Here is a 57,553-nt window from a genome sequence, read left to right as displayed (position 1 = left end):
ACCACCGCGTCCGGGCAGCGCTCGTCCGGGCGCGCCACGGTCATTGCTGCGAGGATCACCGGACGCCTTCCCTGCGCGAGCCGCCACGGGGGCGGCGACGCCTCGGTGTGGACGGCGATCCGGTAGGACGTGCGCAGCGCCGACGGCAGGCGCAGGCAGAGGGTCCACAGGTCGGAGCCGGCCAACCGCGTCAGCTCGGCCCGGGACACATCGGCGTGGTCGAACACCGGATTGGTCCACAGCAGCACCGCGTGCGCATCGGGCGCGACGACCAGCCACGTCCACCGCGCCCACCCCGGGTCGGCCGGCTCCCGGACGATCACCGGGTTGGCCGACCCGAGCGCCTCCTCGGCCAACGCTGCGCGCTCGGCCTCCGTGGCGGACGCCCACGCCCGCTCCAGCCAACCCACCACCCGCTCCGCGGTGCGCTCGTCGCGCGCGCCGGCAGGACGCCCCTCCGCGTGCACGGTGCCGAAGCGGTCACGCCACGCCGTCACCGGCCGATCGGCACCCGGCCGATCCGCACCCGGCCGATCCGCACCTGGGCGGTCAGCACCCCGTCCGTCAACACCCGGCCCGTCAGCACCCGGTCCGTCAACACCCGGCCCGTCAACACCGGGCCGACCACGGGCGGGCCGCGCCGGGCGCGCGGGACTCACTGGTCGACGGCCTGGGAACCGAAATCGGCGAGGGTCTCCACCAGCCACGGCGCGCTCTGCTGCCGCAGGCCCCAGGCGAACGAATTCGTGCCGTCCTCGCCCGCCTCGTTGACCACGGCCCGGCCCTCGGCGAACGCGGGCACGCTCCGCAGCAGCGGCGACTCGATGAAGTAGGCGTGGTCCTCGGTGCCGACAAGGCTTACGAGCAGAAAATCGGCCTCGATGGAACCGACGAGTTCTTGGCTGACCACGTCGTCCTCGCCGAACTGCGCGGCGGCGTCCGGCAGGGTGAACCCGAGCGCCTCGAGCAGCGCCGCCGAGTCGCTGCCGGGGGTGGAGTCGTAGGCGGCGCCGTACTGCTCCTCGTAGACGACCACGTGGGCGGCGCTGTGGCCGGCGAACTCGGGGTGGGCCGCGGCGGCCGCGCTGATCCGCTGCTCGGCGTCGTCGACGACACCGTCGGCCGCCTCGGACAGGTCGAGCACCTCGCCGACCTCGCGCGTCATCTCCTGCCACGTCAGCGCCTCGCTCTCCGCATACAGCACCGGTGCGATGGCCGAGAGCTGCTCGAACCGCTGCGGCGTCATGTCGTAGGCGTCCATCGCGACGATGAGATCCGGATCGACCGCGGCGACCTGCTCGGCCGAGACCTCGTCGGCCGCCGAGGAGGACCACCGCTCCTCGATGCCCGCCGTGAGCGTCTCGTCGAGCCACGGGTTCCGCTCGATCGTGGACGGCGCCAGCACCGGGACGACCCCCAGCGCCAGCAGGGCGTCGGTGTCGACGGTCGCGGCGGAGATCACGGCCACCCGCTCGGGCCGCTGCGCCACCGCGGTCTCCCCGAAGGGCGAGGCGAGCGTGAGGGGGTAGGACGTCGTCCCCTCCCCCGCCGGGAGCGCCACGCCCCCGGACGACGCGCGTGGGGCGTCCGATTGAGATTGCTGGGGTGTCGGCGCGGCGGGGTCGGCGTCACCCGACGCGCACCCGGAGGCGACCAGAGCGGTCACCAGGGTGGTCGCCAGCGCGGCGAGGATGCGGGTCGGGCGAACGCGCCCGCGGGTGTTCAGGAGGGACATGACAAGCCTTTCAGGAAGGGTGGTGGAACTGCGGTGAGGACGCCGTCACGGACGGGCGACGTAGAGGGCGTCCCCCCAGCCGACGGTCGTGCGTTGCGGCTCGGGCAGCCCGGCCGCGCCGAACAAGGCGAGGATCTCGTCGTGGGTTCGCGCGCCTGCGCCGTGGAGCGCGAAGCCGACGAGGTCCTGCTCCAGGTCGTGGTCGTCGGCCCGGTCCTCGTCGAGGGGGTCGCAGAGCAGCAGCAGGACGCCGCCGGGCGACAGCCGTTCCGCCGCCCTGGCCAAGGTGTGCGCCGCGTCGGCGTCCGGCAGCTCGCCCAGCACGTCCACGAGCAGCACGGCGTCGACGGACGGGCCCGCCTCGCTGACGGCCCCGGGGGCGAAGCGGACGCGCGGGTGACCGCCGTGGATGCGTTCCAGGGTGGGCACGTCGGACGCCGCGGCGACGACGGTGACCTCGACGCCCTCGCGCGCCCGCACGATCGCTTCGGCGAAACTGCCGGCACCCCGCCCGCTGATCTCGACACAGGCCGCGTCGCGCAAGGCCTCGGCGGTGCCGATCGGCGACGCCACGTACCGCGCGGTGTCGGCGTCGATCTCGAGCTCGGTGGCCCGGGCGGCCGCATCCGCGCCGAACAGGCGGCGCGCGGCGGCGTCGTCCCACCGGTCGGGCCGGCCCAGCACGGCGGGCAGGAGAGAGACGGCGGCCGCGAGGTCCCGCGCCGCGGGGCCGGTCAGCGCCAGGTCCTCCTCGGTTTCCTCGTCGTCCAGCTCGCGGCCCAGGTCGGTCAGGCTCCAGCGTCCGGCGTCCGCCCGGACGACGTCGAGGGCAGCCAGGTAGCGCAGCAGCTTGCCGAGGCCGACCTCGCTGGCGCCGCACGCGTCCGCCAGCTCCGCGACGGTCCGGCTGCCCGCGCCGAGGGTGGTGCCCACACGCAGCGACGCCGCGACCCGGAGGGCCACCGCCGGCATGAGATCGATCAGCTCGTGGAAGCGGTTCGCCGGTGACGCCTCCTCGGGCTCGGGCCTCCCCGGGTCGGCGTCCGGCCCGGCCGTCTCCTGCCGGCGCCAGTAGCCGGTCACCTCCACTTGCGATCGGTCGAGCCCGCGCTCGGTGCGCAACCACCGGCGGATCGGGGTGAGCGTCAGCGCCTCGCCGGCGACCCAGGCGAACACGCGCCCCTCCCACCACGGCGCCCGCGCCACAGCGTCGAGCAGCAGCGTGGTGGAGCCGGCCTCAGCACCCCCGCGGCTCAGCCACGTCACCTCCACCCCGTCGGGGACGGGCAGCTCCTGGCGGTGCTCATCCTCGGCGATTTCGATGAACACCTGAGCCCGGGCACCGGTCGGCCACTCCTCCAGCCACCGCCCGATGGCGGGCAGCGCCGTCTCGTCGCCGGCGATCAGCACCCAGTCCACCCCCTCGGGGTGGGGCGAGGACGACTTGGGCCCGGCGATGTGCACGGTCTCCCCGGGCCGGACGCGGCGGGCCCAGGTGGTGGCCGGGCCGACCCCGTGCTGCACGAAGTCGACATCGATCTCGCCGGCCTCCGCATCCCAGCGACGCACCGTGTAGGTCCGCATGACCAGATGCGGGTCGCCACGCGGCCAGTCGAGGTGCCCGTCCGCCTGCGTCGGGACGACCGGCTCGGCGGCGTCCGGGTGCTTGAGGATGATCTTGAACTCATCATCGAAGCCGTCGGACCGGAAGGCGGCGACGGGCATCCCGTTGGGCGCGGTGTGGGCCGCGAGGGCCGGGCCGCCAAGCGTCACGCGGCGCATGCCGCTGGTCACGTCGGCGATGCGGAGCACCTCCAGGGCTCGCGTCGTGATGGCGAACGCCTCGTAGGGGCGGGATGAGGACATGGGTTCAGTCCTTTCTGATGGAGGGGCTGGCGAGGGAGCCGACGCGCCCGCCACCGCGGGGATCGAGCGGAACGACGGACGGCGTGGTGGTGACGGGATCGGGGACGACGAGGGCGCGCAGGCCGAAAACGGACTCGACGAGCTCGGCGGTGACGATGTCGGCGGGGGGGCCGCTGCACACGACCTGTCCGTCGTGCATCACGATGAGGTGGGACGCGTACCGCGCAGCCTGGTTGAGGTCGTGCAGCACGGTCACGACGGTCTTGCCGTCGTCGTTGAAGCTGCGGAGCAGCTCGAGCAGGTCGTACTGGTGGGCGATGTCGAGGAAGGACGTCGGCTCGTCCAGCAGCATGATCGGCGTCTCCTGGGCCAACAGCATGGCGATCCAGACGCGCTGGCGTTGCCCCCCGGAGAGCTCGTCGACGAGCCGGCCGGAGAGGTCGCCCACGCGGGTCACGTCCAGCGCGGCTCTCACGGCGGCCTCGTCCGAGGCCCGCCACTGATGGAACAGCGACTGGTACGGCGAGCGGCCCCGGGCTACGAGGTCGGCGACCCGGATGCCGTCCGGCGCCAGCGAGGTCTGCGGCAGCAGTCCGATCCGGCGGGCCACCTCCTTCGACGGCTGGGTGTGGATCGCCGTGCCGTCGAGCAGCACCTTGCCGAGCGAGGGTCGCAGGACGCGCGCGAGGGCGCGCAGCAGCGTCGACTTGCCACACCCGTTCGGGCCAATGATCGCCGTGAACGAGCCGTCGGGGATGGCCACGGACAGGTCCTCGCAGACCAGCCGCCCGTCATAACCGATCGAGGTGCCCCGCGTCTCGAGACGGGGCGGACGCGTCGCGTCGTTCACCGGACCACTCCTGCCTGCCTGCGCGATTCCCGGATGAGCAGGCCGATGAGGTAGAGGCCGCCGACGCACACGGTGACCAGGCCGACCGGGACCGGGCGGTTGGCGTGGGCCAGTACCAGCGACACCAGCTGGGCCGCGGCCAGCAGGGCGGCGCCCATGGCCGCCGAGGCCACGAGGTTCACCCCGGCGGTGCCCGTCAACCGCCGGGCCAGTTGGGGGGCGACCAGCGAGATGAACCCGATGGGCCCGGCCGCAGCGGTGACCAACGCCGTCGTGGCCACGCCCACGACCATGAGGCCCAGGCGCACCCCGCCGACCCGGACGCCCTGGGTGGCCGCCGTGTCGTCGCCCAGTTCGAGCGTGCGGAGCTGGGGTGCCAGGGCGGTGCAGGCCGCGACGATGAGCGCCATGACCACGAGCGAGGGGACGAGGCTCGACCAGCTCACCCGGCTGATGGAGCCGGCGCTCCAGAAGCCGACGACCATGGCCTCGCGCACGTCGGCGCGCGTGATCAGATAGCTGTTCACCGAGCCGAGCATGGCCGACACCGCGATGCCGACGACGATGAGACGGAAACCCTGCACGCCGCCGCGGCGCGCCAACAGGTACACCACGATCGCGGTGACGAGGCCGCCCCCGATCGCGACGGCCGCGATCGTCCAGTAGTCGCGGACGCCCAGCACCAGCATGGTCACCACGACCGCGGTGTAGGAGCCGGCGTCGAAGCCGATGATGTCGGGGGACCCGAGCGGGTTGCGCGTCAGCGACTGAAAGATGGCACCCCCCACGCCGAGCATGGCGCCGAAGGCGACGGCCGCGACAACGATCGGCATGCGCCACTCCAGCACGACCATAGCGGTGAAGTCGTCGGCGCGCCCGGTCAGCGCCCGGGCCACCTCGCCGACGGTCAGCGGGTAGTCCCCGAGGAACACGGCGGCGAACGCGGCCGCGACGGCGACAAGCAGCAACAGCGTCGCGCAGACCACCACGCGGGCCTCCACGCGGCACGAGAACAGGCCGGTGCGCAGGGTCCAGGTGCGGCGGCCGAAGTCGAGGGGGGTCACGGGCGTGCTCACAGGGGCGCTCACAGTCCACTGACCTTCCGACGCCGCACCAGCGCGATCAGGACGGGTGCGCCGACGACGGCGGTGACGATGCCGACCTCCATCTCACCCGGGCGGGCCAGGATGCGCCCGAGGACGTCGGCGCCGAGCAACAGCACGGGGGCCGCCAGGGCGGTCATCGCGATGATCCAGCGCTGGTCGGGCCCCACGAACCACCGCACGACGTGCGGCACCATGAGCCCGACGAAGCCGATGCCGCCGGTGAGGGCGGTCGCGCCTCCGGCGAGCAGGGTGACGGCCAGCAGCCCGAGGACGCGCGTCCGGACGACGCTGGTGCCCAGCGCGGCGGCGAGATCGTCACCCAGCGCGACGGCGTTCAGGGATCCGGAGAGCAGCACCGCGACCAGCAGACCCGCGAGCAGGAACGGCGCCACCGTGAGCGTGTCGTCCAGCCCCGTCCGGGCGATCGACCCGAGCCCCCAGTTCCGCACCTGGCGAAAGGTGTCCTCGTCGATCAGCGTGAGGAACGTCGACACCCCGTTGAGGACGGCCCCCAGGGCCACCCCGGCGAGGACCAGCGTCACCGGCGACGCACTGCGGCTGGCTGCACCGATGAGGTACACCACGACGGTGGCGGCCACGGCCCCCAGGAACGCCCACCAGATGTAACCGCGGATGCCGGTGAGGCCGAACACCCCGACACCAACCGTGACGGCGAAGCCGGCGCCCGCGTTGACCCCCAGAATCCCAGGATCGGCCAGCGGGTTGCGCGTGAGGGCCTGGATGAGGGCCCCCGAGACGCCCAGCGCGGATCCGACGAGGACGCCGAGCAGCGTGCGGGGCAGGCGCTGCGTCCACACGATGATGGAGGCCTCGCTGGCATCCGGCCGCACCAAGCCCTGCCAGACCTCGTCGAGCGGCAGCGGGTTGGCGCCGAACGCCACGCTCGCGGCGACGGCGAGCACGAGCGCCGCGAGGGCGGTGAGGACACCCACTATCCGGCGCATGCGCAGGCGCCGGCCGCCGTCCGAGCCGTGGCTCCCGCGCTCGTCCGGACGCACCGCCGCGCTCGCCAGCACGGTCACGTCACCCCTGCGCTGCGCTGACGATATGGGGGGCCAGCTGTTCGGCCGCCCACACCCCCGACAGCGGTCCGCTGCGGGCCAGCGCCCACGGCACGTTGCCCTCGTACTCCTGGCCGTCGATGGTGAAGCTCTGCCGGCCGTCCGAGGTGGCGTTGTTCACGATGTGGACGAGCCGGCCGTCCTGAACCGCCGGCAGCGCCTGGAACAGCGGCTGATCCGTGACAGTCGCGGCATGGCCGTCGGAATTGTCCGAGAACAGAATCACATCGGCGTCGATGGCGCTGATGAGCTCTTGGCTGATCTCCTGGCGGTACTGCAGCCCGGAGGCACCGGCCGGTACGGCGAAGCCCATCTGCTCGAAGACGCGGGCCACCGCGCTTCCCTGCGACGAGTGGTACTGCAGGCCGCCTTCCTCGCCGTAGTAGACGACGTAGCTGAGGGTGCGGCCCTGCAGCTCGGGATGATCGGAACGGAAGGTGGCGAAGAACTCCTCCTCGGCATCGAGCGCCGTCTGGGCCGCCTGGGACAGGTCGAGGGTCTGGCCGAGGCGAGCCAGGAGATCCGGCCAGTCCGTGGCGCGCGTCTGCTCGGAGGCAGACTCGCCCGAATCGAGCACTGGCGCGATCGAGCTGAGCCGGTCATAGGTGTCGGTCAGGTCGCCGAGGGCAATGATGAGATCGGGATCGGCCGCCGCGATCTGCTCGAAGGGCAGGGTGCCGTCGTTCATGACGAACCTGTCGGGTATGGGCTCACCGAGCGCTTGTTCGAGCCACACGTCGGTGGTGTACTCACTCGCCAGGGCCGGGGTGACGCCGATCGCGGCGAGCGCCTGCGCGTCATCCTGGGATCCGGTGACCGCTGCGATGCGGGCTGGACGCTCGGTCAGCGTCGTCGTACCCCACTGCGTGGTCAGTTCCAGGGGGTATCGGGTCACTCCCTCGGCCGCTGGCAGCAAGCTGGCGTCCGCCGCGGCGCTGGTGGTGGCCTCAGTGGCCGATTCACCCCCCGTCGACGTGGGCGTCGACGCGGTGCCGCAGCCCGCCAACGTCACCGCGATCCCTGCCGCGAACATCTTGATCCCGACGCGCCGGGACACCTGGACCTTCACCGTCTCCTCCTTCGCGGGGTGGCACCCGCCAACCCGTCACGCCCCCACCTACAGGCCAGCTTAGGTTAGCCTAACCTAACGTGCACACGGCCTGTGTCCGGCCTCTGGCCTGCTCCGGGGCTCGAAACGCGGCAGACTTGCGAAACCCCACCATTTACAAAATGCAGATGACACCATTTTCGCATGGGTTAGGGCAGCCTCACCTAGCTGTCGTCATTGTCATTTCAGGGCTACCGTGGTGAATGTTCCACCGATGACCAGCCGAGAGGAAACGACCATGAGCACCGTCACTGCCATCAAGTCCTGCGCCATGACGGAGTGTGCATTCAACTCCGACGGCTGCACCGCCTACGCCATCACGGTGGGCGGCCAGAAGGACGCCAGCTGCGTCACCTTCGTGACCCTCGACGCCCGAGGCGGTCTCGGGACCGCGGACGCCCACGTGGGCGCCTGCCAGCGCCTCGAGTGCGTTCACAACGCCGATCTCATGTGCACCGCAGACAGCATCGGCGTCAGCGCCGATGCAAACTGCGCGCAGTACGAGGTCCGCTGAGCACAGCGCTGAGCGAGCGGCCCCCGGACGGGGGGCCGCTCGCTCTTTCCTCACCGCTCGGCGTCGCACGAGGGGGCTGCCTGGGCCACCAACTGATGGACCAGGCAGTTCAGTGCGTCGGCGGAATCGGCGAGTTGCTCGAACTCACCGTGCACGACCACCAGATCTTGAGCCGTCACCAACAATAAGGTGACGCCGAGCGCGTCGACGTCTGCACAGAAAATTTGGTCCAACGTGTGGGGGCACGCATGGCCGGCGTGCGGCTTGCGCGTCACCGTTCCCGGCGTCCGCCCCACCATCACCGACCAGCACACATCCTTCAGGGCAGCGTCGCTGCATGCGGTCACCAGCGAGAGACCGGTCAAACCACCGTCCAGCGCGGGCGGCGCAAGGGGCAGCTCCGCGTGCGGCACCACCACCGCGCCGGACAGGTCGTGCACCACCAGGCGATCCAGCAGCAGCCAACCCAGGCGAGCCCCGGGAACCGTCAGGCTCTGGCGCAGCGCCTCCGGTAGCGAGCCGTCCACCAGACGCGCGTCCGTCTCATCGTCCTCGGCCCACACCAGACCGCCCAAGGCATGGGCGGACGCCACCACGGTGGACACGCGAGGATCCAGGGAGTTCTTCACCAGATCCAGCCGCACGTCGACGACCCGCCCCGGCTGCTCCTCGGCCCACCGACCGCGTGGCAGAGCCACCACCGCGAGAGCGCCGTCCGCAGCCACCCCGTGCACGACAGGGTCGAGCGTCTCACCCAGGCGGTAGGCGAAAAGGGTGGCGGCCGCAGAGCCCTGGAGCATGCGGACGGCGAGCAGACGGCTGCGGTCGTCGCAGGCGAGGGCATCCGGCATGCCGGTCGAGACGGTCACGAGAGGTCCTCCAGCCGGGTCCCGCCATATTGGGAACACCATGGTTGCGTAATGTGGTTAGGGGAGCCTAACCCGCTTGGGCCGGTCGGCGTCAACGCACCGCCGGGGCCGTCTCATCCCTCGATCACGCCCTGTCACGCCGAGACCACGCGCGACGTGGACCCTGGTCGAGCGGGCGGCCTCGTGTGCGCCGTCGAGGCGGCATGCTGGCTTTACAGGGTTACACCGATGTGATTACTATCCGTAGTGCTGGTTCGTCCACCCAACCCCTAGGTGTAGGGGTTGGGGGGCGAGACAACAGGGAACCCGGTGTGAATCCGGGACTGCCCCGCAGCGGTGAGAGGGAACGACCGGCGACACCAAGCACTGGCCGAAAGGCTGGGAAGCGTTGCCCAGTAGGACCAACGCCCCACGGCGTCCGCCCTCGAGTCCGAATACCTGCCAGCGCCGGGGGGTCGCGTCGCGGCCACCCGGTTCGTCCGACCACACGGTCTCGCGGGAAGACCGGGCGCACTCGTGCTCCCTCCCTCGCGACCCCCTGCTTCGAGGAGAGAGCATGGCGAACACGATCACCGTCTACAGCAAGCCCGCGTGCGTGCAGTGCACCGCCACCTACCGGGCCATGGACAAGCTGGGCCTGGAGTACGAGGTGATCGACCTCGCCGAGGACGAGGCGGCGCTGCTGGCGGTGATGGCGATGGGCTACCAGCAGGTTCCCGTCGTCGTCGACGGCGAGGAGCACTGGGGCGGGTTCCGCCCCGACCGCATCAAGGCTGCGGCGCAGCGCGTCCACGTCGCCTGAACGCGGCGGCCGTGCGCGTCGTCTACTTCTCATCGGCCTCGGAGAACACCCACCGTTTCATCCAGAAGCTCGGCGTGGATGCAGACCGGATCCCGCTGCACCCCAGCGAGGAGCCGCTGGCCGTCAGCCAGCCGTATGTTCTCGTGGTTCCCACGTACGGGGGCGGCAGCACCGGCGGCGCGGTTCCCAAGCAGGTGATCCGGTTCCTCAACGACCCGGACAACCGCTCCCTGATCCGCGGGGTGATCTCCGCGGGCAACACCAACTTCGGCGAGGCCTACTGCTTGGCCGGCGACATCGTGGCCGCCAAGTGCCACGTTCCCCTCCTCGATCGCTTCGAACTCCTGGGCACCCCCGACGATGTCGAACGTGTCCGTGAAAGGCTCTCCCACCCATGACCACGACCCTCACCGACACCGGCGCCGAGGTCGTCACCGGCGACCACGACTACCACGCGCTCAACGCGCTGCTGAACCTCTACGACGCGGACGGGAACATCCAGTTCGACGCCGACCGGCGCGCCGCGCGAGAGTACTTCCTGCAGCACGTGAACCAGAACACGGTGTTCTTCCACTCGCTGAAGGAGAAGCTCGACTACCTGGTCGAGGAGGGCTACTACGAGCCCGGGGTTCTCCAGCGCTACGACTTCGAGTTCATCAAGAGCCTGTTCAAACGCGCCTACGCGGTGAAGTTCCGGTTCCCCACGTTCATGGGGGCGTTCAAGTACTACACGTCCTACACGCTGAAGACGTTCGACGGACGCCGCTACCTGGAGCGCTTCGAGGATCGCGTCTGCCTCGTGGCGCTCACCCTGGCCGCGGGCGACCGCCCGCTCGCCGAGCACATCGTCGACGAGGTGATGGCGGGGCGCTTCCAGCCCGCCACCCCGACGTTCCTCAACGCCGGGAAGGCGTCGCGGGGGGAGCTGGTGTCCTGCTTCCTGCTGCGGATCGAGGACAACATGGAGTCGATCGCCCGCGCGATCAATGCCTCGCTGCAGCTCTCCAAGCGGGGCGGCGGCGTCGCGCTGTCGCTGACCAACATCCGGGAGGCCGGTGCGCCGATCAAGAAGATCCAGAACCAGTCCTCCGGTGTGATCCCCGTCATGAAGCTGCTGGAGGATTCGTTCTCCTACGCCAACCAGCTCGGTGCCCGCCAGGGGGCCGGCGCGGTGTACCTGAACGCCCACCACCCGGACATCCTCGCCTTCCTCGACACGAAGCGGGAGAACGCCGACGAGAAGATCCGGATCAAGACCCTGAGCCTGGGTGTCGTCATTCCCGACATCACCTTTGAGCTGGCGCGCAACAACGAGGACATGTACCTGTTCAGCCCCTACGACATCGAGCGCGTGTACGGGGTCGCGTTCAGCGAGATCTCGGTGACCGAGAAGTACCGGGAAATGGTCGAGGACAAGCGGATCACCAAGAGGAAGATCAATGCCCGCAAGTTCTTCCAGACCCTCGCCGAGATCCAGTTCGAGTCGGGCTACCCCTACCTGATGTTCGAGGACACCGTGAACGCCGCCAACCCGATCGACGGCAGGGTGACGATGTCGAACCTGTGCTCGGAGATCCTGCAGGTGTCGACGCCCTCAACCTATGGCGAGGATCTGACCTTCGATGAGGTGGGCAAGGACATCTCCTGCAACCTGGGTTCGCTGAACATCGCGAAGGCGATGGACTCGCCCCACTTCGGGCGGACCATCGAGACGGCGGTGCGCGCCCTGACGGCCGTCTCCAACCAGTCCAACATCGCGTGCGCCCCCAGCATCGAGCGCGGCAACGCCATGAGCCACGCCATCGGCCTCGGCCAGATGAACCTGCACGGCTACCTGGCGCGCGAGTCGATCCACTACGGGTCGGACGAGGGCCTGGACTTCACCAACATGTACTTCTACGCCGTGACGTTCCACGCCATCGCCGCGTCCTGCCGGATCGCCCGCGAGCGCGGCGTCCGCTTCGACGGTTTCGAGAGCAGCGCGTACGCCACCGGGGCCTACTTCGCCAAGTACACCGACGGTGACTGGACGCCCCGGACGCCCCGGGTGGCGGCCCTGTTCGCCGACGCCGGCATCCACCTCCCCACGCCGGACGACTGGCGTGCGCTCGCGGCCGAGGTGGCCGAGCACGGGCTCTACAACCAGAACCTGCAGGCCGTGCCGCCGACGGGGTCGATCAGCTACATCAACCACGCCACCAGCTCGATCCACCCGATCGTGGCGAAGATCGAGATCCGTAAGGAGGGCAAGATCGGGCGCGTCTACTACCCAGCTCCGTACATGACAAACGACAACTTGGAGTACTACGCCGACGCCTATGAGATCGGCCCGGAGAAGATCATCGACACCTACGCCGAGGCGACCAAGCACGTCGACCAGGGGTTGTCGCTGACGCTGTTCTTCCCCGACACGGCGACCACGCGTGACATCAACAAGGCGCAGATCTATGCCTGGCGCAAGGGGATCAAGACGCTCTACTACATCCGACTGCGACAGCTGGCGCTCGCCGGCACCGAGGTCGACGGCTGCGTCAGCTGCATGCTCTGACACGACACGAGGAACAAGACGAATGACGAACAATCTCACCCTGCTGCGCGGCGTCCAGGCCATCAACTGGAACCGCATCACCGACCAGGTCGACTCCGACGTGTGGGACCGGCTGACCTCGAACTTCTGGCTGCCGGAGAAGGTGCCGCTCTCCAACGACGTGCCGTCCTGGCGCACGCTCAAGCCCCACGAACAACTGATGACCACGCGCGTGTTCACCGGCCTGACCATGCTCGACACCATCCAGGGCACCGTGGGGGCCGTGTCGCTCATCCCGGACGCCCGGACGCCGCACGAGGAGGCCGTCTACACGAACATCGCGTTCATGGAGTCGGTGCACGCCAAGAGCTACAGCTCGATCTTCTCCACGCTGATCTCCACCACGGAGATCGATGACGCCTTCCGGTGGAGCGAGGAGAACGAGTACCTCCAGCGCAAGGCACAGATCATCCTCGACTTCTACTACGGCGACGACCCCGAGAAGCGCAAGGTGGCCTCCACGATGCTGGAGTCGTTCCTGTTCTACTCCGGCTTCTACGCGCCGATGTACTGGTCGAGCCGGGCGAAGCTGACGAACACCGCCGACCTGATCCGCCTGATCATCCGCGACGAGGCCGTGCACGGCTACTACATCGGCTACAAGTTGCAGCGGGCCCTCGCCGAAGCCGACCAGTCACGTCGCGATGAACTCAAGGACTACACCTTCGAGTTGCTGTATGAGCTCTACGACAACGAGGAGTCCTACACCGAGGACCTCTACGATCCGCTCGGGCTGACCGAGGACGTCAAGATGTTCCTGCGCTACAACGCCAACAAGGCCCTGATGAACCTCGGCTACGAGGCACTCTTCCCCAAGGACGCCGTGGCGGTCTCGCCGGCCATCCTGGCGGCACTGTCACCGAATGCCGACGAGAACCACGACTTCTTCTCCGGGTCGGGCTCCTCGTACGTGATGGGCAAGGCCGTCAACACCGAGGACGAGGACTGGGACTTCTGACATGCCGATTCGCACCACGACGTCCGGCAGCCTGCCGCGCACGGACGCCCTCATCGCCGCCAACGCCGCCCGCCACGTGGCCGACGACGGCTACACGCTGCTGCGCACGCCCGAGTTCGACCGGCTTGTCACCCAGGCCGTCGCGGACGTGGTCGATCGCCAGCGCGCCGCCGGCATCACACTGCTGGGTGACGGGGAGTTCGGCAAGGCCATGTCGAACCCCGTCGACTACGGCGCTTGGTGGTCCTACTCGTTCCAACGGGTGGCTGGGCTTGCCCTGACCGAGTTGAACCTGTTCAACCAGCCGGCGGCGACGTCGTCCCCGGGGAACGTCGTCCTGACGTCGTTCGGCGACCGGCGGGACCGTCAGCGCTTCCCGCGTGTCTATTCGGACCCGGTCGATGAAGGAGGCGTCCACACCGGACGGGTGGCCACCGATTCCCCACCACCACCGGCCCGATCACTTACACCGGACAGGACGCGGTCGCCACCGACATCGCCAACCTGGACGCCGCCCTCGAGCCCGGGGAGCAGGGGTTCCTCACCGCGATCTCACCCGGCAGCGCCGCACGCGTGTGGAACCAGCACTACACCACCGAGGAGGAGCACATTTGGGCGTGGGCCGACGCGCTGCGCGAGGAGTACCGCGCGATCACCGATGCGGGTCTCGTGGTCCAGATCGACGACCCATCGCTGGCCGAGAACTGGGACCAGATCACGCCCGAGCCCAGCGTCGCCGACTACCGGGCCTTCACGCAGATCCGCATCGACGCCCTCAACCACGCCATCGCGGGCCTGCCCAAGGACCTGGTGCGCCTGCACCTGTGCTGGGGCTCGTGGCACGGCCCCCACACCACCGACATCGGCATCGCTGACATCCTGCCCGTGGTGCTGCAGGCAAACGTGGGGCAGTTGTCCTTCGAGGCGGCCAACGTGCGCCATGAGCACGAGTGGACGGTGTGGCGCGATGTCGCGGTGCCGGACGACCTCGTCCTCGTCCCCGGCGTGGTCAGCCACGCCACCAATGTCGTGGAACATTCGGAACTCGTCGCCCAGCGCATCCGCCGGTTCGTGGATGCCGTCGGGCCCGACCGGGTGATCGCCTCCACCGACTGCGGCCTGGGCGGACGCGTGCACGCCGACATCGCCTGGGCCAAGCTCGTGGCACTCGGAGAGGGGGCGAAGGCCGTCACGTCCGCGTGATGGCCAGGCGCCGACGATTGAGCCTCGTGTGTCCACCGGAGGCGTGACAGTCCGCACGGCCTCATGTCACGACAGTGGGCCAAGGCTGAGTCTGCCTTGGCCCACGGTCCTCAAGGCGTTCGGCGCGACGACCTGGCAATCAGCTGCACGAGTCGCCTACGCGTCCAGCAGCTCGCATCACTGATGCGCTCCATCCTCACCAGCGATGCTAGCCTTGGGCCATGCGGACGACGGTACGGCTCGACCCCGAGGTCCACGCGGCGGCCGAGCAACTGCGCCGGGAGCGGAACATCGGCCTCGGCGAAGCGGTCAACGAACTTGCCCGCGCAGGTCTGGCCCGCGAGCACGAGGTCAGGCCCATCCAGTTCCGGCAGCGCACCGCCAGCGTCGGGCTCCGCCTCGAGGTCACCAACATCGCTGAGACGCTGGAACTGCTCGATCAATTCGACGCTGAGGACGAGCAGTGATCGTTGACGCCAACGTGTTGCTCTACGCGGTCGATGAGCAGGCTCCTTTCCATGACATCGCCCGAACCTGGATGGACAAGGCACTGAATGACGTGGAACGAGTCGGCCTCCCTTGGGCATCGCTCATGGCCTTCCAACGCATCATCACGCATGCACGCGCGACACTGCGCCCTTTGAGCCCGGCGGCGGCGTGGGGGTACGTGACCGACTGGCTCGATGCCGACCAGACGTGGGTACCCACCCCCGGCGTGCGGCATCGCGACATCCTCGGCCGGCTGCTCACCGCAGGCGACCTTCGCGGCAACCTCGTCACGGACGCCCACCTGGCGGCGTTGGCGCTGGAACATGGCACGGCCATCTGCTCCTTCGACAGCGATTTCGCTCGCTTCGACGGCCTTCGCTGGATCAACCCTCGCCACCCATGACGCCCGGGTGTCCGATGGTTGGGCCACCGGCCCCTCACGTCCACTCGGGGGAGGGGCCGGCATCCCAACGCCGGTCTCAGCCAGCGTGAGCGTCGCGTGCCCGTTCGGCGGCAGCGAGACGCTGGTGGACGGGGGGCGCCCCGAGGTGCCGCCCAGATCGAGCTAGGACGGCCCTACGGCAGCTGCAAGGAGAGCGTCAGCGTCACTCCTTGTGAGCGCCCCGTTACGTTCCCGCAACTGGACGGGAACGTCATCGCAAACGCCGAACGATGAAGTGGTGTCACCCAACGAAGGAGGCACCGTGGCTACACCCCCCACCGATGCGGAACTGAACGCCATGATCCGCGCGCGCCTGGCATCTGTCGGCATCGATCTCGACCAACTCCCGCCCGGCTCCCAGCCCGATCCTGAGACGGGCAGCCCGGGCCAGGATGCGGTGCTCGCCAGCCTGCGGCGCTTCGTACGCGGCTCGGTCGCGGACATTGCCACGTGGGCGCCGCCCGTCCCGGCAGGCGTCACCGGTCCCGCGGACCTTCTCCAGCAGCAGGCCGCCGTTCCGCTCCTTTACCCGGCCACCGCCACCGCCTGGAGGTCCGCATGACCAAGCTGCACCCATCCGAGACCGCGTGGTCCATGGGGGACCCCGCCTGCTTCGAGCAGCCCTTGCGCGTCGATCGGCGCGGGTTCATCGCCCGCATGTCGGCCATCAGCGCGCTCGCAGCTGGCGGAACCATCGCGTTGCCGCGGGTAGCGGCCGCAGAGGAGACCGTCGCTCGCCGTGGAAGTGCCCGGGTTGCGGTCGGCGTGCGGGATGCAGTGGCGGACGACGTCAGCGAGGCGACGCTCGCCGAAGCGATCACCCTGATCAGGTCGGGACGCCTCACCTCCTCACTGCTCGTAGAGGCCTATCTCGACCGGATCGGCGCGTTCGACGACACGCTGCAGGCGTTCAACCTCGTCCTCGCGGACGCGGCCCGGTCCGCCGCAGCGAGGGCCCACGGTGGCCGCGGCGCGCTCGCCGGAATCCCGCTCGCGATCAAGGACAACTACTACACCGCCGGCGTGCCCACCACGGCGAACAGCTACGTCTTCGAGGGTTTCGTGCCCCCCTTCGACGCCACCGCGGTGGCCCGGTTCAAGGCCGCCGGTGCCATCGTCTTGGGGAAGACGCAGATGGGACCGCTGGCCACGACGCGCGCCACCACCCCCAACGGCACCATCACCACCGTCAATGCGTGGACCCCTGACGATCCGGGAGTGAACCCCGGCGGCTCCTCGTCGGGATCTGCCACGAGCGTGGCCGCCCGGATGGCGGCCAGCTCGGTCGGCACCCAAACCGGGGGATCCATCACCGCCCCCTCCAACGCCCAAAACCTGACCGGGCTCAAGCCAACGATGGGTCTGGTGTCCCTGTTCGGGATCATCCCGCTCACCTATACGCGCGACCACCCCGGCCCGCTCGCGCGCGACGCGATGGATGCCGCCATCATGCTGTCGGTCATGGCCGGGCCGGACGAGCACGACCCGCGCACCCAGGGACTCCCCGCCCCGACCGACTACGTCCTGGCGGCCACGGCCGTGAAGGCAGGCTCGCGCTCACGGTGCCGCTACCGGACGCGGGTCGGGTACCTGCCGGACTACCTCGCGGCGACCGGTGATACGCTCGCCGCGCGCCAGGCATTCCTAGCCGCGCTGACCGGCATCGAGGGCATCGAGGTGGTTGAGGTTCCCCACCCCGACGAGTACGAAGTGCTGATGGGGAGCGCCTTCAACGACGTGCGTCTCCCGGAGCGCAGCGAGCCGTTCCTGCCGAGCCTTCAGTCGGACCTGCGCCTGTTTGGAGTCTCCGTCACGTCATGGCTGTCCGGGATGCTGCTGGGGGCCGGCGAGTACGTCCGAGGGCAACGGGCCAAGCAGCTCATCCTCGAGCGCCTGCTGGAGCAGACCTTCACCGCCTGCGACGTCGTGCTGCAGACCGACCCGTCCCACTTCGACCGCATCGGGCTGCCCGAGCTGGCCCTGCCGATCGGCTTCTCCTCGGGGGGTGTCCCGATCGGGGCCATCCTCGGCGGTCAGCCCTTCTCGGAGGATCGGCTGCTCGCCGTGGCAGCGGCCTATCAGCAGGTGTCCGACTGGCACCTCCGCCGCCCCGCGGACCCAGCCGACGACAACCCACCGGAGCCGATCCCGCTGCCCGAGCGGGGCGGACGCCGCAGATTCCCCCGCTCGGCCTCGGGGACGCGGACGGCAGCGCCAGCACGCACCGAGCGCGGCCAGGTGAGCGCCGACGATGTGATGATCGAGTCCCAGTAGGTCGAATCATCCCAATCCTGCGGGGGCGCCCAGGGGGCGCTCCCGTCAGGAGATCACCAACAGCAGGTCACCGCCCTCGACGGCCTGGCTGTGCTGCAGGGCCACCCGCTCGACCTTCCCCGCCACCGGCGCGGTGATCGCTGCTTCCATTTTCATGGCCTCGATGGAGGCGACCTGGTCGCCGGCGGCCACCTCGTCGCCCACCGCGACGGTCAGCGTCACGACCCCCGAGAACGGTGCCGGCACCTCGCCAGGCCGCGCCGGGTTGGCCCGCTCGGCGGCGACCGAGTCCGAGGTGACGGACGCGTCGCGCACCAGCACCTGCCGGAGCTGGCCGTTGATCGTCGCCAGCACCGGCCGCATGCCGCGCTCGTCGGCGTCCCCGATCGCCGTGAGGCTCATCAGCAGCGTCTTGCCGCGCTCGATCGGCACGTCGTGCTCCAGCCCCGGCTCCAGGCCGTGCAGGAACTGCCGCGTCGTCAGCACCGACAGGTCGGAGTATCGCTCGGTTGCCTCCAGGAAGTCCTTCGTCGGCCCCGGGAACAGCAGCCGGTTCAGCGTCCCGCGCGGGTCGGACGCCAGCGCCGCGGCGTCGTCCTCGCCCAGTTCGGTCTCGACCGGCTTAGTCCGGCGCCCCTCCAGGGCCCGGGTGCGGAACGGCTCGGGCCACCCGCCCGGCGGCTCCCCCAAATCGCCGCTCAGGAAGCCGATCACCGAATCGGGGATGTCGAACTTCTGCGGGTCGGCCTCGAACGCGGCCGGGTCGATGTTCTGGCCCACGAGCGCCAGGGCCAGATCGCCCACCACCTTGGAGCTCGGCGTCACCTTGACGATGTCGCCGAGCATGGCGTTGGCGGCGGCGTACATGTCCTCGACCGCCTCGAACCGCTCGCCCAGCCCCAGTGAGATCGCCTGCTGGCGCAGGTTCGACAGCTGACCACCGGGAATCTCGTGGCGGTAGACGCGTCCCGTCGGCCCGGGCAGGCCGGACTCGAACGGCCCGTACAACACCCGGACCGCCTCGAAGTAAGGCTCAAGATCCTGCGCCGCGGAGAGCGACAGGCCGGTCGCGCGCTCGGTGTCGTCGGTGGCGGCGATGAGCGCCGACATCGACACCTGCGACGTCGTCCCGGCCCAGGCCGCGGACGCCACGTCGACGGCGTCCACGCCCGCGTCGATCGCGGCCAGCAACGTTCCCAGCTGGCCGCCCGCACTGTCGTGGGTGTGCAGGTGCACCGGCAGGTCGAAGTTTTCCCGCAGCGCCGTGACCAACTTCGCCGCCGCGGGCGCCCGCAGCAGGCCGGCCATGTCCTTGATGGCCAGCATGTGCGCACCGGCCTCGACGAACTCCTCGGCCAGGCGCAGGTAGTAGTCGAGGGTGTAGAGCTTCTCCCCCGGGCTGGTCATGTTGCCCGTGTAGCAGAGCGCGGCCTCGGCGACGCCGTGGTCGGTCTCGAGGACGGCCTCGATCGCGGGCCGGATCTGGTCGACGTTGTTCAGCGCGTCGAAGATGCGGAAGATGTCGACGCCGGTCGCGGCCGCCTCGGCGACGAACGCGTTCGTCACCGCCAGCGGGTAGGGCGTGTAGCCGACGGTGTTGCGGCCACGCAGCAACATCTGGATCGGCAGGTTCGGCATCAGCTCGTGCAGCGTCGCCAGCCGGCCCCACGGATCCTCGTTGAGGAAGCGCAGCGCCACATCGTAGGTGGCACCGCCCCACGCCTCCACCGAGAACAATCCGGGCAGCATGCGCGCGACGTAGGGGGCGACATTGCTGAGGTCGCGCGTCCGGACGCGGGTGGCGAGCAGCGACTGGTGGGCGTCCCGAAACGTCGTGTCGGTCACCCCGACCGCCGTCTGCTCACGCAGCGCGCGGGCGAACCCGGCGGGGCCGAGCTCGAGCAACTGCTGGCGCGACCCGGCCGGCGGGGCCGCGTCCAGGTCGAGCGCGGGCAGCTTGGTGCGCGCCACCACCGGCGTCCGCGGGTCGCCGAACGGCTTGTTGACCGTCCGCTCGGCCAAGAACTGCAGCAATTTCGTGCCGCGGTCGGCCGATTCGTGCGGACGCAGCAGGTGCGGCCGCTCGTCGATGAAGGACGTCGTGGCCCGGCCGGCGAGGAAATCGGGGTCGGCCAGGACGCCGCGCAGGAACCCGATGTTCGTGCTCACCCCACGGATCCGGAACTCGGCCAGGGCACGCGCCGCCCGCGCCGCGGCGGCCGGGAAGTCGCGTCCGCGGCAGGTGAGTTTCACCAGCATCGAGTCGAAGTGGGCGCCGATCTCGGCACCGGTGAACACCGTGCCCCCGTCGAGGCGGACGCCCGCGCCGCCCGGCGTCCGGTACACCCCGATCACACCCGTGTCGGGCCGGAACCCGTTCGCCGGGTCCTCCGTGGTGACCCTGCACTGCAGCGCCGCGCCGCGCACCGTGATCGCATCCTGCGAGAGCCCCAGATCGGCCAGTGTCTCCCCGGCCGCGATGCGCATCTGGCTGGAGACGAGGTCGACATCCGTGACCTCCTCGGTCACCGTGTGCTCGACCTGGATGCGGGGGTTCATCTCAATGAACACATACCGTTGGGGGGCTCCGCCCCCCAACCGCCCCCCGTCCTCGGGTGCAGTCCCCAACCGCCCCCCGTCCTCAGGTGCAGTCCCCAACCGCTCACCCTCTTGAGGAGCTGTCCCCAACCGACCCCCGTCCTCGGGTGCAGTCCCCAACCGCTCACCGTTCTCGGGCGCAGTCCCCAACCGCCCCCCAGCCTCGCGCTGCTCGGCGTCGCCCCCGGCCAGCAGGAACTCCACGGTGCCCGCGTTGGTGTAGCCGATGTGCCGGGCGAAGCGGACGGCGTCCGCGCAGATGCGGTCGCGCAGCTCAGGGTCGAGGTTCGGGGCCGGGGCCAGCTCGACGACCTTCTGGTGACGGCGCTGCACGGAGCAGTCGCGCTCGTAGAGGTGGATGACCTCGCCGCCGGCGTCGGCCAAGATCTGCACCTCGATGTGACGCGGCCGGTCGACGGCCTCCTCCAGGTAGACGCGGGCGTCGCCAAAGGCGGCGTCCGCCTCGCGCATGGCCTCGGCCAGCGCGGACCGCAGCGCACCCGGCTCGTCCACGCGGCGCATACCCCGCCCGCCGCCACCCGCGACGGCCTTGACGAACACGGGGAACCCGATGCCCTCCGCCGCTTGGACGAGGGTGTCGACGTCCTCGGACGGATCCGCGCCCCGCAGGACCGGCAGGCCCGCCTCGCGCGCCGCCGCGATGGCAGAGGCCTTGTTGCCGGTGAGCCGCAGCACATCGGCGCTCGGGCCGATGAAGGTGATGCCCTCGTCGGCGCACCGCTGCGCCAGCTCGGCGTTCTCGCTGAGGAATCCGTAACCGGGGTAGATGGCGTCCGCCTGCGCCTGCAGGGCGGCCGCGATGATGCCCTCGATGTCGAGGTAGGCCCGCACCGGGTGGCCACGCTCGCCGATCTCATAGCTCTCGTCGGCCTTCAGCCGGTACTCGGCGAGGCGGTCCTCGTAGGGAAACACGGCGACCGTCTTCACCCCCAGCTCGGTCGCCGCGCGGAACGCGCGAACAGCGATCTCACCACGGTTGGCCACCAGGATCTTGCGGAACATCGACACCCCTCTTCGCCGGAACCGGGTCAGGCTATCGCGGTGGCCACGTCGGGCGGCAGGGACGTGTCCATCCCTCGTCGGACGCCGCACCGCGCGACACCGGGCAGCGCGCAACCCCGATGACGGCGAAGGTCGGGAAGGCACTACGGTGGCGGCCATGGTCGCTCGCAGCTACGTCGAGAACATCGCCACCCGCACCGCCATCGGTCGCATGCTGGAGCGCATGATGGGGACGGCCGGCGCCGCCCTGCTCGTGGCCGGCATCGGCCTCGCGGTGGCCACCGGTTTCCACCCGGCGGCCGTCATCATCGGTGCCGTGCTGGTCGTCGCCGGCGTCGTCGTGCTCAGGCCTGCGGCGCAGCTGCACCGCGAGCACCGCGAGAACCCCCTCGACTTCGGCTTCGAGCCCATCCCGCAGCGTCACCCCACCCCCGGGCCGGTGTTCGGAGCCGCGATCGCGCTGGTGCTGTTCGGGGGGCTGCTCCTCGGCGCGGGCGTCCTCAGCAACGGCGCCGCCCTGCTGCCCTTCGGGGCCGGGCTGCTCGGCGCGGGCCTCCTCGTCGCCGTCGTCGGCGTCACCACCCTCGGGCTGGAGCGACGCCGCTGGGCCGAGCTGTCCGCCACCTTGGACGCGCACCCCGAGCTGGTCGCCTACCTCCAGGACGCCCGGCGTCGCTTCCCCGCGGACGCACCCTTCCCGTTCGAGGCGTCCACCGACGAAATCAGGATCCCACCCGAGCGCTGACGCGCGCCGGTTCGTGGGCGCAGAACGGCTCCTCGGCGAGGTAGTCGCCCGTCATCGCGTACGCCCGGGCGCGACTGCCGCCGCAGGCGTCCCGATGCCCGCACACACCGCACTTGCCCTTGAGCAGCGACCGGTCCCGCAGATCGGTGAACACCTGGGCGTGGCGGTAGATGTCGATGATGTCGTCGTCGCGGATGTTGCCGGCCTTCACGGGCAGGAATCCGGAGGGGTACACGTCGCCGGTGTGGCTCACGAAGATGAAGCCGTCGCCGTCGTTGACGTTGCGGGCGCGGCCGATGCCGTCGCGCTGGCTGTAGTGCATGCCGCGGGTCATGACGTCCCGGACGTCCTCGTCGGCCCCCGCCCGCACCTCCTCGCGCTTGCGCTGCATGACGACGCGGGAGTACTGCGGTGCGGCGGTGGCCTTGATGTCGAACGGGGCCGTCTTGGAGAGGTCGTACAGCTGGTGGAACACCTGCTCGAACTCGTCGGCGGACGCCACGTCGTCGGCCTTCGCGCGGCCCATCGGCACCAGGAAGAACACCTCCCAGAACACGACGCCGAGGGTGGTCATCAGGGCGGTCATGGCGTCCATGTCGTCAATGTTCGCCTTGCGGATGACCGTGTTGACCTGCGTGGAGAGGCCGACCTCCTGGGCCTCGCGCAGGATGCGCAGGCCGTGGTCGAAGCTGCCCTGCACGCGGCGGAACTCGTCGTGGATCTGCGCGTTGGAGCCGTCCAGCGAGATCGCCAGGCGCGTCAGGCCGACGTCCTTGAGCTGCTGCAGCAGGTCCTTGGTGGCGAGCGAGGTCGTGGCGGGCGTGATGCCCATCCGCATGCCCAGCTCCGCGCCATAGCGGACCAACTCGACGATGTCGGGCCGCTTGAAGCAGTCGCCCCCGGAGAACACGAACACGATCGGGCCGAACTCACGCAGCCGCTTCATCATGGCCTTGGCCTCGTCGGTGGTCAGCTCCAGCGGGTTACGCAGCGGTTGGGCCATCGCGCGGCAGTGCTGGCAGGCGAGGTCGCAGGCCTGGGTGGTCTCCCAGATCGCGATGAACGGCGCGGAGTCGAAGTCAAGGTTGCGGCGCGCCGCGGCGGCGTGGGGGTGACCGCCCGGATGCCCCCCGGGGTGGGCGCCCGGGTGGCCGGTGGCGGTGTGCGGGTGGGTCATGCGACGAGGCTACTACGACGATCCGTAGGAGATGGGGCATCCGGGAGCCGGCCTAAAGTTGGTGCGTGCCCCACCCCACCCCTGCTGCTCCCGGCGCTGCCGTGCGGGTCGCGGCCCGAGCCGTGGCGGGCGCGCTCGTCGTCTGCCTGGCGTCCGGCTGCACCCCCGCCCCGGACGCCGACGGCGGCGGCCCCGCCCCCACGGCGACCGGGGTGAGCCCCGCGCCGGGGGCGTCCGCCACCGCGGTCGCGTCCCACCCTCCGGTGCCGTACAACCCGGCCGCGACGCCGACCTGGCCCCGCCCGGTGCCCGCGGACACCCGCACGGGCGCCGAGCTCGACCAGCCGTTCACGGTCGATGGGGTCGTGGTGGTCAGCAAGGACCACCCGGTGTCGGCCGCCTACGTGCCGCCGTGGACGCGCGAACCGCACGGGATCAGCCCGGACGCCTACGCCGCCTTCCAGCAGATGGCGGCGGACGCCCGGGCCGAGGGGCTGACGCTCGCCCTCCGCAGCGGGTACCGCGACCACGCCACCCAGGCGGCGAGCTTCGCCCGGGCCCTGCAGACCTACGACGAGGCGACGGCGCGGCGCTACTTCGCGGAGGCCGGCAAGTCCGAGCACCAGACCGGCCTGGCCTTCGACGTGTGGGACGGGGTGAACCGCGGCTCGACCTTCGCCCGGACGCCCGAGGCCGCCTGGGTGGCGGCGAACGCCCACCGCTACGGGCTGATCGTGCGCTACCCCGAGGGCCGCACCGACGTGACGGGGTACGCGTGGGAGTCCTGGCATCTACGCTGGGTGGGGCCCGAGATCGCGGCCGCGTTCGGGCCGAACAGCTCGCTCACGCTCGAGGAGTACCTGGGCCTGGCGTGAGTGCCGGGGTGTGAGGAGGCGACGTGGACGTCGATACGGTGCTCGACCGCACGGCCACCTTGCTGCGCGCCCGCGGTGACCGCATGACGACGCCGCGCCGAGCGGTGCTGACCGCCCTCGCGAGCCATCCCGGCCACTGGAGTGCCGAGGAGATCGCCGCGTTCGTCGCCGATCCGGGCGAGGACGGTGGTACGTCACGTGAGGCGGGTGTGCACCGCTCCAGCGTCTACCGCACCCTGGAAACCCTGTCGGAGCTTGGCGTCGTGCAGCACGTCCACCTCGGCCACGGCACCACCGTCTACCACCTGGTCGAGTCCGCCCACCTCCACGCGCAGTGCCGCAGCTGCGGCCGGTTGGTGGACGTCCCGGCGGCCGTCCTCGATGCCGCGGCCGCGGCGCTGGCGTCCGAGCACGGCTTTCGCCTCGACCCGACGCACGTGGCGCTGTCGGGCACCTGCGCCGCGTGCCAGCAGGGCGAGTCGGCGTCGGGCTGACAAGCGTCCGGGCTCAGCGGCCCTGGGTGATCGAGCCGGGGGTGATCGAGCCGGGGGTGATCGCGCCGGGAAACAGCAGCGCGCGATCGAACCCCCAGGGCAGCTCCAGCCGGTGCGCGGCCAGCAGCGCCTCGTCGGCGAGGAGGGACGCGGTCGACCCGTCGGCGACGACGCGGCCCTCGTCCAGAATCACCGCGCGGGGGCACAACTGCAGGGCCAGGGGCAGGTCATGGGTGACGACGAGCAGCTTCGCCGCGATGCCGGCGAGCACCGCGACCAGCTCGCGCCGCGTCGCCGGGTCGAGCATCGAGGTGGGCTCGTCGAGCACCACCACCTCCGGTTCGAGGGCGAGCACGCCCGCGAGCGCCACGCGCTGCTTCTGGCCGTAGGAGAGGTGGTGGGGGGCGCGGTCGGCCAGTGCGGTGGCATCGACGGACGCCAGCGCCGCGGCCACCCGGGCGTCCAGTTGGTCGCCCCGGAGCCCTTGGTTGGCCGGCCCGAAGGCCACGTCGTCGCGCACGGTGCCGCAGAAGAGCTGGTCGTCGGGGTCCTGGAACAGCACCCCCACGCGGCGACGCACCGCGGCGAGGTGGGCAGCGCCGGTGCGCCGTCGGAGCGCGGTGCCGGCGACCGTGACGGTGCCCGAGGTGGGCAGGAGGAGCCCGTTGAGGTGGAGCATCAGCGTCGTCTTGCCCGCCCCGTTCGGGCCGAACACGGCCACCTTTTCCCCGGCGGCGACGCTGAGGTCGATGCCGGCCAAGGCCTCGCGTCCGTCGGGGTAGGTGTGGGTGAGCCCGGTGATCTCGATCATGCGAGCCACCAGGCCCCGAGCACGGTCAGGGCGACGGCGGTGGGCCAGAGGCCCGCCACCCAGGCCGCTGCGCTCGCCGGTGTGGCGGCGGCCGCGGGCAGCGTGCCGGTGTAGCCACGGGCCAGCATCGCGCGGTGCACCCGCTCGCCCTGCTCGTAGGAGCGCACGAACAGGACGCCCAGGCCGCGGGTGAGCGCGGGCCAGGCGGCCGGCGTCCGGGTCACCAGGCCGCGGGCCGCCTGAGCGCGCGTGAGGGACGTCCAGCGCTCGGTGGTGACGCCGAGATAGCGGAGAAAGAAGGTGCCGATCTGCACCAGGGGGTCGGGGACGCGGAGGCGGTGCAGGCCGGCGAGGAGCTGCTCGGGGCGCGTCGTGGCCGCGAGCGTGAGCGCGGCCAGCACGCAGATCGTGCCCTTGGCGAACAGCGACCAGCCGGCCCACAGGCCCTCCACGGAGAGCGCCAGCGGCCCGACGGTCACGCGGGGGCCGCCGGCCACGAGCGGCATGGCCAGGGCGAAGACCACGAACGGGATCTCCACGGCCAGGCGCGGGGCGACCCAGCGCGGCGTCACCCCCACGTGCGCGAGCCGCAGCAGCACCACCGCGAGCAGCGCCGCATAAGGCCACGTCGCCTCGCGGGGCAGGGCCACAACGGCGACCGCGAAACTCACCACGCCGAGGATGCGGACGTGGGCCGGCACGCGCCCAGCGGACGCCGCGTCGTCAGGCACGGCGTCCGAGCAGGCGGGTGAGGCCGAACGTGACGGCGAGCACGACCAGGACGCCGACGAGGCCGGCGGCGGCATTCGACCAGAACGCGTCCCACCCCGCCAGCCCATAGTCAGCAAGCGGCCCGCCAGCGACGGCGGAGTCCGCGGCGGCGTCGGCGAAGCCGAGGTGCTCGGCGGTCCACTCCAGGCCGTCGGGCGAGGCCGAGGCGAAGAAGCTGAGACCCACCGCCACGAGCACGATGACGCCGAGCGCCACGGCGGCGAACGGTCCTCGGACGCCGCGCGGTGCCGCTCCGGTGGTGGCGCGTCCGGTGGTGACCGATCCGGTCTCGGAAGGTCGGGCGTGTGTGCTCATGCGGGCACCTCCTCGAGTTCGGGCTCGGGCGCTGGCCGGAGGGCGTGGATCAGGTCGGGGCGGCTGGCGGCGACGGCGGTGAGGACGCCGAACGTGATCGCCGCCTCGCCCAGCCCGATGACGGTGTGGACGCCGAGCATGGTGGGGACGAGCAGCCCCAGCGGCACCGCGACCGCGCCGCCCACCGCGTACAGCCCGCAGAACACCAGCGCGGCAGCGGGGACGCTGATCAGCGCCCCGGCCGCGCCGGCCCAGGCGACGGCGCGGCGTCCGTCGGGCAACAGCCGCAGGACCAGCCGCGCCACGCCCCAGCCGACCCACACCGACACGATCGCGAGCAGAAGGACGTTGGTGCCGAGGGCGGTCAGGCCACCGTCGGCGAACAGCAGGGCCTGGACGACGGTGACGACCGTGAGGCACAGCGTCGCCGTCCAGGGCCCGACGAGGATCGCGGCCAAGGCCCCACCGATGAGATGCCCCGACGTGCCCGCACCGACCGGGAAGTTCACCATCTGCGCGGCGAAGACGAACGTGGCGGTGAGCCCGGCCAAGGGCGCGGTGCGCTCGTCCAGTTCGCGTCGCGCGCCGCGCAGGGCCAGGGCCACGCCGGCGACCGCTGCCGCGCCGGTCACGGCGGAAGTGGGCAGGTTCAGAAACCCGTCGGGTACGTGCACGGTCACTCCTTCGTCCCAGGGTGGGTGACTTGTTGCAACCTAGTCGCAACAAGTGTCCTGCGGGCAACGTCTCGTGGTCAGGAGGTGAACAGCCGGTGGACGCCGCCGTCGCGGCTCGCCCGCCGTCCGCGTCCGCCAACCAGCAGATAGCCTCACAGCATGGGCATGCTCAGGAGCTCGGCCACATGGCTGGGCCTCACATCACCCCCACTGCTCCCCGGCTTCAAACGCAGCGGCATCGGCGACCGCCAGCCCTACTGCCTCACCTGCGGAGCGGTCATCGCCTGGGAGGGCCAGCAACGACACCAGGACTGGCACCGACGCCCGTAGCGATCAGACGGTCACACACCCACTCGAGGGTGAGCCAGTGCGGCGAAAATCGACCCAGCTCGTACCATTCTCTGCCTGACAAGCCCCATTTCAGCACGCGCTCGACATGCTCGGCGACCCGGTTCGCTGCCGCCTTCTGCAGCTGCGCGCCGAGGGTGAGCAGACGGCTGAGGCGATCACGGACGTGACCCGACCAGGATGTCGGGTCAGGATGCGTCGCCGAGTTTGCGGAGCACGTATTGGTTGAGGCTGATGTGTTCTTCGGCTGCTTTGATGGCCAGGTCACGGTGGAGTCGTTCGCCCACGCGGAGGTTGAACTTGCCCGAGTACGTCTTGGAGGACAGCGGTTCAGGGACCTGCTCGCCGTTGCTTTGCAGGTCTTCGACGACGTCGTCGACCAGGTCGCGCAGGCCGTGGAGTGCTTCGTCTTGGGTGGTGGCCAGCCAGGAGAGAGAGGGGAGTTCGAGGCAGGTGGCGACGAACTCCTGGTCCTCGACGGACCAGCTGACGCGGTAGGTGTAGTGGGAGACATCGGGGACCGTGGTGCTCATGAAGCTGCCTCCTTCTTGTCGACGACTGCCAGGACCTGACGGACCTGGTAGGGCTTGGCCTTGCCGTGGTCGTTCTGGATGTTGACCCGCGGGTCACCAGGCCAGGGCGTCTTGAACACTGCGTGTGAACCGCCAGCGGTTCTAGGCGGGCCGAAGTAGTACTCGCACACCTTGGCGAGGTCCTCGTACCGGATGTTGCTCGGGTTGGCTGTCATCTGGGCCAAGATCTTCGCGACTGACCGCACAACACAGGATGGTACTACCGGCAGTACCACCACTCCAAGCCGTCTGAGCCCGGTGTAGCGGGCTTTCTCGAACCCTCTCGGGACGACCCGCGTGGTGCCCCCGCCGAGCCAAGACGATGTGTACTCCGGGGTGGCCCGTTGCTGCGTCGTCTGGCTCTACGGTCAGCTGGCGATGCGCCTCTCCGGCCCGCAGCGCCGCCACTCCGGCCGCCCAGTGACACTGTGCGCCACGGAACGATGTGCTCGATCAAGCGTGCGTCGGGGCCAGGGTCTGGGTACCCCGAGGGGGAAATCGTTGCCCCGACGTCACCCCGGGTACACCCACGTGCGCGAGAATGCCGTGGTCCGGGCCCGTGGTGAGGCCCCCACCACAAGGGAGATCCATGTCACACCACCGCAGCATCGGCGCGCTCGCGTCCGGCTGTCTTGCTCTCGCCGTGACGTTCACACCCGCCCTCGCGACGGCCCAGCCGAACCAGACCGCGACGCAGCGACTCAAAGACCTCCAGGTCCTGTCCATCACCGACTTCCACGGCGCGCTCGAAACCGGTGGCACGGTCACGGTGGACGGCGTCCGCGTACCCGCCGGTGGCGCGGCCTACCTGGCGACGCACCTCAAGCAGCTGCGAGCCAGGCAGCCGCGAACGGTCACGTTCTCCACTGCGGACAACGTCGGGGCCTCCCCGCTCATCTCCGCCGCCTTCCACGACGAGCCGACCATCGAGGCCCTCAACCTGCTTGGCGTGGACGCGTCCACGATCGGCAACCACGAATTCGACGCGGGCCAGTCCGAGCTGTTGCGGCTCATCAACGGCGGCTGCCTGCCCGCCGGCTCGGCCGCCGGCAACCGGACGTCCTGCCCCGACGGCACCTTCGGCGGGGCCGACTTTCCGTTCGTCGTGTCCAACGTGTTCTACGCCGACACCGATGAGACCATCCTGCCGCCGTACACCGTCATCAACGAGCGGGGCATCAAGATCGGCGTCATCGGCGCGGTGCTGGAGCAGACACCCGACATCGTGACGGCGGCCGGCGTCGCCGGCCTCGAGTTCACCGACGAGGTCACCGCCATCAACCGGGCCTCCGCCGAACTCACCGCCCGGGGCGTCAACACCCAGTTCGTGCTCGTCCACGAAGGCGCACGTCCCGACACGACGGCCTACACCGCAGACTGCGCGGACGGCACCACCGTCAGCGGCCCGGTCATCGAGATCGCCGAGGACATCGCCCCCGCGGTCGACCTGGTCATGACCGGGCACTCCCACCAGGCGTGGGTGTGCTCGATCGACGACCCCGCCGGCCAGCCCCGGCTCGTCACCCAGGCGATGTCGTCCGGCCGCATCATCACCGAACACAACCTGCAGTACGACCCGCGGACGAAGGACGTCGTCCGCGCCAGCGCGCACGCCACGAACCACCTCGTGACCCGGGATGTCGCTCCCGACCCGAGGCTGCAGCGCCACGTTGATCGGTACGCCGCGCTGGTGCAGCCGATCGCCAATCGTGTGATCGGGACTCTCACCGCCCCTGCAGACCGGACGCCGGCGCCCGGCTTTGGCGACTCGCCCTTGGGCAACCTCATCGCGGACGGCCAGCTCGCGGACCCGACGGTGGTGGGAACGTTCGGAGAACCAGTGATCGCGTTCATGAACCCCGGCGGCATCCGCGCAGATCTGGACGCCGGCGAGGTCACCTACGGTGAGGCGTTCGCCGTCCAGCCGTTCAGCAACTACCTCGTGTCCCTGACGCTGACCGGTGACCAGATCTACACCCTGCTCGCGCAGCAGGTGACCGGGGCAAACAGCCCGGCCAGCGGTGGCTACACCAAGATCCTGCAGGTCTCGGAGGGCTTCACCTACACCCTCGGTGCCACCGGAGCGATTGAGGGCAGCGTCACGCTGAACGGGACGCCCATCGACCGGTCAGCGTCGTACCGGATCGTGACCAACAACTTCCTCGCCGACGGCGGGGACGGGTTCCCGGTGTTCAGCTCCGGCACCGATCGCTACTTCGGCGGGGTCGACATCGACGCCTTCGCCGAACACCTGGCCACGACGTCACCCGTGACCCCGCCGGCGTCCGGGCGGATCGTGCTGGGCTGACGAAGCCGACGTCAGGTCGCCCCGAGGGCCGCGCGTCCCGGGGCGACTTCGCCAGCCCCGCGGTTCAAACGCGAGCGCCAAGCCCGGGATGGCGCGACAATGGGGCATGGCCAGCGAACAGATGCCACCGGTCGTGACGCTCCACGAGGAGTACGGATGCGGCGCCCGCGAGATCGGTGAGCGCGTCGCCGCCTCGCTCGGCGTGGAGTACGTGGGGCGGGCCATGAAGTCCGAAACGATCGACGAGATCGCCGGCGACGCGGACGAGGGGGGCTTCGTCGAGCGATTCCTGCGTTCCTTCACGCCGATCCCGAGTCACGACGCCAACATCGCCTGGGCCCTGGAAGCCCACGCCGACCACGAGGTGGCCGATCAGAACAACCGCTACTTGGCCGACCTGGCCCAGGACGGCGCCGTCATCCACGGCCGGGCCGGTGCGCATGTGCTGGCGGACCGCCCTGCGACCCTGCACGTTAAGCTCATTGCTCCCCTGTCGACCCGTATCACCCGCGCGGCCACCGAGGCAGGCATCACTCCCGAGCGGGCCCGGCACCGTCAGGCGCGTGAGGACCGCGTCCGCACCGACTTCTGTCGGCGCCTCTACCGCTGGGATCCGCGCGAGAACGATCGGTTCGACCTGGTCGTCAACACCGCCTCGTTCACTCCTGAGCAGGCAGCAGATCTCATCGTGACCACCTACCGCCTGCACTTCCCCGTCTGAGGCAACACGCCCTGCACCGTCGCGACACAGCGGCCCAGACAGAGAGGAGAGGCCATGGGGCCACGCACCAATTTGATCTTCATCATGTCCGACGACCACGCAGCGCACGCGATCGGTGCGTACGGCAGCAAGATCAATCACACCCCGCAGATGGACCGGATCGCCGCCGAGGGCATGCGGCTCGACGCCGTGTACTGCACCAATTCCGTGTGCAGCCCGTCGCGCGCGACGATCCTGACCGGCACCTACAGCCACGTCAACGGCGTCAGCAGCATCTGGACCGAGATCGACTACCGGGTACCCACCTTCGTGGACGTCTTGGCCGAGCACACCGACTACCAGACGGCAATCTTCGGCAAGTGGCACCTCGGTGAGGACAAGGCAAGCGAGCCGCGGAACTTCGACGAGTGGGTCGTCCTGCCCGGGCAGGGGGACTACATCGACCCGGAAATGATCGACGAGAACGGCCGTCGCGTGGTCGAGGGTTACGCCACCGACATCATCACCGACCTGGCGATCGACTTCATCGACCGCCGCGACCCTGAGCGCCCGTTCATGATGATGGTGCACCACAAGGCACCCCACCGGCCGTGGATCCCGGACCCGAAGCACGCCGATCTGTACGCCGACGGAGACATTCCCGAGCCGGCCACGCTCTTCGACGATCACGCCACCCGCAGCGACGCGATCAAGGGCGTCCACATGACGCTCGCTGACGACATGGGTTCCGAAGACCTCAAGCAGGAGGTACCTGGACACCTTCGCGGGCCGGAGAACCGCGCCGCCCGGGTCAGCTGGAAATACCAGATCTACATGCGCGACTACCTGCAGACCGTGCAGTCCATTGACGACAACATCGGACGCCTCCTCGACCACCTCGATGCCACCCATCTGGCCGAGAACACACTGGTCGTGTACACCTCCGACCAAGGCTTCTTCCTCGGCGACCACGGCTGGTTCGACAAGCGACTGATGTTCGACGAGTCGCTGCAGATGCCCATGCTGATGCGCTGGCCCGCCGAGATTGCCCCCCAGAGCACGTGTGAGGCCATCATCACCAACGTCGACTTCGCCGCCACCTTCCTCGACGTGTGCGGCCTGGACGCCACCGAGGTGCTCCCCACCCAACAGGGCCGCAGCTTCCGCCCCCTCCTGCGCGGCGAATCACCTGACGACTGGCCGGACGCCGCCTACTACCGGTACTGGGAGCACGACGACCCCATCCACCACGCGCCCGGCCACTACGGCGTCGTGACGAGTGAGTACAAACTCATCCACTACTACGGCGCCGGCCTCGGCGTCCCGGGGGCGTCCGAGAAGATCTACCCCGGCGAGTGGGAACTGTACGACCGACGGGCCGATCCGGCCGAACTCACCAATGTCTACGACGACCCCGCCTATGCTGCGATCCGCGCTGGTCTCGAGGCCCGTTTGCACGAGCTGCAGAAGCAGTACCGGGACGAGCCGTATCGCGGCGAGACCACGCCGCACCCCGAGTGGGGGCCGTACGACCACGAGCTCATGGCACGCATCGAGGCGTACGTCGCCCAGATCAACGAGTCCAGCTGAACACGCATCGGACGGCGGTCGACGTGCGGGTTCCCCGAGCCGGAGTAGGTTCGAAGCCATGACCGACACCGTGAGTCGGGGGCGAGGCCTGAGGCGTCCGTTCTCGCTCATCGCCAAGCCCACGGGCGCGGCGTGCAACCTGGACTGCTCGTACTGCTTCTTCTTGTCCAAGGAGGTGCTGTGGGAGAGCAAGGCCCAGGCCATGACCGAGGACGTGCTGCGGGCCTGGCTCGTCAACTATCTGAACGCCCAACCCGACGGCCCGGTCACGGTCGGCTGGCAGGGCGGTGAACCGACCCTGCGCGGTCTGGACTTCTTTCGCGACGCCGTCCGAATCGCGAACGAGGTCAAGCGGCCGCGGCAGCAGGTGCAGCACGCCATCCAGACCAACGCAACGCTGTTGGACGACGCGTGGGGTGAGTTCCTGGCCGAGGAACAGTTCCTCGTCGGCGTGAGCATCGACGGGCCGCGCGAGCTCCACGACCGCTACCGCGTGAACAAGGCCGGACGCGGCACGTACGCCCAGGTCGTCCGCGGGCTGCGCATCCTGCAGGCGCACCGGGTCGACACCAACATCCTGTGCACGGTGAACGCGATCAACGCCGAGCACCCCCTCGCGGTGTATCGCCACTTCCGTGACGACCTGGGCGCGAACTTCCTGCAGTTCATTCCCATCGTGGAACGGGTGGACGCCGGTCAGGAGTCGGTGGCCGAGTCGGGATGGCGCCGCGATGACGGCACCTTCGTGCTGTACGAGCAGACCGGCACCGGGGTCACCAGCCGCACCGTCGCGCCCGAGCAGTACGGCACCTTCCTCATCACCCTCTTCGACGAGTGGGTCTCGCGCGACGTGGGCAGCGTCTATGTCCAGGACTTCGACGTCACCCTCGCGGCTCTGTTCGGCCAGTACAGCCTGTGCGTCCACGCCCCGAAATGCGGCGGCGCGCTGGCCATGGAGCACAACGGTGACGTCTACTCCTGTGACCACTACGTCGAGCCCGGCTACCGTCTCGGCAACGTGGCTATCGACGATTTCCGTGCGATGGTGGGCAGCGACTTCCAGCGGGAGTTCGGCCGCTCCAAGCGCACCGCCCTGCCCCGCCAGTGCGTGGAGTGCCCGGTGCGATGGGCCTGCCACGGCGGCTGCCCCAAGGATCGCTTCGCCAAGACCCGCGATGGCGAGGGCGGCCTGAACTACTTGTGCGCCGGGTACTACCGCTTCTACAGCCACGTCACCCCGGCCATGGAGCACATGGGACGCCTCCTGCGCTCCGGCCGGCCCGCCGCTGACATCATGGCTGCCCCAACCAGCCGCGACGGAATCTGACGAAAAGGCGACACTCGATTCGCGAACGACCCCGCAGCCACGCTCAGCTCGGGAATGAGCGCGCACTCACCGTCGCCTTTTCGTCGCGATCGCGGAGGTTCCCGCCACGAACGGGGCCCCGGCAGCATCGCTGCCGGGGCCCCGTGGTGTGAACGCCGTTCGTGACTACCGCACCCGCAGACTCCCGGTCAGCCGGACGTCGCGCTCGGACGCTCCGGCGTAGATCTGCACCGTGCCCTTCGGCCGGACCCATTCATTGCGGCCGGCGTCGAAGTAGCTGAGCAGCCGCTCCGGGGTGTCGAGCTCGATCGGGATGTCGACCCACCGCTGCTGACCAGGAGCCAGGGTCACCTTGTCCCACCCCAGCAGCTGGCGGCTGGGGGTGTCGACCGAGGTGGGCAGGGCACCGTGGTAGATCTGAACCGTCTCGGTGACCTCCACCGAACCCCTGTTGCGCACCTGCACGCGGATGTGGGCGGGCTGATTGCCACCCCGTTCCTGCACCTGCAGGCGCCGGTACTCGACCGTGCTGTACGTCAAGCCGTAACCGAACGCGAACTGCGGTTCGAGGCCCAGCTGGTCATAGCGCTTGTAACCGACGTAGACGCCCTCGTCATGCTGAAGCTGCACGTTGAGGTTGTTGATGTCGTACACCGGGTTGGTCAGACCCAGACCGTTGACGACCTGGTCATCGGAGACGGGCCAGCTCTGCGGCAGGCGTCCGGAGAAGTCCTCGTCACCGAACAGCAGCGAGGCCACGATGCGGCCCTGCTCCTGACCCGGGTACCAGACCTCGAACAGACCGGCCACGTCGTCGAGCCACGGCACGGCCACCGCGCCACCGGTTGCCAACACGACAACGGTGTTCGGGTTGACGGCCGCCACGGCGCGGATCAGCGCGTCCTGCCCCTGCGGGAGGGTGATCGAACCACGGTCAATGGCCTCGCCCAGGTACTCCGAGGCCACGACCACAGCGACGTCGGCGTTCCGGGCGGCCTCGACGGCTTCCTGGATCTGCGGGGAGTAGTCGTCCACCGGCGGCGTCCACAACAGCCGGATGGCCGGCCCGATGCGGTTGCCCGCAACGCCACAGCACTGGTTGGGGGCGTCCGCGACGTAGTCGATGCGCACGTCATAGGACTGACCGGCGACGAGGTCGAGGCTGACCGTCTGCGTGTCGATGCGGTCGGCGTCCACGGACAGGACTTCCTCGCCGTCCACCCACAGGCGCGCCGAACCGAGCAGGCTGAGCCCAAGGTCGTAGGTGCCGGACGCCACCGGCGTCAGCTGACCGCTCCAACGAATCGACGGCTGGGGGTTGGCGAAGAAGGCCGGGGGGACGTCGGGGGCCGGGGAGGTCTCCGAACCGAAGGTCGCGAAGACCATCGGCAGGCCGTTGCCCCAGTTCACCTGGTCCTCGATGCGGGCGACCAGCGGGTTGCCCGACCAAGTCGGGTTCGTGAACCACTGAGCCTGCAGGCCGGAACTGCCTCCGGCCGAGAGCACCGACGACGGGATGGGTGCCGGGCCGGGCAACGACCCGTCGGCCACGCGCAGCGGATCCGTGCCGTCGACCTTGGTCATCGTGACGCCGTCGCCGACGCGCGCCTCAATGCCCTCCTGGATCGTCGTGACGTGGGCCGGCAGCGGGATGCTGTCGGCGCCAAAGCCCTGCAGGAAGCGGTCGGTGTTCTCACCGATCAGGGCGATCGAATCGATCGCGTTGGCGTCCAGCGGCAGGATGTCGTCGTTCTTCAGCAGGACCGATCCCTCGACACCGGCGCGGTACGCGATCTCGCGGCCACGGGCCAGCGTCGCCTCGGAGACCGCCAGCTGGGGCTGCACCGACTCGAGCGCTCCGGGGGGCAGGTGGTCCATCAGGCCGTCCTCGAAGAACGTCCGTAGCACCCGGTGCACCATGTCGTCGAACCGCTCCATCGGGATGACGCCGTCGAGCACGGCCTGGCCGAGCGCCTCACCGTTGACTCCCTCGGGTCCGCAGAAGTCCGTCCCAAGGTTGTAGGCCTGCACGGACTCGCAGGCGCTGTAGTCGGAGCTGATCCACCCCTCGAAGCCGAGGTCGCCCTTGATGATCTGGTTGTTCAGGAGGTCGTGGTCGCAGGAGTAGTCGCCCATCAACCGCGGGAACGCGCACATGAGCGCCCCCGGCGCCGCCGCGATGATCGGCTCCCACTGGCGGACGTACACCTCCCGCAGCGTGCGCAGATCCATCACGTTGTTGAGCGTGAGGCGCTGGCTCTCCTGGGTGTTGGCCACGGTGTGCTTCGGCAGCGCGTAGACGCCGTCGATGCTCTTCACGCCCTCGACGACGGCCGCCGGGAGGCGTCCGCCGAGCAGGGGATCCTCACCGTAGGACGACCATTGCCGGCCGTGGTAGGGCGAGCGGGTCATGTCGGCGGCTGGAGCGGCCCAACCGGAGTAGCCGACCTCCCACGCCTCTTGCGCACCTTGGGCACCGAAGGCATAGGGCATCTCGGTGTCCCACGTGGACGCCATCGCGACGCCGGAAGGGAAGGCGGTGGACTCGTGGGCGTTGGACGCCAACCCGTTGGCGCCGTCCTTCTCGCGCCGCGAAGGGACGCCCAGCTCCGGGATCGGGATGCCGGGGTTGGCGAACAGGCCGACCTTCTGGTCGAACGTCATCGCGGCAGCCAAGAGGTCGGCGCGAGCGTCGGCGTCGAGGGAGGTGTCCATCCATGGACGCGCCTCAGCGCGAGCCGTGGGGGCGGTCACGAACGCCAGGCTCGCGACCATGGTGAGTGCCAGCAGGACGCGGAACGATTGTCCAAGTCCCCGGACAGCACCGGATTGCCTAGGCCCCATTCGAGTTCCTTTCACGAGGGGTCGACCAGCGGTGCCGAGGGGCTGCGGTGATCGATGCGGCGGCCGTGCCACGCGGTGATCGATGCGGCGCCTCTGACGCGGCCCCATTCCCCCCCGGAAAAACCCGTGCAGGCCCTGCACGGAATGGCCCGCCCGGCGGGCCACGCGCCACAGTATGGTGCCCGGAGCGCCGCTCAGGCTAGGCCTTCTCTCGGCCGATTCTCAGGATCGGGCGACTTTCTGCGGGGCAGCTGGGTCCCGCACAAGAAGTGCATTTCCCTGTCGCAGCCACATCAGTTCTCACCGGGCGCTTCCGCCGATTCTTCTCCCAGTCGCCGTGAGGAAAGGCCTGAGCGTCGTTGTAGGAGAAGAGACACCTTGCTGATGAAATCCCGATGCGTGATCGCGTTGAAGTGCAAATCATCAACGGGGAATCTAGGATGACGCCCCAACGCGGGTGGATCTCTCGACCCTCGCGTTAAGATGCGCGCACTGCCCGTTCAGCGCTCAGAGGATCCACGATGCCCACGCCGCTCGACATCACCGTGCCAGTGCCCACCCCGGGCCCGGACGGTGCCACCACCATGCCGGCCACCCTCGTCCGTCCGGGCTCGGGTCGCGGGCCAGGCATCGTGCTCGTCCAGGAGATCTTCGGGCGCAGCCCGTACATGCGGCAGCGCGCGGACGACCTCGCGGCGCTGGGCTACACCGTGCTGCTACCCCAGATCTACTGGCGCCTGGGGGTGGACGTGATCGACGAGACGTCCGAAAACGCTCTGGAGACCGCAGTGGGGGTCTCCGGCCGCGTCGACTGGGATCTGGCGGTCGAGGACGTCCGCGCCGCCATCGCCCACCTGCGCGCCGACGAGGCCACCCGGACGCGTGTGGCCCTCGTGGGCTTCTGCTTCGGCGGCGGTCTCGCCTACGCGGCGATCCAGGGTGCCGACTGGGACGTGATCGCCGACGCCCTCGTCAGCTACTACGGCTCGGCGCTCCCGAGGATGGTCGACGGCGATCCCGTGGCCGTGCCGAGCCTGCACCACTTCGGCAGCGCCGACGCCTTCCTCTCCCGAGACGACGTGGCCCATATCGAATCGGTCGTCACGTCCTACGGCGCCAGCTTCCAGCTGTGGCCGGGCTCCGACCACGCGTTCGACAACCCCCGCCTGGCCTTCCACGACCCGGACGCCTCCGCTGCGGCCTGGGACGTCACCACAGCCTGGCTGGCGGAGAACTACCCCGCCTGATCGGGACGCCCCGTCGGGTTGGACACCCGGTATCGGGTGGTGGCCGCCCGGAAGGGGGGTGTTGGCTGACGGCCCGGTCTGGCGGGCCACTTCGCTCCCCGGACCGCGCGACGCTCCCTTGCCGTAGCCGTGCTCTCCCAGCTCAGGCACTTCGCTCCCCGGCCGTAGCGGTGCTCTTCTTGGACGAAGAGCCCCGCTATGGCCGGGGAGCGAAGTGGCTGGGTGAAGGGCCGCAGAGTCATCCGACCTGGAGACAATCAGTGGAGAACCGCCCTGGCACGTGCCCGGAGGTGCCCGCACGCGCTACGGTGCGTACATCGTTTCAATGGTGACGATGGGAGCAACGGTGTCCGATCAACGACCCGATCGCCCGCGGCGTGACGCGGATCACATGGTCACGCCCACTTCCACGACTACACCCGAGACCGCCGCCCCCGCCCTGGAGCTGCGCGGGGTCAGCAAGGCCTTCGGCCGCGTCGTGGCCCTGCGCGATGCCCAGCTCGAACTCCACGCCGGCTCCATCCATGCCCTCGTCGGTGAGAACGGCGCAGGGAAGTCGACGCTGGTCAAGATCATCGCCGGCCTGTACCCCCGTGACTCCGGCACGCTCACCCTGGACGGCCGCCCCGTCGAGTTCCGCAGCACCGCCGATGCAAAGAAGGCGGGCATCGCGGTGATCTACCAGGAACCCACCCTGTTCCCCGACCTCTCGGTGACGGAGAACATCTTCATGGGGCGCCAACCCGTCGGTCGATTCGGCCGTGTCGACCGCGCCACCATGCGCTCAGAGGCCCTGGCACTGTTCGCGCGCCTGGGCGTCCGCATCGATCCGGACCGGCCCACCGAGGGCCTGTCCATCGCCGACCAGCAGATCATCGAGATCGCGAAGGCCATCAGCCTGGATGCGCGGGTCCTGATCATGGACGAGCCGACGGCCGCCCTGTCCGGCGTCGAGGTCGAACGTCTCTTCGACGTGGCACGCGGCCTGCGTGACGAGGGGCGGGCCCTGATGTTCATCTCCCACCGGTTCGAGGAGGTCTTCGCCCTGTGCGACACGGTCACCGTGATGCGGGACGGATCCTATGTGTCGACCGACCCCATCGCCACCACGACGGTGGCCGATATCGTCCGGAAGATGGTGGGTCGGGAGGTGGGCGACCTGTTCCCAAAGCAGGAGGCGCAGATCGGCGCACCGGTGCTCGAGGTGAACGGACTGTCACAGCCCGGCGTGTTCGCCGACATCACCTTCTCGGTGCGATCGGGCGAGATCGTCGCCTTGGCAGGGTTGGTCGGCGCAGGCCGGAGCGAAGTGGCCCGGGCGGTGTTCGGCGTCGACCCCTACCGCACCGGTGAGGTCCGCGTCGGAGGACGACCGCTGCCGAAGAACTCCCCCGCCGCGGCCATGCGGGCCGGCCTGGCGCTGGTGCCGGAGGATCGCCGCAAGCAGGGACTCATCCTCGACGCGACCGTGGCCAGCAACATCACCGACGCCATCCGCGGCCGGCTCAGCCGCGGGGGACTGATCTCGACCACGCAGGAGAACGACACGGCGCGGGACTGGGCCCAACGCCTCGAGGTGAAGACCGCCGCCCTCGACACCTTGGCCGGCACCCTGTCGGGCGGCAACCAGCAGAAGGTGGTTCTGGCAAAGTGGCTGGCGACCGAGCCGACAGTCCTCATCATCGACGAGCCGACGCGGGGCATCGACGTCGGCACGAAGTCGGAGGTGCACCGCATGATGAGCCAGCTGGCCGGGGCCGGCCTCGCCATTCTCATGATCAGCTCGGAGCTCCCGGAGGTGTTGGGCATGAGTGATCGCATCCTCGTGATGCACGAAGGACGAATCACGGCCGATCTTCCCCGCGACGGCGCCACCGCCGAGAAGGTGATGTTCGCCGCCACGCACGGGCAGGCCGAGGCGGGGCAGCACCACGGAAGCGAGAGTGTCGCATGAGCACCGCGTCCACCGCCGTGACGTCCGTCGCACACGGCACCGCCACGACCCGGACGTCGCTGCTGCGGCGCCTCCTGCTCTCCCGCGAAGCCGGCATCGCGCTCGCCTTCCTCCTGGTCGTCGGGGTGACGACCGCGCGCAACCCCCTGTTCCTGTTCAGCCCCGATGGCTTCCGCGACCTGCTGCTCACCCCCTCGATCCTCGTCGTCGTGGCCGTGGGGCAGGCCGTCGTCATCATCACCCGCAACGTCGACCTGTCCGTGGGGTCCATCGTGGGCCTGACCGCCTACCTCACGGGGACGCTGTTCACCACCACCGCGCTGCCAATCCCGGTGGTCATGCTCGCCGGAGTCGTGTTCGGCGCCCTGCTCGGCGCGGTCAACGGCGCCCTCGTCGCGCTGGGGCGCGTACCGGCCATGGTGATCACGCTCGGCACCCTGTACGCCTTCCGCGGCATCAACGTCGCCTGGACCGGCTCGAGCCGGATCAACGCGTCCGACCTGCCGCCCGCGTTCCTCGGCATGGGTACCCACCAGCTCTGGGGTCTGCCCGTCCTCACGCTCATCGCCCTCGTCGTGCTGGGCTCGGTGGGCTGGTACCTCGCCAACACCCGGCCCGGGCGCGAGTTCTACGCCATCGGCTCGGCTCCGGACGCCGCCGGGCTGTACGGCCTCCCGGCGCGGCGCCGCGTCTTCACGGCCTTCGTGCTCAGTGGCGCGCTGTCCGGCCTGGGCGGAGTCCTGTACGCCGCGCGCTACGGAACGGTCTCGAGCCAGGCCGGCTTCGGGTTCGAGCTCCAGGCGATCGGAGCTGCCGTCATCGGCGGGGTCGCCATCGTGGGCGGCGTGGGCACGGTACTGGGGGCCGCAATCGGCGCCTTTTTGCTGCTGACCATCAGCCGCGCGCTACCGGTTCTCGGCATCCCCGATCTGTGGCAACAGGCACTCGTCGGCGCGCTCATCATTGGCGCGATCGTCCTCGACCGCGTCCTCGCCCAACGCCAGACCCGACGCCTCAGCGAAGGGAGGGCGGACGCATGAGCCAGACCCGTCCCGCGGAGCGCTCGCGCACCTACGCCGATCACGCCCGCCCCTGGTGGCAGCGCGTGCTCCTCACGCCCGAGATGGCGATCATCGCGCTCCTCGCCATCGTCGTGCTCGTGGCATCGCTCACCGTTCGGAACTTCGCGACCCCGATCACGCTCACCTTCCTCCTGCTGGACGTGGCCACCCTTCTCCTGATCGCACTCCCCATGACGATGGTGATGATCACGGGGGACATCGATCTGTCCGTGGGGTCCATGGTGGGCCTCAGTTCCGTGGTCATCGGCATGATGGTGCAGGCCGGCCAGCCCATGGGTCTCGCCGCAACCACTGCGGTGGGCGTGGGCATCCTGGGCGGGCTGGTGAACGGGCTGCTCATCACGCGCCTGCAGCTCCCCGCACTGGCCGTCACGATCGGATCCATGGCCTTGTACCGCGGCATCGCGGTGGGGCTGTTGGGCACGACGGCCGTGACCGCCTTTCCCGAAGAGTGGACGACGCTGGCCCGCGCCAACATCCCCGGCACGCCCATCCCCCTGGTGATGATCGTGTTCGCCGTGGCCCTGGCGGCGTTCGTGGTGCTGCTCCACTTCACCACCTTCGGACGCGGCACCTACGCCATCGGTCGCAGCCGTGACGCCGCCCTCTTCAACGGTGTTGCTGTCGACCGCACCCGCATCATCTTGTTCGTGTTGTCCGGCGCCATCGCCGCGCTGGCCGGGGTGTACTACACGCTGCGCTTCGGGAGTGCGCGGGGGGACAACGCGATGGGGCTGGAACTCCAGGTGATCGCCGCGGTGGTGCTGGGTGGGGTGTCCGTGTTCGGTGGCCGCGGAGCGCTCCACGGCGTCGTCGCGGGCGTCCTGTTGATCGGGGTGCTCTCCAGTGCCCTGCGCCTGGCCGGCGTCACCTCGGACGTCATCAACATCATCACGGGCGTGTTGTTGGTGCTGTCCGTCATCTCCGGCAGCATCCTCACCTGGGCCCGCTCGGTGCGGGCCAGGCCGTCCTCGGCCACGCCCGCCCAGGCGTGACCCGTTCAGCCCGTCCGCCAACGACGGCAACCGAGTGAAGAACCACGAAAGGAAGATCCGATGACGCCTCCGACCCAACCACGACGCCTCCGGCGCCTGGCCGCAGCCACAGCCCTGGTCCTGGCCCTCTCGGCCTGCGCCAACGGGGGGACGCCGGCGTCCGACGGCGACGCCAGCCCGGGCACAGGCACCGGAGGAGCCACCAGCGACGTGCAGGTGGCCTTCCTGCCCAAGAACCTCGGCAACCCCTACTTCGACACCTCGAGCACCGGCGGTCGGGAAGCCGTGGCGGAGATCGGCGGAACGTTCTCCGAAGTGGGCCCGGCGACGGCCGCTCCGGACGCCCAGGTCAGCTACATCAACACCCTCACCCAGCAGCAGGTCGACGCGATCGTGGTCTCGGCCAATGACCCGGCCGCGATCTGCGGCGCGCTGAACGACGCCAAGACCATCGGCATCAAGGTGGTGACGTTCGACTCCGACACCAACCCCGAATGTCGCGACCTCTTCGTCAACCAGGCGACCGCCGAAGGCATCGCCAAGGTGCAGGTGGACATGATCGCCGAGCAGATCGGTGACGAGGGCGAGATCGCCATCCTCTCCGCCGCCGCCAATGCGACCAACCAGAACACGTGGATCGAGATGATGACGGAAGAACTCGCTGCGTCCCATCCGAACATCACGTTGGTCGAGACCGTCTACGGCAACGACGACGACCAGACCTCCTTCGACCGGACGGCCGGTTTGCTGCAGAGCCACCCGAACCTGAAGGGCATCGTCTCACCGACCACCGTCGGCATCGCCGCCGCAGCACGCTACCTGTCGACGTCCCAGTACAAGGGACAGGTGGCGATCACGGGTCTGGGCACCCCGAACCAGATGCGCGAGTACGTCGCAGACGGCACGGTCACAGAGTTCGCCCTCTGGAATCCGGAGGATCTCGGGTACCTGTCCGCCTACGCCGCCAACGCGCTCGCGTCCGACGAGATCACCGGGGCCGAGGGTGACACCTTCACCGCCGGCCGGCTCGGCGAGTTCACCGTGGAGGCGGACAACACGGTGCTGCTGGGTGAGCCCTACCGATTCAATGCCGACAACATCGACGACTTCGACTTCTGAGTCAGGCCGGGCGATGGGCCCGTCGGTGCAGCGGGCACCGGCGGGCCCGTCCTTGTCGTGCGCCTGGGTGTGCCCGGCTCAGTCCTGCAGCACCGCCGCGATGGACTCGCTGACGTAGCCGACGTTGCCCTCGTTCAACGCCGCGACGCAGATCCGGCCGGTGTCGGTGCCGTAGACGCCGAACTCGGTGCGCAGGCGCACCATCTGCTCCTTCGTCAGGCCCGAGAAGCTGAACATGCCCAGCTGGTCGGTGATGTAGCTCATGTCCCGCGTGACGCCCGCGTCCGCGAGCCCCGCCACCAGGGCCGCCCGCATGGCCTTGATGCGGTCACGCATCTCACCCAGCTCGGCCACCCAGTCGGCGCGCAGCTCGGGATCGGCGAGCACGGTCTCCACCAGCGCCGCGCCGTGGGTGGGCGGGTTGGAGTAGTTGGTGCGGATGACGATCTTCACCTGCGAGAGGACGCGGGCCGCCTCGTCGGCGTCCGCGCACACGATCGACAACCCGCCGACGCGCTCGCCATAGAGCGAGAAGCTCTTGCTGAACGAGGTCGACACGAAGAAGCTTGGCACCCGCTCGGCGAAGGCGCGGACGACGGCCCCATCCTCTTCGATGCCGGCGCTGAAGCCTTGGTAGGCCATGTCGAGGAACGCGGTGAGGTCCCGCTCCACCACCACGTCGATGACGCGCTGCCACTGCTCGGGCGTGAGGTCATAGCCGGTCGGGTTGTGGCAGCAGGCGTGCAGCACCACGATCGTGCCGGGGGCGGCGGCGTCCAGATCGGCGAGCATCCCGGCCACGTCGACACCCTTGGCCTCGGCGTCGTAGTAGCGGTACTTCGCCACCGTGAAGCCGGCGCGCGTGAACAGCGCCTGGTGGTTCTCCCAGCTCGGGTTCGAGATGAGCACGCGCGCGTCCGGGGACACCTGGCGCAGGAAGTCGGCGCCGATCTTCAGGGCTCCGGTGCCGCCCAGCGCCTGCACCGTGACGACGCGCCCGTCCGCCAGCAGGGGCGAACCGGCGCCGAACACGAGCTCCTTGACGTCCGCGTCGTAGGTCGGCAGCCCGTCGATGGCCAGGTACCCCTTGGCCTGGGGCTGCGCCGCGAGCTTCCGCTCGGCGGCCGCCACGCTGCGCAGCAGCGGCAGCACACCCTGCTCGTTCTGGTAGACGCCCACGCCGAGATTCACCTTGCGCGGGTTCGGGTCGGCCCGAAACTGCTCGGTGAGCCCGAGGATCGCGTCCGGCGGGGCGGGTTGGACGGCGCTGAAGAGGGTCATGGTCGTCACCTTTCGACCCGCCAACCCTAGCGTTCCTCCGGACGCCGCAGCGCGGCGCACGCATCGCCGGCGGTCACGGTGCCGGACTGTCGGAGTGGGGGTTTATGCTCCTCGCATGGCTCTCACTCGTCGGACGCTGTTCACCGTGGGCGGCGGTCTTGCCGCCACCGCAACTCTCGCCGCCTGCGGCACCAACACGGGGCGCACGAGCCCCGCCGCCACCGCCTCCGCGGGCACGACGGCGTCCGGCCCCCAGCTGGCGCAGTGGTACCACCAGTACGGCGAGGACGGGGTGGAGGAGGCCGTGCGTGCGTGGGCCGCGGAGTTCACCGACGCCCAGATCGATGTCAACTGGGTGCTGTCCAACTACGAGGACGCCCTCGCCGCGGCCCTGCTCACCCCGACGGCGCCGGACGTCTTCGAGTACGCCAACGGCCCGACGCTCGACATGATCAAGGCCGGCCAGGTCGCCGACCTCACCGAGATGCTGGGCGACGCCGGCGCCGAGTTCACCCCGTCCGTGCTCGCGCGGATGACGTACGACAACAAGGTCTGGGCCATTCCCCAGACCGTCGACATGCAGCTGCTCTACTACCGCCCCTCCGTGCTGGCCGAGGCCGGCGTCCAGCCCCCCACCACGCTGGCCGAGCTCACCGAGGTCGCCCAGGCGGTCGCCACGCCCGAGCGCGGCGGTTTCTACGCCGGCCAGGACGGCGGCATCGGCGTCCTGGGGTTGTTGCTGATGTGGGCGTCCGGGCTGGATGAGTTCAACGAGGCCCGCACCGAGGCCGCCTTCAACACGTCGGCGCTGTACGCGACCGTGGCCCAGTACAAGGCCCTGTTCGACTCCCCCGGCATGGTCAAGGCGGCCTCGGCCGACTGGTCGGACGCGTCCCCGTTCATCAACGGCGAGTGCGCGCTGCAGTGGGGCGGGCTGTGGGATCTTCCGAACGTCACCGAGGCGTTCGGCGACGACGTCGGCGTGCTGCCGTTCCCCGCGTCCGGCGGCGACCCGGTGGTGCCGTTCGGCGCGTTCAGCGCTTGTGTGTCGGCGGCGAGTGACCACGTCGACGTGGCGCAGGACTACGTGCGCTGGTTGTGGGTCGACTCCGACGACAAGCAGGTCGAGTTCAGCGACGGCTTCGGCACCCACATCCCCGCCAAGCCCAGCCTGTTCAGCCGCGCCTCCCAGGTGGCCTCCGGCCCGGGGGCGGACGCCGCGGCGTTCGTCACCGACCACGGCCGCTCCAACGCGCTGTTCTGGACCGCCGCCTCGGGCCAGGCCTACTCGACGGCGCTCAGCAACTGCGTGCTCAACGGCGCGGACCCCGCCGCCGAGTTCGGTGCCGCCGCGCAGACGGTGGACGCCGAGCTGGCCCGCGTGAACGACTGAGACCGGGCGCACCCGTGGCGAGAAGGACCCCGGCCCCCCTGCTGAACCGGCCGGTCTGGTTCTGGGCCTTGGTCACGCCGTTCCTCGCCGGGCTGTTGGTGTTCGTCTACGTCCCGCTGCTGTGGAGCCTGTGGCTCAGCTTCTACGATGCCCGCAACACGGTGACCCCCACCGATTTCGTGGGCCTCGCGAACTACGTCGCGTTGCTCAACGACCGGTTGTTCGTCGACTCGATGGTGACGTTCGTCGCGTTCGCGGCGTTCATCGTCCCGCTGACGTTCGCGTGCTCGCTCGGGCTGGCGCTCCTGCTGCAGCGGGTCACCGTGTTCCGGGGGTTCTTCCGCTCGGTGTTCTTCATCCCCACCGCGGTCAGCTACGTCATCGCGGCGATGGTGTGGCGCATGTCGTTCTTCAACGGCGCGCGCTTCGGGCTGGCCAACACGCTGCTGACCGACCTCGGTCAGCAGCCCGTGAACTGGCTCGGTGGCGAGAACAACTGGTACTGGCTGGTGCTGGTCAGCCTGCGCCTGTGGCTGCAGGTCGGCTTCTACATGATCTTGTTCATCGCGGGCCTCAACCAGATCGATCCGCAGCTGTTCGAGGCCGCTGCCCTCGACGGCGCGAACGGCTGGCGTCGCTTCCGGTACGTGACGTTCCCGCTGCTGCGGCCCACGTCCGTCGCCGTCGCGATGCTGCTGCTGTTCAACGCCTTCCAGGCCTTCGACGAGTTCTACAACACCCTCATCACCGCCGGCGGCTACCCACCGTTCGCGCGGCCGCCGCTCGTCTACCTCTACCTGATCTCCTTCGGCGGCGGCGCACAGGATCTGGGCATCGGCTCGGCCGGCACCATGATCCTGACGCTCGTGATCCTGGTGTTCAGCCTGATCCAGAACCGGGTGCTCGCCCTGGGCGGGGGCGGGCAGTGAAGCCGTCCCGCGCCGGCAGTGTGCTGGCCCATCTCGCGGCGTCGGTGCTGGCCGTGCTGTTCCTGCTGCCGTTCTACGTGATCTGGCGCAACGCGTTCTCCACCCAGCAGGGCATCGTGAGCCCGCAGTGGCACTGGTGGCCCGACCAGCTCGACCTCACCACGCTCACCGCCGTGCTCGGCAACCCGCGGCTCGGGGTGGTGCAGGCGCTGGTGAACTCCCTGGTGGTCTCGGTGGTGCAGACGCTCGCCACCGTGGTCATCTCACTCATGGCCGGGTACGCGCTGGCGCGGTGGCGGACGCCGGCGTCCAGGCTCGTCCTCGGGCTCACCGTCTTCACCCTGATGGTGCCCGCCATGGTGACGTTCGTGCCCACCTTCGTCATGGTCAGCACGCTGGGGTGGATCAGCTCGTACCGGGGCCTCATCGTGCCGGTGGTGTTCTCGGCGTTCGCGACGTTCCTGTTCCGCCAGGCGTTCCTCGACTTCCCGCGCGAGCTGGAGGAGTCCGCCGCCCTCGACGGCGCCAACACCTGGACGACGTTCTGGCGCATCGTGGTGCCCAACACCCGCGGCACCATCGCCGCGGTGGGCACCATCACGTTCATCGGCGCCTGGAACGCCTTCCTCTGGCCCCTGCTCATCGCCCAGGATCCGGCGATGCGCACCGTGCAGGTCGTCCTCAGCCAGTTCATGACCGCCCAGGGCGTCCGCTACCCCGAGATGTTCACCGGCGCGCTCATCGCGGTGGTGCCGGCGCTCATCGTCTTCGCGTTCCTGCAGCGCTGGCTCGTCGAGGGCGTCGCACGGTCGGGCCTCAAGTAGCCCGGACGCCCCCGCCCACGCGGGGACGCAACCGTCAGACGCGCGGGTCGGCGTCCAGGTCGACGCCGGTGACGCGGGCGGCGTCGTCAACCACCTGATCGGTGTCCTGACCCTCACGGGTCACCACCAGATCGGCGTAGTCGGGGTGCCGTTCGATCCAGGTGGCCACGTAGGGGCAGGCCGGGTCCACCCGGTAGCCCTCGGCGCGGATGTCGTCCAGCGCGTAGCGCACCACGTCACCCGCGATCGAGCCACCCCGGTGGGCCGGTTCGACGAAGGTGTGGGGCAGGATCACGACGCCGGCGTCCACGGTGTAGTCGACGTATCCGACGACCTGGCCGTCGGTGCGGTACTCGAACCGCTTCGCTTCGGTGTTCTTGACGATCTCGGGCATGGGCCCACGGTACCTGCCTGATGCCACATCGACCTCGGCACCGACCGAGGGTGGTCGTCCCGCCCCCGGCGCTGTGCTTGCATGGAGCCCATGAGCACCCCTGCCATCGAGGTCACCGACTTCACCATGCGCTTCGGCGCGCGCACCGCGGTCGACCACCTCAGCTTCGACGTGCGCCCCGGTGAAACGTTCGGCCTGCTGGGGGCGAACGGTTCGGGCAAGACCACCACGATCCGCGCCCTGCTGGGCATCTACACCCCCACCGCCGGCACGCTGCACGTCGAGGGTCGGCCGTTCGACCCCGCCCACAACTCCTCGCTCGGCTACCTGCCCGAGGAGCGGGGCCTGTACAAGAAGGAGAAGGTCATCGACGTGATGACCTACTTCGGGCAGCTCAAGGGCATGCCGCGCGCGGAGGCGGCGCTCTGGTCGACGTACTACCTCGAACGGGTGGGCCTCGCGTCCCACGCCACCACGCGGCTCGACAAGCTCTCCGGCGGCCAGCAGCAGAAGGTGCAGCTCGGCGTCACGATCATGGACAACCCGACGATCTTGGTGCTGGACGAGCCCACCAAGGGCTTCGACCCCGTCAACCGGCGGCTGTTGCTGGACATCGTGGAGGACCAGCGCCGCGGCGGCGCGACCGTCGTCATCATCACCCACCAGATGGACGAGGTCGAACGGCTCTGTGACCGCGTGCTCCTGTTGAAGGACGGCCGCGCCGAGGCGTACGGCACGGTGCCCGAGGTGCAGGACGCCTACGGCGGCCGCACCGTCCGGCTCCACCACGGCGGCCCCCTGCCCACCTCGACCCGGTGGCGTCCGATCACCACCGAGCGCAGCTACGCCGAGCTCGAGCTGGACGCCGGCGTCGAGCCCCGCGACGTGCTGCGCGAGCTCGTGGACGCCGGCGTCGACGTCCGCTCCTTCGACGCGTCGCGGCTGTCGATGGAGCAGGTGTTCCTCAAGGTCTACGGCCACGCCGCGCAGGAGGAGGTTTCCGCATGAACGCCCACAACATCGGCACGGTCATCGCGTTCGAGGTGCGCCGCACGCTCGCCAAGCCCTCGTTCTGGATCGCCACGCTCTCGGTGCCCCTGCTGATGGCCCTCCTGTTCGGGTTGAGCTTCTTCAGCGGCGCCTCCGCCGCCCAGTCCAGCCTCGAGAGCGACGCCGAGCCCGTCACGTTCACCTACACCGACGCCTCCGGCATCGTCGACCCGAGCGTCGCCGCCGGGCTGGGCGGCACCGCGGCCGCGGATCCCGAGGCGGCCGCGGCCGCCGTCCGGGAGGGTCGCTCGGCGCTGCACATCGACATCCCCGCCGATCCGGTCGCCGAGGGCGTCCACGTCGTGGGCGAGGACCTGGGCCTCATGGAATCGGGGCGTTGGACGTCCGTGGCGCGCGCCCTGCTCACCCAGTCGGCCGTCGCCCGCATCGACGAGCCCCGGTTGACGTCCGTGCTCGACGGGTTCACCGTCACCAGCGAGCTCTGGGCGGGGGGCGCACCGGCGCCCGGCTGGGGGGCAGCGATCGCACCGGCGCTCTTCCTCGTCCTGCTCTTCATGGCGGTCGTCATGCTGGGCCAGCAGATGTTGAACATCACGGTGGAGGAGAAGGAGAACCGGGTCACCGAGATGATCCTGACCACCGTGCACCCGAGCACGCTCATCATCGGCAAGGTCATCGGCGTCGTGCTCGTCGGCATCGTCCAGGGGCTCGTGCTGCTGGTGCCGCTCCTGGCGATGGCACTGGTGCCCGGCCTGACCTCGCTGGTGGGTGCCCCGGCGGCCGAGATGGCGGACGCCGCCGCCGCCGGTCAGGCGGCCGTCGACCTCCCGCGGGTGCTCATGGGCGCCGCCCTGTTCCTGGCGAGCTTCGTGCTGTTCGCCGGCATCCTGGTGGCCATCGGTGCCGTGATGCCGTCGGCCAAGGACGCCGGCTCCGCCTTCGGCTCCGTGATCATCGCGATGTTCCTGCCGCTCTACGCGCTGCCGCTGGTGCTGCAGACGCCCGAGTCGGTGTTCTCCCGCGTGCTGACCTACTTTCCCCTCACCGCCCCGGTCACCACGCTCACGCGCAATGCGGTGGGCTCCATCGAGCTGTGGCAAGCCGGTCTGGTGCTGGCCGTGATCGTGCTCTGCGCGGTGCTCGCCCTCTCCCTCGGCGTGCGGTTGTTCCGCGAGGGGTCGATCGCCTACGACCAACGGCTGAGTTGGAAGGACATTGTTCGGGCCACGCGCTCCAAGGCGACGAATCCTGCGGCCTAGCTGCGCTTTGGCCGCAACCGATAGAATCGGGACGTCCGCGACCGGCGCCCGCCGGCCCACGTCAGGAGGCGCCATGGCTCTCGATGCCCCATCCCCCCGCCAGCAGGCCGCCATCGACCAGGCGGACGCCTGGGGTGCCCACACCTACGCCCGGCTCCCCGTCGTGCTGGCCCGTGGCGAGGGAGCGGTCGTCCACGACATCGACGGCCACCGCTACCTCGACTGCCTGGCCGGCTACTCCGCGGTCAACTTCGGCCACGGCCACCCGCGCCTGGTCGCCGCCGCCACGGCGCAGTTGAACCGGGTGACGCTGGTCTCGCGCGCCTTCCACGCCGAGCCGTACGGCCCGTTCGTCGAGGCCCTTGCGCGGCTGTGCGGCAAGGAGGTCGTGCTGCCCATGAACAGCGGCGCGGAGGCGGTCGAGACCGCGATCAAGACGGCCCGCAAGTGGGGTTACCGCGTCAAGGGGGTGCCGGAGGGTGAGGCGCGCATCATCGTGATGACGGGCAACTTCCACGGCCGGACGTCCACGATCATCTCGTTCAGCAACGACACCGAGGCGCGCGCCGAGTACGCGCCCTACATGGGCGGGTTCGTCCAGGTGCCGTTCGGGGATGCCGACGCGCTGGCGTCCGCCATCGACGACCGCACGGTCGCCGTACTGGTGGAGCCCGTCCAGGGCGAGGCCGGCGTCATCATCCCGCCGGCAGGCTACCTGCGCGCCGTCCGGGAGCTCTGCACCGCGCACGACGTGCTGATGGTGGCCGACGAAATCCAGTCGGGCCTCGGCCGCACGGGCACCACGTTCGCCTGCGACCTCGAGGGCGTGGTGCCGGACGTCTACGTGCTCGGCAAGGCGCTGGGCGGCGGCATCATGCCGGTCTCCGCCGTGGTGGCCGACCGGGCGGTGCTCGGCGTGTTCACCCCGGGCAGCCACGGCTCGACGTTCGGCGGCAACCCGCTCGCCTGCGCGATCGGGCGCGAGGTCGTCGAACTCCTGGGCACCGGCGAGATGCAGGACGCCGCCCGCGCCCGGGGTGCCCAGCTGCGGGCCGGGCTCGCGCCGCTGGTGGAGCGCGGCTGGCTCACCGACCTGCGTCAGGTGGGGTTGTGGCTGGGGCTCGACGTCCACCCCGACCTCGGCACCGGCAAGCAGATCTGCGAGCGCCTGCTCCGGCGTGGCCTGCTGGCCAAGGACACCCACGGCACCACGATCCGGCTCTCCCCGCCGCTGGTCGTCACGGCCGAGCAGGTGGACGAGATCATCGACGGCGTCACCGCCGCCTGTGCCGAAGCCGCCTGTGCCGAAGCCGCCGACGCTGCGGGGATCGGCTGATCCCCCCCGCGCCGGCGGCCCGTGCGGACGGGCTCAGGCCTGCTTGACGGCGGACACCTCGAACTCGAGGGTCACCTTGTCGGCCACGAGGAAGCCACCGGTCTCGAGGGCGGCGTTCCAGGTGAGGCCGTAGTCGGCGCGGGAGACGTCGACCTTGCCCTCGAAGCCGATGCGCTCGTTGCCGAAGGGATCGGTGGCGGCGCCGTTGAAGTCGAACGGGATCGTGACGGACTTCGTGACGTCCTTGATGGTGAGGTCGCCGGTCACGTCGACGGTGTCGTTGGAGACCGCGAAGTCGGTGCTGCGGAACGTGATCGTCGGGTACTGCTCGACGTCGAAGAAGTCGGCGCTGCGGACGTGGGTGTCACGGTCGGCGTTGTTCGTGTCGAGGCTGGCGGCCTGTACCGTCACCTCGAGCGAGGAGTTGCTGGGGTTGGCGCCGTCGATCGTCGCGGTGCCGGAGTAGTCGTTGAAGCGGCCACGCACCTTGGTGACCATGGCATGGCGGGTCACGAAGCCGACTTCGCTGTGCGTCGGGTCGAGCGTGTAGGTGCCCTGGAGTTCGGTGAGCTGCGTCATGATGCTTCCTCTTCTGTTCGGTGGAGCTGTCGTTCTCGGTTGTGGGCACCACCCTAGCACCGTGTGGTTGAAATATCAACTATCGTCCTCATCGGTTGGCAGCTCTGCCGGACCAGCACGCTAGGCTGCTCCCGTTCACCTGTCTGCACACCCAAGGAGATGTTCGATGACGAACCCGGCCACCTTCACCGCTGGCGAGCACGAGCTCGAGCTGCCCTTCGTGGGGGCGACCCAGGGCAACAACGGCTACGACATCGGCAAGCTGCTGGCCACGACAGGGGACACGACCTACGACAACGGCTTCGCCAACACGGCTGTCTGCAAGTCGGCCATCACCTACATCGACGGGGACGCCGGCGTCCTGCAGTACCGCGGTTACCCGATCGAGCAGCTCGCCGAGAAGTCGACGTTCCTCGAAACGTCCTACCTGGTGCTCTACGGTGAGCTGCCCACCCAGACCGAGCTCGACGAGTTCACCCAGAAGATCAGCCGGCACATGGTGATCGACGAGCGGCTGCGCGAGCTGTTCCGCATCTTCCCGCGCCGCTCGCACCCCATGCCCGTGCTGTCCGCGGCCATCACCGCGCTGAGCACGTTCTCCACCGACACGATCGGCTTCGACGCCGAGCGGGTGGACGCCGCGACGCACCGCCTCATGGCCAAGCTGCCCACCCTGGCGGCCTACTCGTTCAAGAACTCCCTCGGCAGCCCGACGTTGTGGCCGGACTACTCGTTGAGCTACATCGAGAACTTCCTGCGCATGTCGTTCGGCACCGTGACGGAGCCGTACGAGTTCGACGACGAGGTGACGCGAGCGCTCGACGTCCTGCTGATCCTCCACGCCGACCACGAGCAGAACTGCTCGACGTCGACCGTCCGCCTGGTCGGCTCGTCGCAGGCCAACCTGTACGCCTCGGTGAGCGCCGGCGTCCACGCCCTGTCGGGCCCGCTCCACGGCGGCGCCAACCAGGCCGTGCTGGAGATGCTGGCGTCCATTCGCGACGACGGCATCTCGGTGGCGGACTACATGGGCCGGGTGAAGGACAAGAAGGACACCACGAAGCTCATGGGCTTCGGTCACCGGATCTACAAGAACTACGATCCGCGCGCCGCGATCATCAAGAAGCACGCCGATTCGATCCTCGGCAAGCGCGAGGGCTCCGACCAGCTGCTCGACATCGCGCTGGAGCTCGAAGAGGCCGCGCTGAACGACGACTACTTCGTCGAGCGCAAGCTCTACCCGAACGTGGACTTCTACACCGGCCTGATCTACCAGGCCATGGGGTTCCCGGTGGACATGTTCACCGTCCTGTTCGCGCTCGGCCGGCTCCCGGGCTGGATCGCCCAGTGGCGCGAGATGGTCAACGACCCGACCAACAAGATCGGCCGTCCGCGGCAGATCTACGTCGGTGAGACCGAGCGCGCCTACGTGCCGATGGACCGGCGCTGACCCAGCCCGCCGGCCCGGCTCGCGTCACGGTTGTTGGACGGGGGCGGCCGCCAGCGGCTCCACCCGCAGGTCCAGCAGCCGAGTGACGCCGGCCACGGACGCCGCGCCCCACCCGCGCGCGCCGGGTGCGGTGTGCACGACGGAGCTCAACGTCGCCTCTCCCCCACCGGCGAACACCTCGACCGTGGTGTCGTCCACGATGATGTCGAGGTCGACCGCCCCGTCGTCGGGCGCGAGCGGGGCCGAGCGGATCGCACGGTAGTCCTCCGGCATCGTTGCGGCGATGGCGTCGGTGTCGCGCGCCACGAACACCCGCTGGCCGGCGAAGTCGTACCCCACCGTGATGAAGGACCCGTCGCCCGCATCCAGCAACAGGCGGGTCTCCCGGGCCGGGTGGGCGTCGTCGCGGGCCACGGTCACACGCAGCCGGTAGGCCCCGTCGGGCAGCGGGTCGGACGCCTCCCAGCTCTCGGTCACGGTGACGTCCGCGCCCGGCCCCTCGTCCGCCGGGGCGAGCGCGTCCAGCCCGCCCAGGGGCTGGACCACCAGGCGCGGCTGGCCGTCCACCGTGCGCAGGGCCAGCTCGCGCACGAGGGAGAGAGTGCCCCCGGCCCAGTCGGGGGCGGGCAGGTCGGTGGCGTAGTTCCAGTTGTTCATCCAGCCGATCAGGTAGCGGCTCTGGAGCTGCTCGGCGTCCGACACCCGGGGGTCCTCCCACGTGGTGGCGGCGTAGAAGTCCGGGCCGGCGTCCACCCACTGGTGGTCACCGTCGCTCGTGAAGGCCTCGCCGTCCCACTCCCCCAGCCAGGCAGCCGTCCCGGTGGTGAAGCCCTCGGCCGCGCCGTTGGCGCCGGTCATCAGCACCCAGACGACCTCGCCCGGATCGTCGTCCACGGCGAGCGGGAACAGGTCGGGGCACTCCAGGACGCCGAGGCCGGTGGTGGTGAACCGGGAGCGGTAGGTCCAGGCCCGCAGGTCCGGTGAGGTGTAGAAGCCGATCGCGTCCCCCTCGGCCAGGGCCATGACCCAGCGGGAGTGCGCGGCGTCCCAGAACACCTTGGGGTCCCGGAAATCCGGCACGCCCGGGTTGGGCATCACGGGGTTGCCGTCGGCCGAGGCGAACGTGAACCCGCCGTCGGCGGAGTGGAACAGTGACTGCACCTGGACGCCGTCATGCTGCTGGGTCGCCAGCGCGAGGACGGCCCCGGCACCGTAACCGGCGGTGTTCTCGGTGTCGACGACGGCGCTCCCGGTCCAGATGTCACCGAGACCGTTGCGATACTTCTCGATCGCGACGCCCTCGTCGCGCCAGTGCACGAGATCGGTCGAGGTGAGGTGGTACCAGGAGGTGCCGTTCCCGTCGGGGTAGTCGGCGTTGTAGAGGTGGTAGAGGTGCCACTGACCGTCCCGGAAGAACGGTCGTTGTGGATCGTTGATCCAGCGGTCGGGCGGGGTGATGTGCAGCGCCGGACGCCCGGGCTGCGGGCTGGGCGTGACGGCCGTCGGGGTCGGCGCCACCGCTGTGGGCGACGGGCTCGGGATGGGCTTGGGCGCGCACGCGCTGAGGCCGAGAGTGGCGAGTGTGAAGGCCACCACCCCGGTGGCGGCCTTCACACTCCACGTCCCGCGGCGCGAGACACGTCGGTGCATCGTGATCCTTCCTTGGCGGGGGGTGGTCCGTTGGGGGGGAACAGGTACCGGCTGGTCAGATCGGCATCAGCCTAAGCCTGCGACGAGCCCCGGGGAGTGCGTTCACAGAAATCCCCCCGAAGGCGTCCTCAACTTGTCACATCAACGCCGAAGCCCGTTGACACCGGCAATCGGTGTCTGGTTCGATCCATGGTGGGGGGCCCTTCACAGGGTAGCAACGGGTACCACGCGGGACATCACATCACCACACGACAAGAGGTGCCAGACGTGAAAACCAGACCAGTCAACCGTGTCCTCGCAGCCATGGTGCTCGTGGCCGCGATGCTCTCCTCCTTGGTGGGTCTCCCCACCGCCCGTGCCGCCGTTCCCGATGCCGTGCCGGGCTTCGCCGCCCCCACGGTGCACACCCAGGAGGCATATCACCCCATCAACTCCGACTTCACCGCGCGCTGGACGCGTGCGGATGCGATGCAGCTCCAGGCCATGTCCGACCCGACCGCCGGCTCGCGTGAGAACTCGATGCCCACGGAGTACACGATGCCCACGGTGTCGCAGGACTTCCCGGACATGAGCAACGACCAGGTGTGGGTGTGGGACACCTGGCCGCTCACCGACGAGCGCTCCCACCAGTACAGCGTGCTCGGCTGGGAGGTCGTCTTCTCCCTGGTGGCCGACCGGAGCCTCGGCTTCGACGAGCGGCACCAGTTCGCCCGGATCGGCTACTTCTACCGTGAGGCGGGCATCCCGGCTGACGAGCGTCCCGAGAACGGTGGCTGGACCTACGGTGGCCTGCTGTTCGAGGACGGCGTGACCGGCGTCATCTTCGACGACCAGAGCTTCAGCCACCAGACGGAGTGGTCCGGTTCGGCCCGCGTCTTCCCCGACGGCACGGTCAAGCTGTTCTTCACCGACGTTGCGTTCTACCGGGACGCCTCCGGCGCCGACATCAAGCCCTACGACCCGCGCATCGCGTTGAGCATCGGCACGATCCACGCCGACGACGACGGGGTGTCCTTCACCGGCTTCGATGCGGTCACCGACCTGCTCCAGGCCGACGGCCGGTGGTACCAGGACGGCGACCAGAACCCGTACTTCAACTTCCGCGACCCGTTCACGTTCGAGGATCCGGCCCACCCAGGTGAGACCTTCATGGTGTTCGAGGGCAACAGCGCCGTCGAGCGCGGCTCGCGCTCCTGCACGGTGGAGGACCTGGGCTACGCCGCGGACGACCCCCATGCCGAGGATCTCACCGAGGTCATGGACAACGGCGCGGTGTACCAGATGGCCAACGTCGGCCTGGCCGTCGCCGAGAACGACGACCTGACCGCGTGGCGCTTCCTGCCGCCGATCCTGTCGGCCAACTGTGTCACCGACCAGACCGAGCGCCCGCAGATCTACATCAAGGACGGGAAGTACTACCTGTTCACGATCAGCCACCGCTCCACCTTCGCGTGGGGCATGGACGGGCCCGAGGGCGTCTACGGCTTCGTCGGCGACGGCATCCGCAGCGACTTCCAGCCGCTCAACCGGGGCTCCGGCCTCGCCCTGGGCAACCCGACGAACCTCAACTACCTGCAGGGCAACCCGTTCGACCCCGATTTCAACCAGCACCCCGGTGCCTTCCAGGCGTACTCGCACTACGTGATGCCGAACGGCCTGGTGCAGTCGTTCATCGACACGATCGGAACGACGGACAACTTCCGCCGCGGCGGGACGCTCGGGCCGACGGTGCGGCTGATCATCTCGGGCACCACCGCGATGGTGGACCGTGACTACGGCGATGTGGGCCTCGGCGGGTACGCCGACATCCCTGCCGACCGCAACCTCGTGCCGACCTTCTCCGACGTCCCCGAGGGGCTGCAGTTCCACGACGAGATCATGTGGCTCGCCGGGGAGCGGATCACGACGGGCTACCCGGACGGCACGTTCCGCCCGACCACCCCGATCAACCGTGACGCCATGGCGGCCTTCCTCTACCGCTTCGCGGGTTCGC

52 protein-coding genes and 1 riboswitch (2 of these 53 only partly in view) are annotated in these 57,553 nt (G+C 69.7%); of the genes, 31 read left to right on the top strand and 21 right to left on the bottom strand.

Annotated features, from left to right (window positions below; genetic code table 11):
* The 7 genes from IFY26_RS12330 to IFY26_RS12300 all read right to left on the bottom strand — a co-directional run.
* Positions 1-497 carry the 5' end (the start) of an alpha/beta hydrolase-fold protein gene (locus IFY26_RS12330; protein ID WP_232549301.1) on the bottom strand. 811 nt of this gene lie to the left of the window's left edge, so only the first 497 of its 1,308 coding nucleotides appear in the window; its start codon is at positions 495-497; its stop codon lies beyond the left edge, outside the window.
* 158 nt (positions 498-655) lie between these two features.
* Positions 656-1,735: an ABC transporter substrate-binding protein gene (locus IFY26_RS12325; protein ID WP_232549300.1), complete on the bottom strand. Its 1,080-nt coding sequence runs from the start codon at positions 1,733-1,735 to the stop codon at positions 656-658.
* 45 nt (positions 1,736-1,780) lie between these two features.
* Positions 1,781-3,601: a siderophore-interacting protein gene (locus IFY26_RS12320; RefSeq protein WP_232549299.1), complete on the bottom strand. Its 1,821-nt coding sequence runs from the start codon at positions 3,599-3,601 to the stop codon at positions 1,781-1,783.
* Positions 3,602-3,605: 4 nt separating this feature from the next.
* Positions 3,606-4,451 (bottom strand): ABC transporter ATP-binding protein, encoded by an 846-nt coding sequence (locus tag IFY26_RS12315; protein WP_232549298.1) that lies wholly within the window; start codon positions 4,449-4,451, stop codon positions 3,606-3,608.
* Entirely contained in the window at positions 4,448-5,515 is a 1,068-nt protein-coding gene (locus tag IFY26_RS12310) for a FecCD family ABC transporter permease (protein ID WP_232549297.1), read from the bottom strand. The genes IFY26_RS12315 and IFY26_RS12310 overlap by 4 nt, the downstream gene beginning before the upstream one ends.
* 20 nt (positions 5,516-5,535) lie before the next feature.
* Positions 5,536-6,600, bottom strand: a complete 1,065-nt coding sequence (locus tag IFY26_RS12305) for a FecCD family ABC transporter permease (protein ID WP_232549296.1) — start codon at positions 6,598-6,600, stop codon at positions 5,536-5,538.
* 1 nt (position 6,601) lies between these two features.
* Positions 6,602-7,708, bottom strand: coding sequence for an ABC transporter substrate-binding protein (locus tag IFY26_RS12300; protein ID WP_232549295.1), 1,107 nt, complete (start codon positions 7,706-7,708; stop codon positions 6,602-6,604).
* A gap of 277 nt (positions 7,709-7,985) precedes the next feature.
* Here IFY26_RS12300 and IFY26_RS12295 point away from each other — a divergent pair, with 277 nt between their 5' ends.
* Entirely contained in the window at positions 7,986-8,261 is a 276-nt protein-coding gene (locus IFY26_RS12295) for a DUF1540 domain-containing protein (protein WP_232549294.1), read from the top strand.
* A 50-nt stretch (positions 8,262-8,311) separates the two neighbouring features.
* On the opposite strand, the gene IFY26_RS12290 is transcribed toward IFY26_RS12295, so the two are convergent.
* Entirely contained in the window at positions 8,312-9,130 is an 819-nt protein-coding gene (locus IFY26_RS12290) for a hypothetical protein (protein WP_232549293.1), read from the bottom strand.
* Positions 9,131-9,363: 233 nt separating this feature from the next.
* A riboswitch (cobalamin riboswitch) is annotated at positions 9,364-9,590 on the top strand.
* A 96-nt stretch (positions 9,591-9,686) separates the two neighbouring features.
* On the opposite strand from IFY26_RS12290, the gene nrdH reads away from it, so the two are divergent.
* From nrdH to IFY26_RS12245, 9 genes are all read left to right on the top strand, one after another.
* Positions 9,687-9,932 (top strand): glutaredoxin-like protein NrdH, encoded by a 246-nt coding sequence (nrdH, locus tag IFY26_RS12285; protein WP_232549292.1) that lies wholly within the window; start codon positions 9,687-9,689, stop codon positions 9,930-9,932.
* Positions 9,933-9,943: 11 nt separating this feature from the next.
* On the top strand, positions 9,944-10,330 hold the full coding sequence (gene nrdI, locus IFY26_RS12280; protein ID WP_232549291.1) for a class Ib ribonucleoside-diphosphate reductase assembly flavoprotein NrdI: 387 nt from the start codon (positions 9,944-9,946) through the stop codon (positions 10,328-10,330).
* On the top strand, positions 10,327-12,480 hold the full coding sequence (gene nrdE, locus IFY26_RS12275) for a class 1b ribonucleoside-diphosphate reductase subunit alpha (protein ID WP_232549290.1): 2,154 nt from the start codon (positions 10,327-10,329) through the stop codon (positions 12,478-12,480). Before nrdI ends, nrdE begins: the two co-directional genes overlap by 4 nt.
* Positions 12,481-12,502: 22 nt before the next feature.
* Positions 12,503-13,477, top strand: coding sequence for a class 1b ribonucleoside-diphosphate reductase subunit beta (nrdF, locus tag IFY26_RS12270; RefSeq protein ID WP_232549289.1), 975 nt, complete (start codon positions 12,503-12,505; stop codon positions 13,475-13,477).
* Positions 13,478-14,050: 573 nt separating this feature from the next.
* Positions 14,051-14,680 (top strand): uroporphyrinogen decarboxylase/cobalamine-independent methonine synthase family protein, encoded by a 630-nt coding sequence (locus IFY26_RS12265; RefSeq protein ID WP_232549288.1) that lies wholly within the window; start codon positions 14,051-14,053, stop codon positions 14,678-14,680.
* A gap of 221 nt (positions 14,681-14,901) precedes the next feature.
* Positions 14,902-15,147 (top strand): CopG family transcriptional regulator, encoded by a 246-nt coding sequence (locus tag IFY26_RS12260; protein WP_232549287.1) that lies wholly within the window; start codon positions 14,902-14,904, stop codon positions 15,145-15,147.
* On the top strand, positions 15,144-15,572 hold the full coding sequence (locus IFY26_RS12255) for a TA system VapC family ribonuclease toxin (protein ID WP_232549286.1): 429 nt from the start codon (positions 15,144-15,146) through the stop codon (positions 15,570-15,572). Before IFY26_RS12260 ends, IFY26_RS12255 begins: the two co-directional genes overlap by 4 nt.
* Positions 15,573-15,873: 301 nt before the next feature.
* A complete protein-coding gene (locus IFY26_RS12250) occupies positions 15,874-16,173 on the top strand; it encodes a hypothetical protein (RefSeq protein ID WP_232549285.1) in 300 nt (99 codons plus the stop codon).
* On the top strand, positions 16,170-17,885 hold the full coding sequence (locus IFY26_RS12245) for an amidase (RefSeq protein ID WP_232549284.1): 1,716 nt from the start codon (positions 16,170-16,172) through the stop codon (positions 17,883-17,885). Before IFY26_RS12250 ends, IFY26_RS12245 begins: the two co-directional genes overlap by 4 nt.
* Positions 17,886-17,930: 45 nt before the next feature.
* Here the strand turns inward: IFY26_RS12245 and IFY26_RS12240 are convergent, their stop codons facing one another.
* Positions 17,931-21,506 (bottom strand): pyruvate carboxylase, encoded by a 3,576-nt coding sequence (locus IFY26_RS12240; RefSeq protein WP_232549283.1) that lies wholly within the window; start codon positions 21,504-21,506, stop codon positions 17,931-17,933.
* 157 nt (positions 21,507-21,663) lie between these two features.
* On the opposite strand from IFY26_RS12240, the gene IFY26_RS12235 reads away from it, so the two are divergent.
* Complete coding sequence (locus IFY26_RS12235) at positions 21,664-22,251, top strand: hypothetical protein (protein ID WP_232549282.1); 588 nt, start codon at positions 21,664-21,666, stop codon at positions 22,249-22,251.
* Here IFY26_RS12235 and IFY26_RS12230 read toward each other — a convergent pair.
* Positions 22,229-23,428 carry a TIGR04053 family radical SAM/SPASM domain-containing protein gene (locus IFY26_RS12230; protein WP_232549281.1) on the bottom strand — a complete coding sequence of 400 codons (1,200 nt, stop codon included), beginning with the start codon at positions 23,426-23,428 and terminating at the stop codon, positions 22,229-22,231. The genes IFY26_RS12235 and IFY26_RS12230 overlap by 23 nt on opposite strands.
* A gap of 65 nt (positions 23,429-23,493) precedes the next feature.
* Between IFY26_RS12230 and IFY26_RS12225 the strand changes: the two genes are divergently transcribed.
* Together IFY26_RS12225 and IFY26_RS12220 are read left to right on the top strand one after the other, a co-directional pair.
* Complete coding sequence (locus IFY26_RS12225; RefSeq protein WP_232549280.1) at positions 23,494-24,303, top strand: M15 family metallopeptidase; 810 nt, start codon at positions 23,494-23,496, stop codon at positions 24,301-24,303.
* Between the two features lie 23 nt (positions 24,304-24,326).
* Positions 24,327-24,797: a Fur family transcriptional regulator gene (locus IFY26_RS12220; protein ID WP_232549279.1), complete on the top strand. Its 471-nt coding sequence runs from the start codon at positions 24,327-24,329 to the stop codon at positions 24,795-24,797.
* 13 nt (positions 24,798-24,810) lie between these two features.
* On the opposite strand, the gene IFY26_RS12215 is transcribed toward IFY26_RS12220, so the two are convergent.
* From IFY26_RS12215 to IFY26_RS12200, 4 genes are read right to left on the bottom strand one after another with little or no spacing between them, the layout of a single operon-like run.
* The gene (locus IFY26_RS12215; protein ID WP_232549278.1) at positions 24,811-25,608 is read right to left on the bottom strand and encodes an energy-coupling factor ABC transporter ATP-binding protein; all 798 of its coding nucleotides are present in this window, start codon (positions 25,606-25,608) and stop codon (positions 24,811-24,813) included.
* Positions 25,605-26,339 carry a cobalt ECF transporter T component CbiQ gene (gene cbiQ, locus IFY26_RS12210; protein ID WP_232549277.1) on the bottom strand — a complete coding sequence of 245 codons (735 nt, stop codon included), beginning with the start codon at positions 26,337-26,339 and terminating at the stop codon, positions 25,605-25,607. Before cbiQ ends, IFY26_RS12215 begins: the two co-directional genes overlap by 4 nt.
* Complete coding sequence (locus IFY26_RS12205; RefSeq protein WP_232549276.1) at positions 26,332-26,694, bottom strand: PDGLE domain-containing protein; 363 nt, start codon at positions 26,692-26,694, stop codon at positions 26,332-26,334. The genes cbiQ and IFY26_RS12205 overlap by 8 nt, the downstream gene beginning before the upstream one ends.
* Positions 26,691-27,368 (bottom strand): energy-coupling factor ABC transporter permease, encoded by a 678-nt coding sequence (locus IFY26_RS12200; protein WP_232549275.1) that lies wholly within the window; start codon positions 27,366-27,368, stop codon positions 26,691-26,693. Before IFY26_RS12200 ends, IFY26_RS12205 begins: the two co-directional genes overlap by 4 nt.
* Positions 27,369-27,527: 159 nt before the next feature.
* On the opposite strand from IFY26_RS12200, the gene IFY26_RS12195 reads away from it, so the two are divergent.
* On the top strand, positions 27,528-27,698 hold the full coding sequence (locus IFY26_RS12195) for a hypothetical protein (RefSeq protein ID WP_232549274.1): 171 nt from the start codon (positions 27,528-27,530) through the stop codon (positions 27,696-27,698).
* A 206-nt stretch (positions 27,699-27,904) separates the two neighbouring features.
* On the opposite strand, the gene IFY26_RS12190 is transcribed toward IFY26_RS12195, so the two are convergent.
* On the bottom strand, positions 27,905-28,249 hold the full coding sequence (locus IFY26_RS12190) for a type II toxin-antitoxin system HicB family antitoxin (RefSeq protein WP_232549273.1): 345 nt from the start codon (positions 28,247-28,249) through the stop codon (positions 27,905-27,907).
* The gene (locus tag IFY26_RS12185; RefSeq protein WP_332836191.1) at positions 28,246-28,464 is read right to left on the bottom strand and encodes a toxin HicA; all 219 of its coding nucleotides are present in this window, start codon (positions 28,462-28,464) and stop codon (positions 28,246-28,248) included. The genes IFY26_RS12190 and IFY26_RS12185 overlap by 4 nt, the downstream gene beginning before the upstream one ends.
* A 413-nt stretch (positions 28,465-28,877) precedes the next feature.
* On the opposite strand from IFY26_RS12185, the gene IFY26_RS12180 reads away from it, so the two are divergent.
* The 4 genes from IFY26_RS12180 to IFY26_RS12165 all read left to right on the top strand — a co-directional run bounded on the left by IFY26_RS12180 (position 28,878) and on the right by IFY26_RS12165 (position 34,213).
* Entirely contained in the window at positions 28,878-30,596 is a 1,719-nt protein-coding gene (locus tag IFY26_RS12180; RefSeq protein WP_232549272.1) for a bifunctional metallophosphatase/5'-nucleotidase, read from the top strand.
* A 106-nt stretch (positions 30,597-30,702) separates the two neighbouring features.
* Positions 30,703-31,317 (top strand): cytidylate kinase-like family protein, encoded by a 615-nt coding sequence (locus tag IFY26_RS12175; protein ID WP_232549271.1) that lies wholly within the window; start codon positions 30,703-30,705, stop codon positions 31,315-31,317.
* Between the two features lie 54 nt (positions 31,318-31,371).
* A complete protein-coding gene (locus IFY26_RS12170; protein ID WP_232549270.1) occupies positions 31,372-32,886 on the top strand; it encodes a sulfatase family protein in 1,515 nt (504 codons plus the stop codon).
* Between the two features lie 58 nt (positions 32,887-32,944).
* A complete protein-coding gene (locus tag IFY26_RS12165) occupies positions 32,945-34,213 on the top strand; it encodes an anaerobic sulfatase maturase (protein ID WP_232549269.1) in 1,269 nt (422 codons plus the stop codon).
* Positions 34,214-34,378: 165 nt separating this feature from the next.
* Here the strand turns inward: IFY26_RS12165 and IFY26_RS12160 are convergent, their stop codons facing one another.
* Entirely contained in the window at positions 34,379-36,928 is a 2,550-nt protein-coding gene (locus IFY26_RS12160) for a glycoside hydrolase family 3 protein (protein WP_232549268.1), read from the bottom strand.
* A gap of 650 nt (positions 36,929-37,578) precedes the next feature.
* Between IFY26_RS12160 and IFY26_RS12155 the strand changes: the two genes are divergently transcribed.
* From IFY26_RS12155 to rhaS, 5 genes are all read left to right on the top strand, one after another.
* Positions 37,579-38,304 carry a dienelactone hydrolase family protein gene (locus IFY26_RS12155; RefSeq protein ID WP_232549267.1) on the top strand — a complete coding sequence of 242 codons (726 nt, stop codon included), beginning with the start codon at positions 37,579-37,581 and terminating at the stop codon, positions 38,302-38,304.
* Positions 38,305-38,695: 391 nt separating this feature from the next.
* A complete protein-coding gene (locus IFY26_RS12150) occupies positions 38,696-40,258 on the top strand; it encodes a sugar ABC transporter ATP-binding protein (RefSeq protein ID WP_232549266.1) in 1,563 nt (520 codons plus the stop codon).
* Positions 40,255-41,298: an ABC transporter permease gene (locus tag IFY26_RS12145; RefSeq protein WP_232549265.1), complete on the top strand. Its 1,044-nt coding sequence runs from the start codon at positions 40,255-40,257 to the stop codon at positions 41,296-41,298. The genes IFY26_RS12150 and IFY26_RS12145 overlap by 4 nt, the downstream gene beginning before the upstream one ends.
* Positions 41,295-42,335: an ABC transporter permease gene (locus IFY26_RS12140; protein ID WP_232549264.1), complete on the top strand. Its 1,041-nt coding sequence runs from the start codon at positions 41,295-41,297 to the stop codon at positions 42,333-42,335. Before IFY26_RS12145 ends, IFY26_RS12140 begins: the two co-directional genes overlap by 4 nt.
* Positions 42,336-42,395: 60 nt before the next feature.
* Positions 42,396-43,454 (top strand): rhamnose ABC transporter substrate-binding protein, encoded by a 1,059-nt coding sequence (rhaS, locus tag IFY26_RS12135; RefSeq protein WP_232549263.1) that lies wholly within the window; start codon positions 42,396-42,398, stop codon positions 43,452-43,454.
* Positions 43,455-43,532: 78 nt separating this feature from the next.
* On the opposite strand, the gene IFY26_RS12130 is transcribed toward rhaS, so the two are convergent.
* Positions 43,533-44,735: an amino acid aminotransferase gene (locus IFY26_RS12130; RefSeq protein WP_232549262.1), complete on the bottom strand. Its 1,203-nt coding sequence runs from the start codon at positions 44,733-44,735 to the stop codon at positions 43,533-43,535.
* A 115-nt stretch (positions 44,736-44,850) separates the two neighbouring features.
* On the opposite strand from IFY26_RS12130, the gene IFY26_RS12125 reads away from it, so the two are divergent.
* From IFY26_RS12125 to IFY26_RS12115, 3 genes are read left to right on the top strand one after another with little or no spacing between them, the layout of a single operon-like run.
* Positions 44,851-46,128: an ABC transporter substrate-binding protein gene (locus tag IFY26_RS12125; protein WP_232549261.1), complete on the top strand. Its 1,278-nt coding sequence runs from the start codon at positions 44,851-44,853 to the stop codon at positions 46,126-46,128.
* A gap of 14 nt (positions 46,129-46,142) precedes the next feature.
* On the top strand, positions 46,143-47,057 hold the full coding sequence (locus tag IFY26_RS12120; protein WP_232549260.1) for a carbohydrate ABC transporter permease: 915 nt from the start codon (positions 46,143-46,145) through the stop codon (positions 47,055-47,057).
* On the top strand, positions 47,054-47,881 hold the full coding sequence (locus tag IFY26_RS12115) for a carbohydrate ABC transporter permease (protein ID WP_232549259.1): 828 nt from the start codon (positions 47,054-47,056) through the stop codon (positions 47,879-47,881). The genes IFY26_RS12120 and IFY26_RS12115 overlap by 4 nt, the downstream gene beginning before the upstream one ends.
* Positions 47,882-47,915: 34 nt before the next feature.
* Here IFY26_RS12115 and IFY26_RS12110 read toward each other — a convergent pair whose 3' ends face one another.
* On the bottom strand, positions 47,916-48,275 hold the full coding sequence (locus tag IFY26_RS12110; protein ID WP_232549258.1) for a GNAT family N-acetyltransferase: 360 nt from the start codon (positions 48,273-48,275) through the stop codon (positions 47,916-47,918).
* A 90-nt stretch (positions 48,276-48,365) separates the two neighbouring features.
* Here IFY26_RS12110 and IFY26_RS12105 point away from each other — a divergent pair, with 90 nt between their 5' ends.
* The 3 genes from IFY26_RS12105 (at position 48,366) to rocD (ending at position 51,881) form a co-directional block, all read left to right on the top strand.
* Entirely contained in the window at positions 48,366-49,283 is a 918-nt protein-coding gene (locus IFY26_RS12105) for an ABC transporter ATP-binding protein (RefSeq protein WP_232549257.1), read from the top strand.
* Positions 49,280-50,545: an ABC transporter permease gene (locus tag IFY26_RS12100; protein WP_232549256.1), complete on the top strand. Its 1,266-nt coding sequence runs from the start codon at positions 49,280-49,282 to the stop codon at positions 50,543-50,545. Before IFY26_RS12105 ends, IFY26_RS12100 begins: the two co-directional genes overlap by 4 nt.
* Before the next feature lie 73 nt (positions 50,546-50,618).
* Positions 50,619-51,881, top strand: coding sequence for an ornithine--oxo-acid transaminase (gene rocD / locus IFY26_RS12095; RefSeq protein WP_232549255.1), 1,263 nt, complete (start codon positions 50,619-50,621; stop codon positions 51,879-51,881).
* Between the two features lie 33 nt (positions 51,882-51,914).
* On the opposite strand, the gene IFY26_RS12090 is transcribed toward rocD, so the two are convergent.
* Positions 51,915-52,460: a YceI family protein gene (locus IFY26_RS12090; RefSeq protein ID WP_232549254.1), complete on the bottom strand. Its 546-nt coding sequence runs from the start codon at positions 52,458-52,460 to the stop codon at positions 51,915-51,917.
* 166 nt (positions 52,461-52,626) lie between these two features.
* On the opposite strand from IFY26_RS12090, the gene IFY26_RS12085 reads away from it, so the two are divergent.
* Positions 52,627-53,910 (top strand): citrate synthase, encoded by a 1,284-nt coding sequence (locus IFY26_RS12085; RefSeq protein WP_232549253.1) that lies wholly within the window; start codon positions 52,627-52,629, stop codon positions 53,908-53,910.
* Positions 53,911-53,934: 24 nt separating this feature from the next.
* Here IFY26_RS12085 and IFY26_RS12080 read toward each other — a convergent pair whose 3' ends face one another.
* Positions 53,935-55,560, bottom strand: a complete 1,626-nt coding sequence (locus IFY26_RS12080) for a glycoside hydrolase family 32 protein (RefSeq protein WP_232549252.1) — start codon at positions 55,558-55,560, stop codon at positions 53,935-53,937.
* 267 nt (positions 55,561-55,827) lie between these two features.
* Between IFY26_RS12080 and IFY26_RS12075 the strand changes: the two genes are divergently transcribed.
* Positions 55,828-57,553, top strand: partial view of a glycoside hydrolase family 68 protein gene (locus IFY26_RS12075; RefSeq protein WP_232549251.1) — the 5' portion only. 428 nt of this gene lie beyond the right edge of the window; only the first 1,726 of its 2,154 coding nucleotides appear in the window; its start codon is at positions 55,828-55,830; its stop codon lies beyond the right edge, outside the window.

The sequence above is a fragment of the Propioniciclava soli genome (assembly GCF_014858005.1).
GTDB lineage: Bacteria > Actinomycetota > Actinomycetes > Propionibacteriales > Propionibacteriaceae > Propioniciclava > Propioniciclava soli.
Note: the sequence above shows the minus strand (reverse complement) of the source record. Positions and strands in the feature narration are given on the sequence as shown.

Coding starts and splice junctions, on each gene's coding strand:
- IFY26_RS12325 (WP_232549300.1), bottom strand. CDS start 1,735: ATGTCCCTCCTGAACACCCGCGGGCGCGTTCGCCCGACCCGCATCCTC.
- IFY26_RS12320 (WP_232549299.1), bottom strand. CDS start 3,601: ATGTCCTCATCCCGCCCCTACGAGGCGTTCGCCATCACGACGCGAGCC.
- IFY26_RS12295 (WP_232549294.1), top strand. CDS start 7,986: ATGAGCACCGTCACTGCCATCAAGTCCTGCGCCATGACGGAGTGTGCA.
- nrdH (WP_232549292.1), top strand. CDS start 9,687: ATGGCGAACACGATCACCGTCTACAGCAAGCCCGCGTGCGTGCAGTGC.
- nrdE (WP_232549290.1), top strand. CDS start 10,327: ATGACCACGACCCTCACCGACACCGGCGCCGAGGTCGTCACCGGCGAC.
- nrdF (WP_232549289.1), top strand. CDS start 12,503: ATGACGAACAATCTCACCCTGCTGCGCGGCGTCCAGGCCATCAACTGG.
- IFY26_RS12260 (WP_232549287.1), top strand. CDS start 14,902: ATGCGGACGACGGTACGGCTCGACCCCGAGGTCCACGCGGCGGCCGAG.
- IFY26_RS12245 (WP_232549284.1), top strand. CDS start 16,170: ATGACCAAGCTGCACCCATCCGAGACCGCGTGGTCCATGGGGGACCCC.
- IFY26_RS12240 (WP_232549283.1), bottom strand. CDS start 21,506: ATGTTCCGCAAGATCCTGGTGGCCAACCGTGGTGAGATCGCTGTTCGC.
- IFY26_RS12235 (WP_232549282.1), top strand. CDS start 21,664: ATGGTCGCTCGCAGCTACGTCGAGAACATCGCCACCCGCACCGCCATC.
- IFY26_RS12230 (WP_232549281.1), bottom strand. CDS start 23,428: ATGACCCACCCGCACACCGCCACCGGCCACCCGGGCGCCCACCCCGGG.
- IFY26_RS12215 (WP_232549278.1), bottom strand. CDS start 25,608: ATGATCGAGATCACCGGGCTCACCCACACCTACCCCGACGGACGCGAG.
- IFY26_RS12205 (WP_232549276.1), bottom strand. CDS start 26,694: ATGAGCACACACGCCCGACCTTCCGAGACCGGATCGGTCACCACCGGA.
- IFY26_RS12195 (WP_232549274.1), top strand. CDS start 27,528: ATGGGCATGCTCAGGAGCTCGGCCACATGGCTGGGCCTCACATCACCC.
- IFY26_RS12190 (WP_232549273.1), bottom strand. CDS start 28,249: ATGAGCACCACGGTCCCCGATGTCTCCCACTACACCTACCGCGTCAGC.
- IFY26_RS12185 (WP_332836191.1), bottom strand. CDS start 28,464: ATGACAGCCAACCCGAGCAACATCCGGTACGAGGACCTCGCCAAGGTG.
- IFY26_RS12180 (WP_232549272.1), top strand. CDS start 28,878: ATGTCACACCACCGCAGCATCGGCGCGCTCGCGTCCGGCTGTCTTGCT.
- IFY26_RS12175 (WP_232549271.1), top strand. CDS start 30,703: ATGGCCAGCGAACAGATGCCACCGGTCGTGACGCTCCACGAGGAGTAC.
- IFY26_RS12170 (WP_232549270.1), top strand. CDS start 31,372: ATGGGGCCACGCACCAATTTGATCTTCATCATGTCCGACGACCACGCA.
- IFY26_RS12165 (WP_232549269.1), top strand. CDS start 32,945: ATGACCGACACCGTGAGTCGGGGGCGAGGCCTGAGGCGTCCGTTCTCG.
- IFY26_RS12160 (WP_232549268.1), bottom strand. CDS start 36,928: ATGGACACCTCCCTCGACGCCGACGCTCGCGCCGACCTCTTGGCTGCC.
- IFY26_RS12155 (WP_232549267.1), top strand. CDS start 37,579: ATGCCCACGCCGCTCGACATCACCGTGCCAGTGCCCACCCCGGGCCCG.
- IFY26_RS12150 (WP_232549266.1), top strand. CDS start 38,696: ATGGTCACGCCCACTTCCACGACTACACCCGAGACCGCCGCCCCCGCC.
- IFY26_RS12145 (WP_232549265.1), top strand. CDS start 40,255: ATGAGCACCGCGTCCACCGCCGTGACGTCCGTCGCACACGGCACCGCC.
- IFY26_RS12140 (WP_232549264.1), top strand. CDS start 41,295: ATGAGCCAGACCCGTCCCGCGGAGCGCTCGCGCACCTACGCCGATCAC.
- rhaS (WP_232549263.1), top strand. CDS start 42,396: ATGACGCCTCCGACCCAACCACGACGCCTCCGGCGCCTGGCCGCAGCC.
- IFY26_RS12130 (WP_232549262.1), bottom strand. CDS start 44,735: ATGACCCTCTTCAGCGCCGTCCAACCCGCCCCGCCGGACGCGATCCTC.
- IFY26_RS12125 (WP_232549261.1), top strand. CDS start 44,851: ATGGCTCTCACTCGTCGGACGCTGTTCACCGTGGGCGGCGGTCTTGCC.
- IFY26_RS12110 (WP_232549258.1), bottom strand. CDS start 48,275: ATGCCCGAGATCGTCAAGAACACCGAAGCGAAGCGGTTCGAGTACCGC.
- IFY26_RS12105 (WP_232549257.1), top strand. CDS start 48,366: ATGAGCACCCCTGCCATCGAGGTCACCGACTTCACCATGCGCTTCGGC.
- IFY26_RS12100 (WP_232549256.1), top strand. CDS start 49,280: ATGAACGCCCACAACATCGGCACGGTCATCGCGTTCGAGGTGCGCCGC.
- rocD (WP_232549255.1), top strand. CDS start 50,619: ATGGCTCTCGATGCCCCATCCCCCCGCCAGCAGGCCGCCATCGACCAG.
- IFY26_RS12090 (WP_232549254.1), bottom strand. CDS start 52,460: ATGACGCAGCTCACCGAACTCCAGGGCACCTACACGCTCGACCCGACG.
- IFY26_RS12085 (WP_232549253.1), top strand. CDS start 52,627: ATGACGAACCCGGCCACCTTCACCGCTGGCGAGCACGAGCTCGAGCTG.
- IFY26_RS12080 (WP_232549252.1), bottom strand. CDS start 55,560: ATGCACCGACGTGTCTCGCGCCGCGGGACGTGGAGTGTGAAGGCCGCC.